This is a genomic window from Stappia sp., from assembly GCF_048268045.1.
Lineage (GTDB): Bacteria > Pseudomonadota > Alphaproteobacteria > Rhizobiales > Stappiaceae > Stappia.
In genome coordinates, this window is record NZ_JBLWWG010000005.1 from 1 (window position 1) to 57,671 (window position 57,671).

The 57,671-nt window shown below is 65.2% G+C and carries 42 protein-coding genes (1 of these 42 running past the window's edge); 27 read left to right on the forward strand and 15 right to left on the reverse strand.

Features of this window, described 5'->3' with window-relative positions; translation table 11 throughout:
• Positions 1-1,241 (forward strand): autotransporter outer membrane beta-barrel domain-containing protein (locus ACN0WF_RS09430; RefSeq protein ID WP_417772568.1); only part of this gene is annotated, 1,241 nt, incomplete at its 5' end.
• A 100-nt stretch (positions 1,242-1,341) separates the two neighbouring features.
• Here ACN0WF_RS09430 and ACN0WF_RS09435 read toward each other — a convergent pair.
• Positions 1,342-1,572: a hypothetical protein gene (locus ACN0WF_RS09435; protein ID WP_417772569.1), complete on the reverse strand. Its 231-nt coding sequence runs from the start codon at positions 1,570-1,572 to the stop codon at positions 1,342-1,344.
• A 105-nt stretch (positions 1,573-1,677) separates the two neighbouring features.
• A complete protein-coding gene (locus ACN0WF_RS09440) occupies positions 1,678-2,379 on the reverse strand; it encodes a DAPG hydrolase family protein (RefSeq protein WP_417772570.1) in 702 nt (233 codons plus the stop codon).
• Positions 2,380-2,537: 158 nt separating this feature from the next.
• On the opposite strand from ACN0WF_RS09440, the gene ACN0WF_RS09445 reads away from it, so the two are divergent.
• Complete coding sequence (locus ACN0WF_RS09445; protein WP_417772571.1) at positions 2,538-3,140, forward strand: TetR/AcrR family transcriptional regulator; 603 nt, start codon at positions 2,538-2,540, stop codon at positions 3,138-3,140.
• 197 nt (positions 3,141-3,337) lie between these two features.
• Positions 3,338-4,357, forward strand: coding sequence for an Ldh family oxidoreductase (locus ACN0WF_RS09450; RefSeq protein ID WP_417772572.1), 1,020 nt, complete (start codon positions 3,338-3,340; stop codon positions 4,355-4,357).
• A 12-nt stretch (positions 4,358-4,369) separates the two neighbouring features.
• Here the strand turns inward: ACN0WF_RS09450 and ACN0WF_RS09455 are convergent, their stop codons facing one another.
• Complete coding sequence (locus tag ACN0WF_RS09455) at positions 4,370-8,440, reverse strand: translocation/assembly module TamB domain-containing protein (protein WP_417772573.1); 4,071 nt, start codon at positions 8,438-8,440, stop codon at positions 4,370-4,372.
• Positions 8,441-8,800: 360 nt separating this feature from the next.
• A complete protein-coding gene (locus tag ACN0WF_RS09460; RefSeq protein WP_417772574.1) occupies positions 8,801-10,726 on the reverse strand; it encodes an autotransporter assembly complex protein TamA in 1,926 nt (641 codons plus the stop codon).
• Between the two features lie 523 nt (positions 10,727-11,249).
• Here ACN0WF_RS09460 and ACN0WF_RS09465 point away from each other — a divergent pair.
• Genes ACN0WF_RS09465 through ACN0WF_RS09480 form a run of 4 tightly spaced genes read left to right on the forward strand, consistent with a single transcriptional unit; the run spans position 11,250 to position 16,790 of the window.
• A complete protein-coding gene (locus ACN0WF_RS09465; RefSeq protein WP_417772575.1) occupies positions 11,250-12,383 on the forward strand; it encodes a polysaccharide biosynthesis/export family protein in 1,134 nt (377 codons plus the stop codon).
• 59 nt (positions 12,384-12,442) lie between these two features.
• The gene (locus ACN0WF_RS09470; RefSeq protein ID WP_417772576.1) at positions 12,443-13,795 is read left to right on the forward strand and encodes a capsule biosynthesis protein; all 1,353 of its coding nucleotides are present in this window, start codon (positions 12,443-12,445) and stop codon (positions 13,793-13,795) included.
• A 41-nt stretch (positions 13,796-13,836) separates the two neighbouring features.
• On the forward strand, positions 13,837-15,144 hold the full coding sequence (locus ACN0WF_RS09475; protein WP_417772577.1) for a capsule biosynthesis protein: 1,308 nt from the start codon (positions 13,837-13,839) through the stop codon (positions 15,142-15,144).
• The gene (locus ACN0WF_RS09480; protein WP_417772578.1) at positions 15,141-16,790 is read left to right on the forward strand and encodes a beta-3-deoxy-D-manno-oct-2-ulosonic acid transferase; all 1,650 of its coding nucleotides are present in this window, start codon (positions 15,141-15,143) and stop codon (positions 16,788-16,790) included. Before ACN0WF_RS09475 ends, ACN0WF_RS09480 begins: the two co-directional genes overlap by 4 nt.
• A 25-nt stretch (positions 16,791-16,815) precedes the next feature.
• On the opposite strand, the gene ACN0WF_RS09485 is transcribed toward ACN0WF_RS09480, so the two are convergent.
• The 3 genes from ACN0WF_RS09485 to galE all read right to left on the reverse strand — a co-directional run bounded on the left by ACN0WF_RS09485 (position 16,816) and on the right by galE (position 27,167).
• Positions 16,816-18,222 carry an aminotransferase class I/II-fold pyridoxal phosphate-dependent enzyme gene (locus tag ACN0WF_RS09485; protein ID WP_417772579.1) on the reverse strand — a complete coding sequence of 469 codons (1,407 nt, stop codon included), beginning with the start codon at positions 18,220-18,222 and terminating at the stop codon, positions 16,816-16,818.
• 55 nt (positions 18,223-18,277) lie between these two features.
• Positions 18,278-25,909, reverse strand: coding sequence for an SDR family NAD(P)-dependent oxidoreductase (locus ACN0WF_RS09490; protein WP_417772580.1), 7,632 nt, complete (start codon positions 25,907-25,909; stop codon positions 18,278-18,280).
• Positions 25,910-26,159: 250 nt separating this feature from the next.
• Positions 26,160-27,167 (reverse strand): UDP-glucose 4-epimerase GalE, encoded by a 1,008-nt coding sequence (gene galE / locus ACN0WF_RS09495; RefSeq protein ID WP_417772581.1) that lies wholly within the window; start codon positions 27,165-27,167, stop codon positions 26,160-26,162.
• Positions 27,168-27,472: 305 nt separating this feature from the next.
• Between galE and ACN0WF_RS09500 the strand changes: the two genes are divergently transcribed.
• The 8 genes from ACN0WF_RS09500 to ACN0WF_RS09535 all read left to right on the forward strand — a co-directional run bounded on the left by ACN0WF_RS09500 (position 27,473) and on the right by ACN0WF_RS09535 (position 36,813).
• Positions 27,473-28,786 (forward strand): UDP-glucose dehydrogenase family protein, encoded by a 1,314-nt coding sequence (locus ACN0WF_RS09500; RefSeq protein WP_417772582.1) that lies wholly within the window; start codon positions 27,473-27,475, stop codon positions 28,784-28,786.
• Positions 28,787-28,818: 32 nt separating this feature from the next.
• On the forward strand, positions 28,819-29,643 hold the full coding sequence (gene cysQ / locus ACN0WF_RS09505) for a 3'(2'),5'-bisphosphate nucleotidase CysQ (protein ID WP_417772583.1): 825 nt from the start codon (positions 28,819-28,821) through the stop codon (positions 29,641-29,643).
• A gap of 92 nt (positions 29,644-29,735) precedes the next feature.
• Positions 29,736-30,704 carry a sulfate adenylyltransferase subunit CysD gene (cysD, locus tag ACN0WF_RS09510; RefSeq protein WP_417772835.1) on the forward strand — a complete coding sequence of 323 codons (969 nt, stop codon included), beginning with the start codon at positions 29,736-29,738 and terminating at the stop codon, positions 30,702-30,704.
• An 11-nt stretch (positions 30,705-30,715) separates the two neighbouring features.
• Entirely contained in the window at positions 30,716-32,638 is a 1,923-nt protein-coding gene (gene cysN, locus ACN0WF_RS09515) for a sulfate adenylyltransferase subunit CysN (protein ID WP_417772584.1), read from the forward strand.
• A gap of 173 nt (positions 32,639-32,811) precedes the next feature.
• Positions 32,812-33,822, forward strand: a complete 1,011-nt coding sequence (locus ACN0WF_RS09520; protein WP_417772585.1) for an ABC transporter substrate-binding protein — start codon at positions 32,812-32,814, stop codon at positions 33,820-33,822.
• Positions 33,823-33,905: 83 nt separating this feature from the next.
• On the forward strand, positions 33,906-34,697 hold the full coding sequence (locus ACN0WF_RS09525; RefSeq protein ID WP_417772586.1) for an ABC transporter ATP-binding protein: 792 nt from the start codon (positions 33,906-33,908) through the stop codon (positions 34,695-34,697).
• A complete protein-coding gene (locus ACN0WF_RS09530; RefSeq protein WP_417772587.1) occupies positions 34,694-35,461 on the forward strand; it encodes an ABC transporter permease in 768 nt (255 codons plus the stop codon). Before ACN0WF_RS09525 ends, ACN0WF_RS09530 begins: the two co-directional genes overlap by 4 nt.
• 161 nt (positions 35,462-35,622) lie before the next feature.
• Positions 35,623-36,813, forward strand: a complete 1,191-nt coding sequence (locus ACN0WF_RS09535; protein ID WP_417772588.1) for an AGE family epimerase/isomerase — start codon at positions 35,623-35,625, stop codon at positions 36,811-36,813.
• A 20-nt stretch (positions 36,814-36,833) separates the two neighbouring features.
• Here ACN0WF_RS09535 and bioB read toward each other — a convergent pair whose 3' ends face one another.
• The 3 genes from bioB to ACN0WF_RS09550 all read right to left on the reverse strand — a co-directional run bounded on the left by bioB (position 36,834) and on the right by ACN0WF_RS09550 (position 39,131).
• On the reverse strand, positions 36,834-37,823 hold the full coding sequence (gene bioB, locus ACN0WF_RS09540; protein WP_417772589.1) for a biotin synthase BioB: 990 nt from the start codon (positions 37,821-37,823) through the stop codon (positions 36,834-36,836).
• The gene (locus ACN0WF_RS09545; protein WP_417772590.1) at positions 37,820-38,380 is read right to left on the reverse strand and encodes a biotin transporter BioY; all 561 of its coding nucleotides are present in this window, start codon (positions 38,378-38,380) and stop codon (positions 37,820-37,822) included. Before ACN0WF_RS09545 ends, bioB begins: the two co-directional genes overlap by 4 nt.
• A gap of 82 nt (positions 38,381-38,462) precedes the next feature.
• A complete protein-coding gene (locus ACN0WF_RS09550; protein ID WP_417772591.1) occupies positions 38,463-39,131 on the reverse strand; it encodes a GntR family transcriptional regulator in 669 nt (222 codons plus the stop codon).
• A 404-nt stretch (positions 39,132-39,535) separates the two neighbouring features.
• Here ACN0WF_RS09550 and dctP point away from each other — a divergent pair, with 404 nt between their 5' ends.
• From dctP to ACN0WF_RS09595, 9 genes are all read left to right on the forward strand, one after another.
• Positions 39,536-40,540 (forward strand): TRAP transporter substrate-binding protein DctP, encoded by a 1,005-nt coding sequence (dctP, locus tag ACN0WF_RS09555; protein ID WP_417772592.1) that lies wholly within the window; start codon positions 39,536-39,538, stop codon positions 40,538-40,540.
• Positions 40,541-40,632: 92 nt separating this feature from the next.
• Entirely contained in the window at positions 40,633-41,376 is a 744-nt protein-coding gene (locus tag ACN0WF_RS09560) for an SDR family NAD(P)-dependent oxidoreductase (protein ID WP_417772593.1), read from the forward strand.
• Between the two features lie 58 nt (positions 41,377-41,434).
• Positions 41,435-41,863, forward strand: coding sequence for a cupin domain-containing protein (locus tag ACN0WF_RS09565; RefSeq protein ID WP_417772594.1), 429 nt, complete (start codon positions 41,435-41,437; stop codon positions 41,861-41,863).
• Positions 41,864-41,930: 67 nt separating this feature from the next.
• Positions 41,931-42,455 carry a TRAP transporter small permease gene (locus tag ACN0WF_RS09570; protein WP_417772595.1) on the forward strand — a complete coding sequence of 175 codons (525 nt, stop codon included), beginning with the start codon at positions 41,931-41,933 and terminating at the stop codon, positions 42,453-42,455.
• A gap of 1 nt (position 42,456) precedes the next feature.
• Positions 42,457-43,740, forward strand: coding sequence for a TRAP transporter large permease (locus ACN0WF_RS09575; protein WP_417772596.1), 1,284 nt, complete (start codon positions 42,457-42,459; stop codon positions 43,738-43,740).
• Between the two features lie 12 nt (positions 43,741-43,752).
• On the forward strand, positions 43,753-44,595 hold the full coding sequence (locus ACN0WF_RS09580) for an IclR family transcriptional regulator (RefSeq protein WP_417772597.1): 843 nt from the start codon (positions 43,753-43,755) through the stop codon (positions 44,593-44,595).
• Between the two features lie 37 nt (positions 44,596-44,632).
• On the forward strand, positions 44,633-45,418 hold the full coding sequence (gene attM, locus ACN0WF_RS09585) for an AttM family quorum-quenching N-acyl homoserine lactonase (RefSeq protein WP_417772598.1): 786 nt from the start codon (positions 44,633-44,635) through the stop codon (positions 45,416-45,418).
• Between the two features lie 12 nt (positions 45,419-45,430).
• Entirely contained in the window at positions 45,431-46,273 is an 843-nt protein-coding gene (locus ACN0WF_RS09590) for a fumarylacetoacetate hydrolase family protein (RefSeq protein WP_417772599.1), read from the forward strand.
• A complete protein-coding gene (locus ACN0WF_RS09595; protein WP_417772600.1) occupies positions 46,270-47,067 on the forward strand; it encodes an SDR family NAD(P)-dependent oxidoreductase in 798 nt (265 codons plus the stop codon). Before ACN0WF_RS09590 ends, ACN0WF_RS09595 begins: the two co-directional genes overlap by 4 nt.
• Before the next feature lie 87 nt (positions 47,068-47,154).
• Here the strand turns inward: ACN0WF_RS09595 and ACN0WF_RS09600 are convergent, their stop codons facing one another.
• Genes ACN0WF_RS09600 through ACN0WF_RS09615 form a run of 4 tightly spaced genes read right to left on the reverse strand, consistent with a single transcriptional unit; the run spans position 47,155 to position 51,398 of the window.
• Entirely contained in the window at positions 47,155-48,429 is a 1,275-nt protein-coding gene (locus ACN0WF_RS09600; RefSeq protein ID WP_417772601.1) for a TRAP transporter large permease, read from the reverse strand.
• Positions 48,430-48,443: 14 nt separating this feature from the next.
• Positions 48,444-48,953: a TRAP transporter small permease gene (locus ACN0WF_RS09605; protein ID WP_417772602.1), complete on the reverse strand. Its 510-nt coding sequence runs from the start codon at positions 48,951-48,953 to the stop codon at positions 48,444-48,446.
• A 22-nt stretch (positions 48,954-48,975) separates the two neighbouring features.
• The gene (locus ACN0WF_RS09610; RefSeq protein WP_417772603.1) at positions 48,976-49,965 is read right to left on the reverse strand and encodes a TRAP transporter substrate-binding protein; all 990 of its coding nucleotides are present in this window, start codon (positions 49,963-49,965) and stop codon (positions 48,976-48,978) included.
• Between the two features lie 35 nt (positions 49,966-50,000).
• Entirely contained in the window at positions 50,001-51,398 is a 1,398-nt protein-coding gene (locus ACN0WF_RS09615) for an amidase (RefSeq protein WP_417772604.1), read from the reverse strand.
• Positions 51,399-51,753: 355 nt separating this feature from the next.
• On the opposite strand from ACN0WF_RS09615, the gene ACN0WF_RS09620 reads away from it, so the two are divergent.
• On the forward strand, positions 51,754-52,242 hold the full coding sequence (locus ACN0WF_RS09620) for a RidA family protein (RefSeq protein ID WP_417772605.1): 489 nt from the start codon (positions 51,754-51,756) through the stop codon (positions 52,240-52,242).
• On the opposite strand, the gene ACN0WF_RS09625 is transcribed toward ACN0WF_RS09620, so the two are convergent.
• On the reverse strand, positions 52,233-53,189 hold the full coding sequence (locus ACN0WF_RS09625) for a LysR family transcriptional regulator (protein ID WP_417772606.1): 957 nt from the start codon (positions 53,187-53,189) through the stop codon (positions 52,233-52,235). The genes ACN0WF_RS09620 and ACN0WF_RS09625 overlap by 10 nt on opposite strands.
• A 91-nt stretch (positions 53,190-53,280) precedes the next feature.
• Between ACN0WF_RS09625 and ACN0WF_RS09630 the strand changes: the two genes are divergently transcribed.
• Both ACN0WF_RS09630 and ACN0WF_RS09635 read left to right on the forward strand, forming a co-directional pair.
• Complete coding sequence (locus tag ACN0WF_RS09630; protein WP_417772607.1) at positions 53,281-54,408, forward strand: helix-turn-helix domain-containing protein; 1,128 nt, start codon at positions 53,281-53,283, stop codon at positions 54,406-54,408.
• A gap of 273 nt (positions 54,409-54,681) precedes the next feature.
• Positions 54,682-57,671 carry the 5' portion of an autotransporter domain-containing protein gene (locus ACN0WF_RS09635; RefSeq protein WP_417772608.1) on the forward strand. Its footprint extends 604 nt past the window's final position, so the window shows 2,990 of its 3,594 coding nt (coding positions 1-2,990); the start codon lies at positions 54,682-54,684; its stop codon lies off the right edge, out of view.

Here is a 57,671-nt window from a genome sequence, read left to right on the forward strand (position 1 = left end):
GCGAGTTCGACAGCGTCACCGACAATTACGCCTTCCTCGATGCCGCGCTGAGCTACACGGCGACCACGGTCGACCTGACGCTGACGCGCAACGACGTCATCATGTCCGACGTTGCAAGGACCCCGAACCAGATGGCGGTGGCCAAGTCGCTCGAAGGCACGCCCAACACCAATCCGCTGGTCCAGCAGATCATGGGCCTGTCGGACGACGGCGCCCGTGATGCCTTTGGCGGGCTTTCGGGCGAGGGGATCGCCACCATGCAGGGCGGCATGACACAGGACGCCAACCTGGTCGGCATGACGATTGCCACCCGCATCAGCCAGGCCTTAGACGAAGGCAGCTCGGCGCCCCCTCCCGGGGTCCAGATCGCCACCCATGGCGCACCCGACGGGCTCGGCGGCGACGCCTACACGCTGTGGATGCGCGCCTACGGCCTGCTCGGGTCGACGGATGCCACGGCGGCAACCGCAAGCGTCGACCGTTCGGCCGCTGGCGCCATGTTCGGCGCCGACACACAGCTGGGCATGGCCCGCGTCGGCGCCTTCATCGGCTACCAGTCGTCGGAATACGAGGTTGACGCGCTGAGGTCCTCCAGCCAGGCCAACAGCTACCAGATCGGCGCCTATGCGGGCACGCAGCTTGGAGCGGTTCGCCTGTCGGGCGGCGCCGGCTATACCTGGCACGACATCGACACGACCCGCAACGTGACGATCGGCGCGCTGAGCGAGCGGCTCACGGGCAAGACAAACGCTGGAACGGCCCAGGTCTTCGGCGAGATCGGCTATGTCTTCCGTCTCGAGGGGCAGGCCAACTGGCTGCAGCTCGAGCCCTTCGCCGGGCTGAACTACGTCTCCACGACCCTTGACGGCTACGGCGAAAGCGGCGGCGCCTCGGCGCTGACGGTCAGCAGCTCGACCAATGACGTGACCTTCACCACGCTGGGTGTCAGGACCTCGTCGGAGTTCGCCCTGCCCGGCGAGGGCCGCATGGCCCGGGTCTCGGCCATGGCCGGCTGGCGGCACGGCTTTGGCGACCTGACGCCGACCACCACCAACCGGATCGCTGGCGGCGCGGCCTTCACCGCTGAGGGCGCGCCGATCGCTGAGGATGTCGCCGTGCTCGGCGCCGGCCTGTCGCTCGACATCACCGACAACGCCAGGCTCGGCATCGACTATTCCGGACAGTTCGGGGACAGGGCTGCCGAGCACACCGGATCCGCGCGCTTCAGCCTCCGGTTCTGAGGACACGGAAAGTCCTGCAAGCCTCCGCGCCGTCCCGGCCAGCCGGCAGGCGGCGCTCCGAAAACGAAGCCTCTGGCGCCACGGCGCCGGGGGCTTTTTGTCAGATGGCCATGGAGCGGATCAGCGGCCCTTGAGAGAGAGCAAGACGGCTTCGCCGGGCCGGACGACCAGAGCGGTTCGGCCCGAGCGGCATGGCGCCTGTCCGGTTGCGGTTCAGAAATCTCACTTCGCGGGTTTCGGCGAACGCCTGCGTGGCCAGAAGGACGAGAAGCAGTGCCAGGCGCGTCAGCATGGCCCGCGCCGTCAGGTCATGCCCGTTCAGGCCGCTCACTCAGTCGGCCGACCTGAACGGGTATTGGCGACCTGCGGTTTGTGCGAACCCGACTTCGCCGGCCCAATCACGCGTCAGGTCGCCGACGCCGATTTCGCGCGCAGGTTACCAATAGCGGGGAACATCGTCTCGGTTCGCAGCGTCTCCCCAGTAGAGCGAGGGAAGCACCTTGGAGAGATAGGTGAACTCCGTGTAGCAGTGTTCAAGCAGGCCGAGACCGATCGCGTCGGGCACTTCGTGCCCGGTATCGGCTGCATCCTGGCCGAGGATGAAGCGGCTCCGGAGCACCGCTCCGTAGCTGGTGTCGCGCACGACATGCACCATCTGACCGTCTTTCGGGTCACCATTTCCATCTAGGGCCACATCGTCGCCAAAGCCGATGCGACCGTAGACCGCTGCCGAAACATGGCCGGCCTCGAGTGCCTTTCGGTAGGCCGATGGAGAGAAAACCTCGTCGGGCTTGTGAAACTTGATGACGGCGGCGACGGGCGGAATGTCACCCAGCGATTCAACCGCGCGGATCGTCGCGCCGACATAGCTCTTGCCCTTCTGCCAGTGCCGATCCCAACCGCGATGCTCTACGTGGTCAAGAGGATGCCACCAGTTCAGATGCCTGGTGGTATCGAATTCGGAAAACCACCAGTCAAGCATGCGTCCCTTGCAGCCATGCAGGTCCGTGCGAACAGCAACGGCCAGCGCGCCGCTTTCGAGCCGGCTGATGCCCGTCTCGAGACGCATGGGTGCGGGGTCCAAAAGCTCATCGATATAGGCGATGCCCGCCCGGGAGAAATCTGTAGCGACAGTCATGTCCATTCCTTTGTCATGGCCCTAATAAGGAAACGTTGAACGTTTCCTTATTAGGGCTTATGCCCGGCATCAGGGTTTGTCAAACGGAGCTTTCCTTGCCGACGTCCGCATCCAAGCAGCCAAGAGCACGGGGTCGCCCCCGGGTGCCGGAAGAGGTCTTGCGCGAGAAGGTTCTCGAAGCGGCCTCGCAGCTGGCGCTGGCCAACGGCTATTCGTCGATGACGATGGAGGCGGTGGCTCAGCACGCTGGCGTCGCCAAGAAGACGGTCTATCGCGTTGCCGCTAACCGACAGCAGTTGATGGGCCTTATTGTCTCCAACTGGACTGACACCGTCGTTCCGGCATTTCGTGTCGATGCCTCCGATCTCGAAGGTGCAAGGCTTATTCTCGAAGACATCCTCGTGACCATCGGCGAACGCGTGCTGACAGCGGAAGCCGTTGGCCTGTTCCGCCTTCTTGTCGAGGATGTGCCGGCGCGTGAGGAATTTCTCGCGATTTATGATCGCAACGGCATAGAGCGATCTCGCAACCTGTTGGCCGACTGGCTGTCGCGCCAGAGGACGGGCGGCGTCATCGACCTGGTCGACCCGGCAATGGCCGCGGACCTCATCCTCTCGATGGTCGTTGCCGAGCCTCTGCGTCGTATCGCCATCGGCATCGCTCCGCCTCAGCCGAACTGGGACATCCGTCCGCGCATCCGCGCAGCCCTTGACCTTCTGCGGTTGGAGGAGGCAGAGCAGTCGCGTGCCCCCGGACAATAGTCTGCTTCAGGCGCGCGGCCTGATCGATGCGACAGCAATGGCGACCTGGGGGCAAAAGGCCAGCCGCTGTCCGGCCGCGCCTTACTATGAGGCGTGTTGCCTCGCAATTGGGCTTGATCCGACCCGGCGGCGCGGATATCGCGGCAAGACGGCTTTCTTGCCGCGATGCCCTCCCGCCATCTTGAATGGATCTTCTCATGTCGCAATCCGTTTCGCTGTCTCTCGACGAAGCCCATACGCTTGCCGTCGAGGCGCTTGTGGCGAGCAGGACCTCACCGGAGGTCGCGGCATGCGTCGCGCGCGCGCTCGTTGCCTCGGAGGCCGATGGCCAGACCGGTCATGGCCTGTCGCGCATTCCCTCTTATGCGGTGCAGTCGCGTTCGGGGAAGGTCGACGGCTTTGCCCTGCCGGTCGCCGAGCGGGTGGCGCCGGGTGTCCTGCGTGTCGATGCCGGTTTCGGCTTTGCCTACCCCTCGTTCGAGCTCGTCTGCAACCGGCTGCCGGAGATTGTCGCGCAGACCGGGCTTGGCATTGCCGCCATCGCCCGTTCGCATCATTTCGGCCAGGCGGGGGCCCATTGCGAGCGGCTGGCTGAAAAAGGGCTGGTCGCCTTCGTCTTCGGCAACGCCCCCAAGGCCATCGCCCCCTGGGGTGGCAAGCGGCCGCTGTTTGGTACCAATCCGATTGCCTTTGCCGCTCCGGGCGGGCACGGCCGACCGGCTCTCGTCATCGATCTTGCCGTGTCGCGGGTGTCGCGCGGCAAGATCATGACCGCGCAGAAGCGGGGGCAGCCGATCCCTGAAGGCTGGGTGCTCGACCGCAACGGCCAGCCGACGACCGACGCCAACGAGGGAATGGTCGGAACGATGATTCCCATCGGTGAGGCGAAGGGAGCGGCGCTGGCGATGATGGTTGAGGTCATGTCGGCGGCACTCGTCGGCGCAAGTCTCGCCTTTGAGGCGTCGAGCCTGTTTTCGGGCGAGGGGCCCGCGCCCGACCTGGGGCAGACGGTGCTGGCCATCGATCCGGATCCCGTCTCGAGCGGCGCGTTCGCCGAGCGTATGACGACGCTTCTGGACGCTGTCGAGGCGGAGGAGGGGGCTCGTATCCCCGGTGCGCGTCGCCTTGCCGCCCGCGAGCAGGCAAAGAGGGTGGGGCTCTCCATCCCTGTCTCGGTTCATGCCGAAATCATGGACATCGTAGCCGGGCGCGTCTGAGGCGCCCCTCGCCTACTTGCCGAATTCACGCTCGAAGAAGATGCCGGCCTTCGATTCCCCATCGGCACCGACCTCTCCGCGCAGCTTGAGCGACTTGGTCACGTCGATGTCGACGGTGACCCGGCTCGATTCACCGGATGTGCCCTGCTTTACGCCAAGGTAGATGTTGTCGCTGAGGTATTTGCCGACCGCGAGCGAGGGCGAGCCGTCGCCGCTGGTGTCGATGTCGATCATGTCGACGCCGAGGGACTTGCGCAGCGAGCCGAGAGGCCCGTCAGAGCTTCCGCCGGTCAGCGCCAGAACCGACGCGCCGAGCTGGGCGATCTGTACCGGCGAGAGCTGGCTCATGGAGCGGCCGAAAAGGAACTGGGCAAGCACTTCGTCCTGCGGCAGTTGCGGTGACGAGGTGAAGGCGACATTCGGCCTCTGCGCGGGACCACTGACGGTGATCGTCACGGTTCCGGCTGAAGTCTGCGAGGTGGCGAGGAAATCGAGCCGCGGATCCAGCGAGCCCGAGAAGGTCACGATGCCGCGGTCGAATACCACCCGGCGCGTCAGGACGTTGAGGATACCACGCCGCATGTCGAAGGAGCCGACCGCCTGGGGGTTCGCGGTGGTGCCGACGATGCGCAGGGTTCCACCCATTTCCGCATCGAGGCCGCGTCCGCGCACGAAGATCCGGCCTGGGGCCGTGACGGTGACGTCGAGTGAGATCGGCTTGCCGCCTCCGCCGGAATCGCCCCCGCCTTCTCCCTGAAGGGCGAGGTCCTGAGCGCGCACCGATGCCGGTGCGTTGATGTGCGTCACGGTGAGCGGGTCGATGGCGCCCGGTAGGCTGCTGGGGATCGAGATATCCGCTCGCGCCAGTTTGACGGTTCCCGAAAGCAGCGCAGAGCGTCCGGCATCAGCCAGCGGGCCGGAGAGTTTCAGATCCGCGTCGACCGTGGCCTGTACGATCCGTCCGTCGGTGTAGGAGGCGCTGGCGAGCGTCACCGACAGGTCTGCCGGCATGGCACCATCCAGCCCGATCCGGCCGTTGACCGAAAGGGACCCTCCGGCCGCAACCCCGGCCTTCAGGGCGTTGATCGCCACGCCTGCATTGTCGATGGCCACGTTGCCGGAGAAGTTCTGCAGCGTCAGCCCGGACGAAAGCTGGGTCAGCCGCGCGTCGCGTGGTGTCAGCGATATGGCGTAGCGCGGTGCGGTCAGTGCGCCTGAAACCGTGCCGGACAAGGCGAGCGCGCCTTCTCCGGAAAAGCCGGAAAGGATGAGTTTCTGGCGTGCGGTCGCAAGCGGGACTGTTCCCGATAGGTTGATCGACAGGCTGCCGGGCGTTCCAAGTGTGACGGGGCCGGTGGCGACGAGGCTGAGCCCTTCCGAGCCTGAAACCTGTGTTGTCTGGGTGATGCGGTTGCCGCGCATCTGGCCGGTCGAGGAAACGGCGAGCGGATCAATGCCGTTGGCGCGAAGCTGTGCGGCCGAAAGCCCGGAAAGGGCAATCCGCCAGTCAACGGCCGGGTCCGAGGTGGCCCCGCCGACGGTGACGACGCCGGAGGCCGTGCCCGCGATGCCGAAGCCGGGGGCGAAGGCATTGGCCAGGGCGAGCGGCACCGAGGCGATATCAGCCTTGATGTCCAGTCGGTCGGCGGCGGTGCCGGAAATCGTCAGCCGGCCATCGCCAAGGCGCAGGCCAAGTGTTTCGATGCGGGTTTCCTTACCCGCCGACACGATGCGGGCAGGCTCAGCAAGGCGGGTCGCCAGGCCGAGGTAACGTCCGTCGAGGCTGTCGAGCGCGACGGTGAAACCATCGTCGGTGGGAGTGATGCGGGCAGCCAGGGCGACGCCGTCGGCCCTCTCGCCGCTGGCGAGGCGCGCGTCCAGCGTAACGTCGGTCGTTGCGCCTTGCGTGCTCGCAGTCAGGTCAAGTGTTGCGATGTCCTGCCCGCCGGCCGTTATCTTTCCGGCGCGGGCCTTGCCGCGCAGGGTGGGCGTGGTGAAGGGGGTTGTGGCGGTGGCCTCGGCCGAGAGCGTTCCGATCGTCGCGCCGGCCGCTGCGATGTCGTGTCCCGACAGGGTCAGCCGCGCAACGGGGGAGCCATCGTCCAGCGAGAGGGTGGCCTTGCCTTCGAGCGCGCCGGCGAGTTCCGTCAGAGCCAGGGCGGAAAAGGCTGAAAGGTCCGGGGCGTCGATGTCGATCTCGCCGGACAGGGTGCCGGTCGGATCGGAAAGGTCGGCAAGCTTGAAGTTGCCCGTGACGTTACTGTCGCCCGACGCGAGCCGGAGAGTGCGGGCAGCGATGCCGTCGCCATCTGGAACGATGGAGACCGTGCCCTCGACCGGGTAGCCGTCGACGGTCGCCGACAGGTCGAGGTCGGCGGACAGGGCGCCGGGGCTGGTCGAGACGTCCGCGGCGAGCGTGAGGTTCTGCACCGGCTTGCCGCTCAGGGTCAGCGCGTCGGCCTTCGCGGTGGCGGAAACGTCGGGTCCGGCGGTCGCGCCCTTTGCGGTTCCGGAGATGACGAGACCTCCGCCGACACGCGGATCAAGCATGGCGAGGTCGCTGGCGGACAGGGTGAAGGACGTGTCGAGATCGTCCGGCGACACGGTGCCCCTGGCCTCGACGGTGACCGGGCGTGTCGTCACCTTGAAGTTCTCGATGTCGGCGCTGCTTGCGGCAAGATCCACAGACGCCCGGGCTGAGACCGTCACGGGGCCGGCGAAGGGATCCGCGCCCTCCATACGGGGATCCAATCGGCCGATCCGGGCTTCGAGAGCCAGTGGTAGCGGCTCGGCAAGGTCGGTTGTGTCGAGTGCCTGGCCCGAAACGGTGGCCGTGAGATCCGAGATGCGCGCCTCGGTGGTTTCGAGAGAGATGGCATCAAGTTTCACGGACCAGTCGAGCGCTGTGAGCCGTCCCTTCGCGGCGAGGTCCAAGCGGGTCTTGCCGAGCGTGACGCGCCGGTCCGGCAGTTCCAGCGCAATCATCGCGCCCTCGCCGGCGGAGACGGTGGCGTCGGCGGTCAGGTCGGCGACGGTGTCCTCGCCACTGCCGGTGAGCGTGCCTCCAAAGTGGGCGGAGAGCGTGTCGGTCGTGATCTCTCCGTTCACCGAGCGCGGGGTGAAGTCGTCCGCGATCTCCGCGGTAACGTCGAGCTGCGTCCTGCCCATCAGCAACGCTTCGGCGATGGGCGGAGCGAGCGGTGCCACCTCACCGGAAAGCTGCGCGACGAGCCGGCGCCCTGTCGACGTCGCCGCCATCGCGGCGGTGCCGGCGATCTCCGTCTTGCCATCCAGGGCCAGGGCAAGCTCTGACTTCCAGTCGTCGAGCGGTCCGTCGCCCTTGAGGGTGAAGTCGACCGCCGGCAGGCCTTCGATGTCGAGCAGCCTTGCAGTCAGTCCACCGCGCGGCTCCCTGGCGGTGATCTCGAAGGTGAGCGTGTCGGCCTGCGGAGCGAAGCGCAGCCGCGCGTTGATCTCGCCTTCGGTGCCATCGCGGCGGGCGATCATCGCGTTGAGTTCAGCAGACTGCGGATCGGCGGTGATGCGTGCGTTTGCCTGGGCGGCGAGCTTGACGGCCAGTCCGGCGACGGCCTCGCCGAGGATGATCTCCGGGATCTCGGCCTGGGCGAGCCTCATCGCTGGCAAGCCGGGCAATCCGCCTCCGCCACTTTTGGCCGAGGCGTCGGCGGGCTCTGTCGATGCTTCCGGCAGTCGGGCGAGATAGAGCCTCTCGATGCGGGCACGGTCGACGACGATCCGTCGGCTGAGCAGTGCCGAGGGTTGCCAGTCGAGCGCGAGGCCGTCGAGCGTCAGATAGACGCCGGCTGCATCGCCGACCTCCACATGCGCGATGCGCGTATCAAGGCCCCAGCTGACGGCCAGGCCGGAGACCTTCAACTGCAGGTCCGGGCCGGAAGCGAAATAGGTGATGAGGCGCTCGGCTCCAACCCGACCCACCGATGTCTGGAGAGCGGCGAGCGCTCCGAGCGCCACCAGCGCAACGACGAGTATGACGCCGACGGCGACACGCAGCAGCACGCCCGTCGTGGCTAGCAGGAGGCGGAAGGGGCGGTTCACCGTCACGGTCGTCCTCTGGTCGCTGCCCGATGCAGCGAATTGAATCCTGTTTCAGTCACTTGTCGGCGATCGTTGAAGCCAAATCATGGCATGCGCAGCCGCCGGACTGAATCGATGTGTGAAGTTCTTGATTCTGAATCGGAATTTCAAGAACTCCAGTGAAACCCCTGGCCGGACTCGAACTTTCGCTGTCGCCGACCAGGGCGCATGCAGTGGTCGAGGGTCTGGGAGGGCATGTTGTCGCCTGCGTTCCACCTTTGCCCCAGGTTGGCGGAAAAAGCGTTTTGCATCAGGTGTTTGAGAAAAGGTTCGGAATCGGATCCTTGCCTGCTGCTCGACGGAGGGAAATGGCCGGGTTGCCGGCCCTCAGAAAGCCTGGCTCAGGCCGACGTAGATCGCGAACTTCGGGTCGTCCTTTTCCGGCTGGAGCGGCACGGCAACATCGAAGCGGAGCGGACCGACGGGTGTGAAGTAGCGGATGCCCGCGCCGACGCCGACCTTCAGGCCGTCGGTGAAATCGGGGTACATGGCGTCGTAGCTGTTGCCCGCGTCCACGAAGCCGACGAGGCCGATGGTTTCGGTGATCTTGGTGCGCAGTTCCGCCGAGGCCTCGACGAAGCTGCGTCCGCCCGTGACCTCGCCGTTGAGGCGCGGGCCGACGTTCCGGTAGGCGTAGCCTCGGATCGAGCCGCCGCCACCGGAGAAGTAGCGTCTTGCCGCCGGCACGTCCCGGACCGAGGGGGCGATGATGCTGCCCACGCCAAGCCGCCCGGCGAGCACGAACCGACCGGCGTCGTCGATGGCCTGATAGGTCGAGACCTGTGCCTTGGTGAACAGCATGAAGTGCTTGTTCAGCGCATCATAGGCAGGCTCGGCGAAGATCAGGGCGTTGATGCCCTTCGTCGGATTGAGCAGGTCGTCGCGGGTGTCATAGGTGATCTGCCCGATAACGCCGCCCAGCAGATATTCGTTGTCGCCGAAGACGTCCTGCTCGTTGGCATACTGGATCTCTCCGCCGATGCGCACCGAAAGGGCATCGCTGAGTTCGCGCGTCACGAAGGCATCCGCGGTGATGTTGCGGCTGCGATAGGCGTCGGGAATTTCCTGGCGCGCGCCGAGGCTTGTCGTGAAGGTCGTCAACGGGCCGAAGGCCCCTGGCTTCTCGAAGGCGATGCGCGCTGAATACTCGAGATCGTCGAGGGCGTTGTCGCCAAGCCGCCCGACCGCCCCCTCGATCGAAAGCAGCTCTCCGCGGCCAAAGAGGTTCCGTCGGCGCCAGTAGGATTCGACACCGAAGCCCTCAGAACTCGACCAGTTGGCACCGGCGCCGATGACGTTGCGCTTGCGCTCTGAGACCTCGATGGTCATCGGCAGCGATCCATCGGGGCCGACTTCGTCGCCGGCGACGATAAGCACCGACGAGAAGATGCCGAGTTCGGTGAGCCGCTTGCGCGCGCGCTCTATCTCGGCCGGATCGTATTGCGCGCCCTCAGGCAGCATCGCCTGGGAGATGATGAAGTCCGGATCCGTAACCTGCGCACCGGTGACCGTGACCGTGCCGAATCGCGCCTTCGGTCCGGTGCTTGCGGTCAGCTCCACGTCGAGACGACTGGTCTTGTGATCGGCGACGATCTTGCGGCGCTCGATGCGGGCAAAGGCATAGCCCGAATTCTGGAGGTCGCGCAGGATCCGCGCTTCGGCGCGCAACACCCGCTCGGATCTCGCCGTCTCTCCCTGGACGAGATCGTAAGAGGACGGGGCGTCGAGAGCCGGGGCCTGGTTGCCGAGCGCGTCCACCGAAACGTCGCCGAACGTGAAGAGCGGTCCCGGATCGACGGTGATGTGCACCGGCACCGGCCGGGGGCCGGGCAGGGAGGGCATTCTAAGGGCCGCCTCGAGCGTCAGTCCGGCAAGTCTGATGTCGACGGTTCCGCCGTAGTAGCCGGCCATGTAGAGCCGGCCGACCAGGCGCTCCAGATCCGAGTTCGCGCGTGCGATCAGCCCTGCCTCGCCCGAGGGCGGTTCCTCGGCCTTGGAGACCAGCTCGGATGCTTCGGCCAGCGCGGTGTTGAGATCGTCGTCGCCCTTGACGTCGAGGGTGACCGTATAAGGAAAGGGATCGGAGACCGCGAGGCCCTGCTGCTCGTCGGACTTGCCGAAAGGAAGCCAGCCGAACAGGTCGAGCGCATTTGCCGGAAGCGGCGCAAGGCACAGCATCACCGCCGCCGCACCCGCCAGCACGAGACGCGTGTCGCCCCTGCTGCCGGCGGTCCTGCCTGCACGACCGTTCAAGCCGGTCGGCCCGATGTCCTCGCAAATACGCACGAGATCTGCCGAATGTCCTCTACGCGGGCCTCTCAGAAAAAAGGAGGCCCCGTCATCATGTTAGCCGCGATTGGTTGACCGGTTGTGAACCTGCACGCAATCACCTGAAGCGGTATGCCACGAAACGCGGAGAATGACGAATCCCGGTGTCCTCGCCGCAGTTGCCCGGCGAAGATATCCGGTTGAGATTGCGCATTCTGGCTGGGTGCAATCGATGGATATCCAGTTTCTCTGTGCATTTGCGTGACGCCTGCGCCACAGCATCGGCGTAATCGGGAGATGCCGGGGAAGCCTGACCGATTTTTCTCAAAACCTTTCTATTTGATTTACCCTTCTGTCCAAGGATGTTGCCGAAAGACAACATGCGTTTGAGTCGCTCTCGCCGTGTCGCTTCGTGCTTGGACAGGCCATTCTGCAAGTGCTAACAGGACATGGCGGTTTGGGTGGATGGCATGGGGTCGGCACGCTGATCTGCTTGGTAGGAACTTGAATGCGCTTTTTGATTCCAGTTCTCCTGTCCTCAGTTCTTGCTGCCTGCGGCGGTCTTCCGGGTCAGGGGCCTTCGGCGATCACCATTTCGTCGGAAGACATCGAGGGCGACGCGGTCCGTTCGGATTACGTCCTGCTGTCTCTTGATCGTCAGGCCGTCGAAACCGTTTCGAACCACCGTCCGGCTCTTTTCTCCAAGCAGTTCTCCAAGGTTCCGGGCCGTGGGCATTCGACCCGCATCGGCATCGGCGACCGATTGGTCGTCTCCATCTGGGAAGCAGCCGCGGACGGACTGTTCTCGACGTCCGAGGGCAAGCAGGTTTCCGTGCCCGCCGTCGTCGACGAGAGCGGCTATATCTTCATGCCCTACGCTGGGCGCATTCATGCCGCCGACCAAAGCGTCGAGGGTTTGCGTGTTGCCATCCAGGAGCGTCTCAAGGGCAAGGCGATCGAGCCGCAGGTTCTTGTCTCCGTCGAAGGCAATGAGAGCAGTGGCGTGGTCGTGGTCGGCGACGTCATGAAGCCGGGTCAGTACACCATGTCGGTGCGTGGCATGCGCCTGCTTGAGGCGGTCGCCAAGGCAGGCGGTTCACGCGAGGCGACTTATGAGACGGTGGTAACCGTCAAGCGCGGCCGTGCCTCGGGCGAGGCGCGGATGGTCGACCTTATCGAATATCCGGAAAACAACATCTGGCTGTCGCCCGGCGACAACATCCTGGTCACCCACAAGCCGCGTACATTCTCCGCCTTCGGTGCGGTGCAGACGACGCAGCTGGTTCCGTTCAAGACGGAGTCGGTGACCCTGGCCGAAGGGCTTGCCCAGGTCGGTGGCCTCAAGGACTTCTTCGCCGACGCGAGTGGTATTTTCCTGTTCCGCTTCGAGGATCGTAACCTCGTTCGCAAGCTCAGGGGCGATGTCGTCAACAAGTTGCCGCAGGCGCGCATCCCGGTTGTCTACAAGTTGAACTTGCGTGAGGCGGGCGCGTTCTTCCTTGCCCGCTCGTTCGAGATGCGCGACAAGGATATCATCTACGTTGCGAACCATCCGACGGCAGAGTTCGGCAAGTTCCTGCAGATCATCGGGCCGCTCCTGTCGAATGTGTCCACCGTGAATGCCCTGACCACCGCCGACTGACCGTCCGGGCCGGCCTCGGCCCGGATTCAAGGGCGAGCGGGAAGGGATCCTGACGACACATGCAACCCCAGATCGAAGTTCGCACTGTCCTGTTTCTGCAAGGGCCTCCGTCGGACTTTCCGCGCGTTGTCGCCGACGCGCTCGCCGCGCGCGGTCACCGGACGCTGCGGATCAACTTCAGCCTCTCCGACTGGGTTCTCTGGCACGACACGCGCTGCAGTAGCTTTCGCGGGCGTCTGGCCGATTGGCCGGAGTTCCTGGAGACGTTCCTGAGGGAGCACGGCGTCACCCACATCGTCTGCTATCAGGACAGGTTCCCCTATCATTCGGCAGCGCTGGAGGTGGCGCGCCGGCTGGGGGTGGCGGTGATAGCCTATGAGAATGGCTATCTGCGCCCGGACTGGATCACCGCCGAGCTCGACGGCATGTCGGTGCGTTCGCGCTTTCCGTCCGATCCCGCCCAGATACACGCGGCGGCGGCCTCGCTGGCTCCGGTCGACATAAAGCTGCGCTATCCGCATCCGTTCTGGCTGGAAGCTGTCCACGAAGTGGTGTTTCACGTCGTCAACGCCTTGGATTTCCTTGTCTTCCGGAACTTCGATCAGGACAAGTTCTATCACCCGATCTTCGAGTACCTCTCGATGATCCCCCGTCTGGTGCTGGGCAAGAGGCGCGACCGGCTCGCCAACGTCCTGATCGAGGACCTGATCGAATCGGGTGCTCCTTATTTCGTCTTTCCGTTGCAGCTCCAGAGCGACTACCAGTTGCGCTACAATGCGCCGTTCGGGCATCTCTCTGAAGCGCTGGACAAGGTGATTGCCTCCTTTGCCGCGCATGCGCATGAGGCCGCGCGGCTTGTCGTCAAGATCCATCCGATGGATCAGGGCATCGAGCCATGGCGTCGGATCGTGCGCAATCTCGCCCGCCGGCACGGGGTGAAGCGACGGGTGCATGTGGTCGACGGCGGCCACCTTGTAACGCTGCTCCAGCACACCGCCGGCGCGCTGATGGTCAACAGCACCACCGGTCTGCACGCAGTCCGCCTGAGATGCCCGGTCAAGGTGCTCGGCATTGCCGTCTACGATATGCCCGGGCTGACCTGCCAACTGTCGCTGGACCGGTTCTGGCGAACCCCTCAGGTCCCTGAGGTCGAGACCTGTGACGCGGTTCAGCGGCTGATGGCGCATTCCATCCAGGTGCAGGGCAACTTTTATACGCGCGAGGGCAAGACCGCCGCCGCTGTGGAACTTGCACGCCGGATCGAGGAAGGGACCATCAATCTTCCCGGCGCCAACGAAGTGCCCGCACCCCGTATTGAGCGGGCGCGAAGCCTGGGCATTCCCGTCGATTTCGAGGGCGAGATGGCGGCGCGTGGTCGCACCGGCCTGTGGCGCCGGGCGTGGCGCGGATGAGCAGGGCGCCCGAACCCGCCGGCCTAGTCGACGGCAGCGATATGCGAAGCAGCGCCTTGCGCAGCGGCGACCGGCAAAGGCACTACCTCTTCCTTCAGGGGCCTTTGTCCGCGCTTTACCGGCGAATCGGCGCCGAGCTTGCCCGAGCCGGACACCGCGTCTCGCGGATCAACTTCTGCGCGGGTGACTGGCTCGACTGGCCCGGCGCCACGGCGCGCTCCTATCGCGGCCCCTATTCCGCCTGGCCGGATCACATCGCCGATTTTCTTGACCGCGAGGTGGTGACCGATCTCGTGCTGCACGGCGATACGCGCCCCTACCATCGCGAGGCGGCGCTGGCGGCACAGGCGCGTGGCCTTGCCGTGCATGTCAGCGAACTTGGCCTGTTGCGCCCGGGCTTCATGACGCTGGAGCGCGGCGGGCTTGTGACGCTGAGCCGCTTTCCCGCCAATCCGCAGAGCGTGCGGGCCATTGCGAACCAGGCTGAACCGGTTGATCTGTCGCCACGCTTTCCCGGGTCCTTCACTCTGGAAGCCTGGCAGGACGTCACCTACCACCTCGCCAATGTCCTGCTGTCCTTTCGCTATCCCCACCACCGCCGCCACACGCCGCAGGCCCCGCTTGCCGACTACGCCTGCTGGGCTCGACGGTTGCTAGGGTCTTCCGCGCGCAAGGCGGCAGCCGAAAGGGCGGAGCGGGCGCATCTCCGCAGGGCGCGGCCGTTTTTCCTGTTGCCGCTTCAGGTCGAGGGCGACTATCAGGTCCGCGTCCATTCGCCATTCGGGACCATGCGGCAGGCGCTGGAGCACATCCTCGCATCCTTCGCCACGCATGCGCCTGCTCATGTCGACCTTCTCGTGAAGACACACCCGCTCGACAATGGTGCAAGCGACTGGCGAGCCGTGATCGCCAGTTCCAGTGCGGGGCGCGCGCTCGGCGAACGGGTCGTCCTGTTGGATGGCGGAAGGCTCGATACGCTGCTTGCAAGGGCACAGGGCGTTGTAACCGTCAATTCGACGGCGGGCCTCGAGGCGCTGCGCGCCGGTGTGCCGGTCAAGGCATTGGCACCGGCGCTCTACGACATGCCCGGCCTGACCCATCAGGGTGGGCTCGACGGCTTCTGGCAGGCACCGAAGCCGGCGGAGCCGGAACTGGTCGTCGACTTCGTGACAGCCCTTGCAGCAACCACGCAGGTGCGCGGGTCCATTCACAACCGGGAGGGCCTTGGCGTCGCGGTTCGCGAAATCACGTCACGGCTTCTCGAGCCTGCGTTTCCAGAGCCTGCCTGGATGAGCGAGGCGCCGCCGCCACGGCTTGCCGCCGCGCGCATACTCGGTGTGCGGCTGTGAGCCGGGTCGCCTTCTTCCAAAAGAGCGGGACGAGGATCCTCGAGCCGAAGCTTCACCCCCATCGCCGGCTGATCGCGGCCGCCTTTTCGGGCCTCGAGAAAAACACCGCTGCGTCGGTTGTCGTGGGGATCGACAGCGCGACACATGCCCGGGCCGTCGGGGTCGCGCGTGCGACCGGCTACGGTTTGTTTCTCGCCGATGTGGTGCCGGTTCCAGCCCTTCCCGCGCCGTTCGACCCGCAAACGGTCCTGTTGCTTCTGCAGCCCGTCTTGCCGGACGTTCTGGAACAGACGCCATCCGGCGATGTCGCCAGCCTGTTTGCTGCTGGCGATCGTGGCGATGACCGGCAGGAGCGCGAGGCCTGCGCGGTTCCGCCCGAGTGCCCGCTTGGGCAAGCGGTGGCGGAACGGCTCTCCGCGCTTGGCGTTCCTGCCGGCGAACTGGATGTGGCCGCGGCCGTTGCCGGGGCGGTTCTCTGGCCGTGCCCCTATGGCCGGGGCGAGGGGCTTGCCGGAGCGATGGCGACCGGCCTTCTCGATACGCTTGCAAGGCGCGATGCGGCGCTGGACGGCGGCCCCTTCTTTGCCTTCGGCGTGCGCCGTTGGAACAGGGAGGCGGTTGCGGCCGCCTTCCGCCGGTCCGGTGGGGCGGTCACGTTCTGTCAGGACGCGCGCAGCGCCATCGGACAGGCGCGGGCCGTGAACGGCCGCGTGCTTGGCTGGGCCGGGCGGGTTGCGCTGCAAGATGAGGCCCTCGCGGATGCCGCCGGCGTTTCGCTTTGGCGGATAGAGGACGGTTTCCTGCGGTCGGTCGGTCTCGGGGCGGGGCTTGCGCGCGGCGCGTCCTACGCGTTCGACCCGGAGGGGATCTACTTCGATGCCACGCGCGAAAGCCGGCTGGAACGCCTGATCGCGGGAACGCGGCTGACGGAGGCGGAGAGATGCCGCGCCCGCCGGCTGCGCGAAATGCTCTGCCTCTCCGGCCTGACCAAATACAACACCGCCGCGGATCGTACCCACACACCGGCCCGTCCGGTGGACCGGCCGGTCCTCCTGGTGCCCGGTCAGGTGGCGGATGATGCCGGCGTGCGCCTGTCGCGCTCCGATGTCATCGATTGCGCAAACTGCGCCAACATCAATCTGGAACTCTTGCGCCAGGTCCGGGCACGCAATCCGCGCGCGCATATCCTCTACAAGCCGCATCCGGACGTGGAGGCGGGATTGAGGGCCGGGCGGATCGCGCCGGAGGCTCTGGCCGGACTGGCGGATGCTGTGGTGACGGGCGTTTCCCTGCCATCCCTTCTGCCCGCCGTCGACCGGGTGGAAACATTCTCGTCGCTTGCGGGGTTCGAGGCGTTGCTGCGTGGCGTGCCGGTGAGCGTTTACGGGATGCCCTTCTATGCCGGCTGGGGGTTGACGCAGGATCTTACAGAAGCCCCCAGGCGGAGAAAGGGCATAGAGCTCGAGGCGCTCGTTCACGCCGCCTATGTCGCCTATCCGTTCTGCGTCGACCCACTGACCCTGCTGCCTTGTCCGCCCGAGTTTCTGGCCGAACGGCTGGTGCATCTTCGGGCAAGCCGGAGGCACAGGCTCGTTCAGGAGCTGAGGCAGAAGATCTCCTGGCTTGGGCGCAGGCTCGGGCTTTGATCCGCCGACCGATCCGGGGTACGCGTCAATCCTTGCGCCGGGCGCTCTCCACGAGGGAGCCGAAGCCGACGTTGTCGGCTCGGATCGCGGCGAGCTCTTCGGCCGTGACGGCAACCGCGCGCTCAATCTGCTCAGGCGTGTGTTCACTGGTGATGAAGAAGCGGATTCGCGCCGATTTCTCCGCAACGGCGGGGAAGATGATCGGCAGCGCGTTTACCCCCCGCTTGAGAAGGCGGTTCGAGAGCGAGGCGGCGCCGATGGAATCTCCGACGATGACCGGCACGACGCTGAGCCCGGCGCTGGGGCCGGTATCGAGCCCGGCGGCACGCGCCTTTTCCAGGAAGAGCCGGCCATTGTCCGCAAGCCGCGCCACGCGCTCCGGCTCGCGGATCATGATGCGGCAACAAGCGGTGGCCGCCGCCGCCAGCACCGGCGACAGGCCGACGGAAAACACGAACCCGGGCGCGCTCGCCCGCAGGTAGTCGCAAAGCGCCTTGGAGCCTGCGATATAGCCGCCGCAGGAGGCAAGCGTCTTCGACAGCGTGCCCATCCACATCTCGACGGAATTCGGATCAACGCCGAAATGCTCTGCCAGTCCGCGCCCGGACTTGCCGAGAACCCCAAGTGCATGGGCTTCGTCGACCATCAGCCAGCAGTCGAAATTGCTCTTGAGAGAGAGCAGGCGCGGCAGGTCCGGGAAATCTCCGTCCATGCTGTAGATGCCCTCGACCACGATCAGGACATGCTCGTAATTGTGTCTGTGACGCACGAGCATGGCTTCCAGGGCATCGAGGTCGCCATGGGGGAACGTCAGGCGCGTGGCATGGGACAGGCGCGCGCCCTCGCTGACCGAATTGTGGATCAGCGCGTCGACAATGATCAGGTCGTTGCTGCCCATCAGATGGCCGATGGTGGTCACGTTCGTGGCGTGCCCGCTCACCATGACGACCGCATCCTCGGTGCCATAAAGCTCGGCGAGCGCGTCCTCGAGTTCGCGGTGTACCGGACGTTCGCCCGCGACGACACGGCTCGCGGAGGCGCTGGTGCCATAGTCGGTGAGCGCTTTTTCGGCGGCCGCGCGCACTTCCGGGTGCCCGTTGAGCCCAAGATAGTTGTAGGAGGAGAAATTGTCGTGCACCGCGCCGTCGATCATCGTCGTTGGCCCGGCGATGCCGTCGTGAGAGCGGAAGAACGGGTTCTCCAGGCCGATCATGTCGGCCGCCGCCCGGTGCATGCGCAATTGGCGCAGCTGCGGCAACTGGGAAAAGTCGAAGGCGCGTACGGGCGCGGAGGCAAACGACGGGGCGTCGGCGGGTGCGCCGGCTTCGGGGCGACGCTCGCGTGCCGCCTTGTGCCCGGCGCGAAGCGATTTTACGAGCGCCTTGCGGTTGCTCTGGTCCGGCTTCGCGCCGGCTGGAAGGTCATCGCTCACGGTGTCTCCTTGGGCCGGACTGCGGGCCGCGTTGTCGCCAGCTCGCCGGAGCGGATCATAGCAGCGACTTGACGCCGCTGCTGCGTTCCTCGACGCGGGCCGCGACGTCCTCGAACGCCGCGCGGTCGGTCAACGAGGCCTCGTCCAGGTGCTGGCTCGCAGAGGCCCGCACCTCTGCCGATAGCGCCGGACTGGTCTCGCCCGATATAGCCTGATCGGCGATGCGGCCGGCCATGTCGGCAAGGGTGGCGCCATTGGCAAGCGACATCAGCGGAATGTCGATGCCGAACTGGCGCTCCGCCGCCATGCGCAGCTCGAGCGCCATCAGCGAATCCATGCCGATGTCGGCAAGCGGGCGCGCCGCATCGATCTCGTTTTCCGCGATCCTGAGAATGCGGCCGATCTCGACGGCAAGAAGCGCTGCGATCTTTTCCACCGCACCGGCCCGGTCGAGCCCGGAAACGAGGGCTGCGAGATCGACCGCGCCGCCACCGCCCGGACCGTCTTCATCACCCGCTCCGATGCCGAGGCGTTCCGCGTAGGGCATCGAAAGAAGCGCGAGATCGCGACGCGCGCCCTTCCAGTCAATACGCGCATAGGCGGTGACAGGATCGCCCATCTCCGCCTCGCAAAGCGCCATCAGCCGCGCCAGTCCGTCGAGGGCCTCATCGGCTGAAAGTGCGTGACGGCCGAGCTTGCGGGCCAGGAGGTCGCCGACGTCGGTGTTGCGCGTGAGATAACCGGCATCCGAGATCGCGCCCCAGGCAACCGCCAGCCCTGGCAGGCCTTCCGCCCGGCGACACGCCGCCAGTCCCTCGAGATAGCCGTTGGCGGCGACGTAGTTCGCCTGGCCCGGATTTCCGATGAAGGTCGTAGCGGACGAATAGAGCACGAAATGACGCAAGGGATCGCCTCGCGTCAGCTTGTCGAGCAGCTGCGCGCCGCGAATCTTCGGGGCCAGCGTTGCCTCGAGTTCGTGGCGCTGCATGTTGGCGATCAGAGCGTCATTGATCACCATCGCCGTATGAAAAACGCCGTTGACCGGGCCTTCCTCGGCACGCAGGGTCTCAAGCGTCGCGGCAAGGGCGGTCTCGTCGGTGATGTCGCAGGCGCACGCTATGACGCGCACGCCCCGCTCTTCCAGCTCGGCGAACAGTCCGGCCGTCTCCGCGTCCGGCTTGCCGCGCCGCGACAGCACGGCGATCCGCTGCGCGCCCATGTCCGCGAGCCGGCGCACCAGCGCCGCGCCGAAGCCACCGAAGCCGCCGGCAACCACCTGAAGGCCTGAAAGCCGGGTCGGAGCGATATGTTCCTGCGCGCGCGCACCGGCCTTTGCTATCCGGGGAGGGCGGATGACGATCTTGCCGATGTGGCCTGCCTGCTGCATCAGCCGGAAGGCGTCGACGGCTGCATCCGCCTCGAACACACGGTAGGGAAGGGGCGTCAGCGTGCCGTTGGCGAAGAGCTGCATGAGTGTATCGAGCAAGCGTCCTGCAAGCTCTGGCTGATGGATCAGCAACTGGTCGGCATCGATGCCGAAGTAGCTGAGGTTGCGCCGGAACGGTCGCAGACCCAGCCGGCTGTTCTCGTAGTAGTCACGCTTGCCGAGTTCGAGGAACCGGCCGAAGGGCTTCAGTACCTCGAGGCTGCGTTCCATCGCCTCGCCCGAAAGCGAGTTCAGCACGACCTCGATGCCCTCGCCACCTGTCAGACGCAGGACCTCGTCGGAGAACGCGAGCGAGCGGCTGTCGAGAACGTGATCCGCGCCGAGCATCTCGAGAAGCGCCCGCTTTTCCGCAGACCCGGCAGTGGCGATCACCGTCGCGCCGAGGTGGCGGGCGATCTGGATAGCCGCGAGGCCGACGCCGCCTGCACCGCCGTGGATGAGCACGCGTTCGCCGGCGCGCAGGCGCGCCAACTCTACCAGTGCGTACCAGCTTGTCAGGAAGGTCACCGGGATGGTCGCGGCCGCATCCGCCGGCGTGCCCTCTGGAGCCGGCGCACAGCCGCGCTCGGAGACTGTGACATGGCTCGAGAAGCAGGCCGGGGCGAAGGCGATGACCCGCTCTCCGGGCTTGAAACGCGTGGCCTTGGGTCCTGTCGCGATGATCCGTCCGCAGCATTCCATTCCCAGCGTCGGACCGGCGAAGCCATCTTCCAGCGCTTCCTCGGGAAGCAGGCCGAGCGCCCACATCACGTCACGGAAATTGAGGCCGCTTGCCTCCACCTCGATCTCGACCTCGTCGCCGGCAAGCGGCGGCAGGTCGACAGTCTGCCATGCAAGTCGATCAAGCGCGCCCTGGCGGGTGATGTCGAGGCGGCGAGCCTTGCGCGGCCGGGAGCGGGTTTCGTCCTCGATGTCAGGAAGAGCAGGCGCGCGCTGCGCGCGCAGGCCGAACCTTTGCCCCATCCGCAGCACGATCTCGCGCTCTCCGCCGGGATGCTCGAGCGCTTCGGCGATCTCGTCTGCAAGGCGCGCGGCGCCGACGGCGGTGGCATCATCCGGCTGCGGATCGACAAGGCGCGTGTTCGTCTCCGGGTACTCGTTCATGACCACCCGGCCGAACGCCCACATGCCGGCGGCGACAGGGTCCGTGCCACCGGTCGAGCGCTCCGCCGCGGCTCCGCCCGGCGCGACGATCATATGCAGGCCGGCATTGCCGCCACGGCCTTTCAATATCTGCATGATCGACCAGAGCTGATGCGATACCTGCAGCGACGCGTCGTCAAACGCCCGCGTATCCGGCAGATGCACGACGCCGTCGGCCGAAGCCGAGGCAAGCCCGGCATTCTGCGACCAGGCGGAGGCGTCGTCGCCGTCGATGTGCCAGACGCCGGCAACGAGCCGGGTCGAGGTGCCTGGAATGGCGATGTGGCCGGCGATGCCGCGTGCGGCCAGCGCCAGACGCAGCGGTTCCGCCTGCGAAGGATCACCTTGGGAGCAAAAAAGGACGAGATGGCGGGACAGCTCCGCGTCCGGTTCCAGCGCGCCCGTCGTGCTGCTGGCGCCGCCGTTTGCCGTCTGGCCTGCATTTGAGTGCGGCGGTGCTTTCGCGGTCACGAAGACCGCGCTTTCCTCGGTACCGGACAGGATGGTTTCGCTGACCTCGCGCAGTCCCGCGGAGGCGAGCAGGGATGCAAGGGACCTTGCACGGCGTCCCGTGGGACCTTGCCACCAGTCGCAGCCTATGCCTGCCAGGAGCGTTTCGCGCAGGCTTTCGACCGGCTCGAAAGCCGCGACAAGGCCGTCATGGGTCAGCAAGTGGCCTAGGCCTGCCAGGGTCTCCCGCGTCAGCGCGGACAGCGCATCGAGCACGATTGCAACATCGAAGGGGCCGGCGCGCTCGAGGCGGGCGTCGCCAAACTCGGCAAATTCCGTATCGGGCCGGCCGCGCCAATTGCGCTTGAGGCGCGCAAGTGCAGCCTCGCTTGCATCCGCCACCACAAGCCGGCTCCGGCCAGGATCAAGGGCGAGGCTCAACGCCTCCGCCTCATGCGGATGATGCCCCCCGGCAAGGAGTATCCGCAACGGACGATCTTTCGGCCAGGCTTCGACCAGTTCGAGCATCAGGCGACGAGCGGCACGGGCAAGCGCGCGCGCCCGCAATCCGTCGCGGCGCACGGCCTCGAGCAGGGCGGGCGAGAGCGCTGCATCCGCGCTTTCCGGCAACCCTTCCCGCAGCAGGCGCGGCAGAAGCGTGAGGAGGCGGGCAAGGAGCGTCGTCTCGGCCACCTGGCGGCCCGCTTCGGCAACGAGCGTCTCGACGAGCGCCATGGGGGCAAGGCCGTCGGCCGGATCGCTCAGCCGCCAGTCGGTGCTGTCGCCTTCTCCGGCTCGGGCAAGGTCGTGCTGTGCAAGCTCCTGAAGCAGGCGCTCCGCGAGCGGACGGGCGCTCGCCGCGAGCGTTCCCTCGGCTACGGCTTGCTCCGTCGACACCGGTCCGGCCCCGAGGACCGTGAAAAGCGCATGGTGCGCGACGGCGCGGGCGAGGGCGTCGAGAAGGAGCGCCTCGTCGGAAGGCTCTTCTGCCGCGTCATCGGTGGCAAGGAGATCGAGAGATGCGGCCAGCGCGGCAATATCGGGCATTGGCGACGGCGCGTCGGGCGACAGGCGCAAGCCCGACAACGGCGCGAGAAGCTTTGCTTCCAGCCGATAGACGAGGGCATCCGTTTCCTCGTCCGAGAGATGAAACCGCACGGCCTTGAAGCGCGCCGAGCGGATCCTTGCAACCCGTCGGTCGTCGGCATCGAAATAATCGAAACTGGCAAGGATCGAGCGCGCGCTTGCCCGTTCTATGGCGATCTCCGCCCGCACGGGCGCCGCGTCGGTGCGCATCAGCTCCAGGCGTCCGATGCGGACGGGCAGAAAACCCTGTTCGGGGGCGGCTCCGGACTCGGCCGCGAGCAGCGCGAAGAGCCCGTGGAAGCCGGCATCCGCAAGCATGGGGTCGAGCGAGAAGGGCGGCTCGCCTTCCGGCCGGTCCAGCAGCGGCTCGAGGTCGATGCGCGCCCTGCCGGGCCCGAGCAACCGCACGCCCGTTGCACGGCGAAACGCCGGGCCATAGCCGAGGCCATGGGCTTGCGTCAGCTCGTAGAGGCGGGCGTGGTCGATGGTGTCGTCTTCGGTTATCTCCTGCGGCGGCACGGGGGCGTTGCCCTCATCAGCAAGCGTGCGGTAGTCGCATTTCACGAAGAGCGACCAATCACCGCCCGACAAACGCGGGCGCGCCAGGATCTCGATCACCCGGTCATCGGGCGAAAGCCGCACCAGCGTTTCCTGGCTCTTGCCTGCATCGAGCACCAGCGGGCGCAGGATCTCGACATTGCACAGCTCGACGCGCGTGCTGTTGCTCCAGTCGAGCGCGGCAGAGAGTGCCATCTCCAGATAGCCCGCCGCCGGGAACACCACCGTATCCTCGACCTTGTGATCGGCCAGGAAAGGAAACAGCTCCGCATCGATGACGTTGAACCATTCGGCGCTCTCTGGACGCAGGCGCTTTCCAAGAAGCGGCGAGACGCGAGGGCGCCCGGCGATGCGCTCGTCTGTCGGTTCGACCCGGCATGTCACCGGTTGCCAGGGATAGGAGGGCAGGTCCGGCAGATGGGACCCGGTCGGGCCGACGAAGCGGTCGAGGTCGGCCGGTGCGCCATGGGCGACAATGCGGGCGGCTATGGCGTCGATCGTCTCGCAAGGGCCTTCGGCCGTGCGCGGCTGGTCGAGTGTTCCGACCACGATGGCGGAATGCCCCTCGGTGCGCAGCGTGTCGCGAAGATAGGTAGAGAGGATCGGCTTCGGGCCGATTTCGACAACCAGGTCGATTCCTGCCTCGCCAAGCCGGCGCGTTGCATCGGCGAAGCGGACGGGCTGGCGCACGTTCCTCCACCAATAGACCGCGTCAGGCGCGACGGTCCCGCTGTCAGCGTCGACCGAGGAGAAGAAGGGGATGCGCGCGTCGTGCAACTGCACCTGTGCGAGGGCGGCGCGCAGGGGTGCCTCGATGGGGTCGACCAGCGCGCTGTGGAACGGATAGGCGATGTTGAGCTTGCGCACCGCCCATCGGTTCTTGCGGGCGATGCGGGCGAAGGCATCGATGCTGTCCGTTGGACCCGAGATCGTGACGCTGCGAGGCGAATTGATCGCGGAGATCTCCAGCCCCGGCAGCGACGACCCGGCAAGTGCCGCGCGCGCCTCGTCTTCCGCCAACAGCAATGCCGCCATGCCGCCGAGGTCGCGCACCATTTCCTGCTGCGTCGAACGGGCGTGGATGACGCGCGTCGCCGTTTCCAGGTCGAGCATACCCGAACACCAGGCGGCCGCCACCTCGCCGACACTGTGGCCGAGCACCGCGTCTGGCTCTATGCCGCGATGCGACAGGGCGGCGACGAGAGCGACCTGGATGGCGAAGAGAAGCGGCTGCGCCACTTCCGTGCGCTCGATTTCCGTGTCGAGCGTGGGAGAGAACAGCATGGTTGCGAGCGACCAGCCCGAAAGGGGCGTGAAGTGGCCGTCGACTTCCTTCAAGGCGGTGGCGAACGGCGCATCGTCGTTGAAGGCGCTCCGGCCCATTCCGACCCACTGCGCGCCATTGCCGGAAAACGCGAAGGCGACGCCATGCATCCGCGTGCCGGCGCGTCCGGACACGGCCAGCGCATGGCTCTCGTCGCGCGCGAAGGCCTGTAGCGCGTCGATCTTTTCAGCGCTCGCACCAAGAACAACCAGCCGGTGCTCATGGATGTCACGCAGCCGCGCGGAGGCGTCGATGAGTGTTCCGCTTGCCGAAAGATCCTGCTCCAGACGCTCGGCGAAACGACCGGCAAGCGCCTTCAGGGCGGCCTCAGAGCGTGCCGAAATGACGAGAGGAGCGTTGTCGCGAACACCCGAGGCCGGCGCTTCCGGCGCACCATCCATATCCGCGATCACCGCATGGGCGTTCGTGCCGCCGAAGCCGAAGGAGTTGATGCCCGCAAGCCTTGGCCGCTCGCCCCGGGGAGGGAGTGCAAGTGCATTGGCGGCGACCTGCAGGTTGAGCCCGTCGAAATCGATGTGCGGATTGGGCGTGTCGAAATGCAGCGAGCGCGGCAGCCGGTCGTGCTTCAGCGCCAGGATCGACTTCAGCACGCCGACGAGCCCGGACACCGGCTCAAGGTGGCCGACGTTCGTCTTCACCGAGCCGATGGGAAGGGCCGTGCGGCGGCGCTGGCCGATTACGGAGCCAAGGGCATTCGCCTCGGCGGGGTCGCCGACCTGCGTGCCCGTGCCATGCGCCTCGATGAAGGCCAGGTCGTCGGGCGAAAGATCCAGGTCATGGTAGATCGAGGACAGAAGATCTGCCTGGGCCTGCGAAGAAGGAAGCGACAGGCCGGTCGTGCGCCCGTCCGAATTCGTGCCGGTGGCGACGATGCGCGCCCGCGCCCGGTCCGGCGACAGGGTTCCCTCGCGCTGGAGAACCAGCGCGACAGCACCTTCCGAGCGGACATATCCGTCTCCGGAGGCGTCGAACGCGCGGCACAGGCCCTGCGGAGACAGCATGGAGGCGCGCGCAAAGCCAATGAATGAGAAGGGGCTCAGCAGCAGGTTGACGCCGGCGACGATGGCGGTATCGATCTGCCCTGTTTCGATGGCGCTGACGGCCTGATGCAGCGCCACCATCGAGGACGAGCAGGCGGTGTCGACGGTAAAGCTCGGTCCGCTCAGGTCGAAGAAATAGGAAATGCGATTCGAGACGATGGAGAGGGTGTTGCCCGTCATCGTCTGCATGTCGATGGCCGGCAGGTCGAACAGCAGCCGCTGGTGATAGTCGAGCGCGGACGCGCCCACATAGACGCCGGTCTTTGTGCCGGCGAGGTCGGAAGCGCGCAGGCCCGAGGTCTCGATTGCTTCCCAAACCACCTGAAGGAGGAGCCGCTGCTGCGGATCGATCTGAGCCGCTTCGCGTGGCGAGATCCCGAAGAACGCGGCATCGAATCCGTAGACGTCCTCCACCTGTCCGGCAGCGAACGTGAAGCTGCGGCCGGGCGTGCCCGGACGAGGGTGGTGGAAGGCTGCCGTATCGAACCTGTCGGCACCGACCCGGGTGACGCTGCACCGGCCTTCGTCGAGCAGAGACCAGAAGGCATCTGCCGTGCTGGCGCCAGGCAGGCGGGCGGCGTATCCGGAAATGATGGTGCTATGCGCGCGTAGTGGCATTCAGTCGATCTTCTTTTGCGCCGCCCGGTAGGACGCGGCTTTTTCAGATGTTGGTTCCGGGCATGGGAGGATACGGCTTCACAGAGAGGCCCCGCCCATAATGCAACTCGTTGCGTGACCTGCGCCACATCGCCGTCGCGGAAGATTCGAGCGTTTCCACAGACCTTCTATCCTAGACCCCGCCACTATAACAGAGATGGTCCGTCTCAAAACGTCGAGAATGTGACCTTGCGTTAAATACGGAGGCCTATCACTCACCCGAGTGACTTTCCGTCGCATTCCTGCTCATCAGGTGACGCTCCCAGGCGAGGGCATGTCTCGCGATTCCGGTAAGGTCATCATACGCGGGACGCCATGCGAGAGCGGTGCGAATTGCCGTGCTGTCCGCCACGACGCGGGCGAGATCGCCCTCCCTGCGGCCTTCGAGGGCGACCGGGAAGTCAGTGCCCGATTCGGCTTTCACGGCGGCGATCATTTCCAGCACCGAATAGCCTCGGCCATAGCCGCAATTCAGTGTGAAATTCTCCCGTGCGGCGCGCAGCTTTTGCAAAGCCAGATAGTGGGCCTCGACAAGGTCGCTCACATGGATGAAATCGCGTTCGGCCGTGCCGTCCCGCGTGGGATAGTCGGTGCCGAAGACGGCCATGCCGTTCCGTTTCCCGAGGGCCGCCTCGCAGGCAACCTTCAGAAGATGCGTCGCGCCGCGTGTGGAGTGGCCGGTGCGCCCGGCCGGATCGGCTCCCGCGACGTTGAAGTAGCGCAGGATCGCGTGGTGCAGCCCGCTCGCGGCGGAAACGTCGGCCAGGATCTCTTCGATCATCAGCTTCGAGCGCCCATAGGGCGTTGCCGGCAGCAGGGCTGCGTCCTCTCCAACGAGTTCATCGCCTGGATCCGCATAGACGGCGGCCGTTGACGAAAAGATGAAGGTCTCGACGCCGGCGGCGAGGCAGTTTTCGAGAAGTCCGAGCGTGGTGCAGGTGTTGTTGCGGTAGTACTTCAGCGGCTCGGCGATGGATTCCGGCACCACGACCGACCCGGCGAAGTGAATCACGGCATCGATCGGAGCAGACGCCCGGGCCTCGGCGAAGGCCTCCGTCGAGCCTGCGTCGCCTTTCACGAAGACGGCCCGGCCCGGGATCGACCAGGCATGTCCCGTGCTCAGATTGTCGAGGATGATCACCTCCTCGCCGGCGTCCAGCAACCGCCACGCCATGTGGCTGCCGATGTAACCGGCGCCGCCAGTGATCAGAACGGCCAAGCCCTTCTCCCCTCGTGTCTTCCGACCCCCGCAGGAGACGCGCGCTGGCGATGCTTTCGCCCTCCCGGCTCGTATTAGCGGGTTGACAAACGGGTGGCAAGCGAACAGGAACGCAGGCGTCGGGCCTCGCTGGCGCGCAGCCTGCGCCGTGTGACGGACCCGTGACAATCTGGCGGTTTTCCGGGCGCTCCGAAGGTCTTGAGCGATCTTCCGAAGCCGGTGGCGCGGGCTCCTGCTGGAGGGAGGGCTCGGGACCGGATGCAAGGGCATCCGCTCAGGTTTCCTGACAGGACACAGGAGCTCGCATGCGTATCGCGATGATTGGCACCGGCTATGTCGGACTGGTGTCGGGCGTCTGCTTCTCGGAATTCGGCTTCGACGTGACCTGTGTCGACATCGACGCGGGCAAGATCGAGCGGCTGAATGGCGGTGAGGTGCCGATCTATGAGCCCGGCCTCGATGCGATGATCGAGCGGAACCTCTCGGCCGGTCGTCTTGCCTTCACCACAGATTTCGATGCGGCCGTCAAGGCGGCGGACGTCGTGTTCGTCGCCGTCGGAACACCCTCGCGTCGCGGAGACGGCGAGGCGGATCTCACCTATGTTTTCGCAGCTGCCCGCCAGATCGCTGCCGCGATGAACCCCGGCACGGTGGTGGTCATCAAGTCGACCGTTGTCGTCGGCACCTGCCGAAAGGTGGCCGAGATCATCCGCGAGGAGCGCCCGGGCGTCGATTTTTCCATCGCCTCCAACCCGGAGTTCCTGCGCGAGGGATCGGCAATCGAGGACTTCATGCGCCCGGACCGGGTCGTCGTCGGAGCCGAGGACGAGCATGCCGAGACGGCGATGCGGCGTCTCTATCGTCCGCTCTACCTGCGCGAGACGCCGGTTCTGGTGTCGACGCTGGAGAATGCGGAACTGACGAAATACGCCGCAAATGCCTTCCTGGCGCTCAAGATCACATTCATCAACGAGATTGCCAATCTGTGCGAGCAGGTCGGCGCGGATGTGCAGAAGGTGGCAAGCGGCATCGGTCTCGACAAGCGCATCGGCGGCAAGTTCCTGCATGCCGGGCCGGGCTTCGGCGGATCGTGCTTCCCCAAGGATACCACCGCGCTCGCCGCCACCGGACAGCGGCACGGCACGCCGCTGCGCCTCGTCGAGACGACTATTTCCGTCAACGAGAGCCGCAAGCACGAGATGGCGCAGCGCGTTCTTGCCGCCCTGGGACCCGAGCCGAAAGGCAAGCGGGTCGGCATTCTCGGCATCGCCTTCAAGCCCAACACGGACGACGTTCGCGACGCACCGTCGCTGGTCATCGTGCCCGAGCTCCAGGCTGCGGGCGTCGAGGTCGTCGCCCACGATCCGGAGGCCCGTGTTCAGGCGGAGCCGTTGTTGCCGGGTCTCGAATGGCGCGACAATCCGTATGACGTCGCCGATGGCGTCGACGTGCTTGCGGTCGTGACCGAGTGGAACGTCTATCGGGGCCTGTCGCTGAAGGATCTTGCCAGGCGCATGCGCGGGCGCGAGATCATCGACATGCGCAACATCTGGCAGGCTGGCGACGTCATCGACGCGGGTCTCGACTATCAGGGGATCGGCAAGCCAGCGGGTCGCTGAGACAGCGGGCGCGGAACGCGAGGGGGAGCGGCATGGCCGTCACGCAGGACATGAAACGCCTCGCCGATCTGTGCGTGGCAGCCGGCGAGGTGATCCTCCCGCTGTTCAGAAATGGTGTCGAGGTCGAACGCAAGGCAGACGAAAGCCCTGTGACGGAGGCCGACCGACGCGCGGAAGCGGTCATTCTCGACGGCTTGTCCCGTGATTTTCCAGATATCTGCGTCGTGGCGGAAGAGGCGATGGCCGCGGGCGACGACCCTGTCGTCGCGCGCCGCTTCTTCCTGGTCGATCCGCTCGATGGAACCCGGGAGTTTGTCTCCGGGCGCGGTGAGTTCACCGTCAATATCGCCCTGATCGAAGATGGTGTCCCTATTCTAGGCGCGGTCTTCGCCCCTGTCACCGGCGCGCTTTTCGTCGGCGCGCGCGGGGAGGGCTCCTTTGAGGTTGTCGCCGGCGACTGGCGTGCGATCCATGCCCGCATCGCTGCTCCGCAGGCGCCGGTCGCCCTGGCCAGCCGTTCTCATTCCGACCCCGAGACGGACAGCCTGCTCGAGGCGCTGCCCATTGGCGGCTGCATCAGCATCGGGTCCTCGTTGAAGTTCTGCCTCGTCGCACGCGGTGAGGCGGACTTCTATCCCCGCTTCGGGCGGACGATGGAGTGGGATACGGCCGCGGGCCATGCGGTGCTTGCCGCCGCCGGCGGCCAGGTCGTCGGCCTGGACGGCGGCGCCTTCCTCTATGGCAAGCGCGGGCGGGAAGGCCTCGCCGATTTTGCCAACCCGGGGTTCCTGGCCGGTGGCGATCCGGCGCTTCTCGCGCGCGCCGCCGACCTTTGCCGGTCCTCCACGCCATCGTGAGGTCGCCTTCGACCGAGATTTTTTAACGTCTGCCCTTTGTCGGCAATCCTGTTTCTCGTGCTTCCCCCTGGCGACGCTTATCTCGTGAAGACATTGATTGCCGGACCTCTCGCGCGCCATCGCGCCGGCCGGCCTCAAGTCGCGAGGAGCGTGCCGTGTCCAACAGAAAGAGCCAGCTGCATCGTCTCGAGGCGGAGTCGATCGAGATCATCCGTGAAGTCGTGGCCGAGATGTCCCACCCGGTGATGCTCTACTCGATCGGCAAGGACTCGAGCGTCATGCTCCACCTTGCGCGCAAGGCGTTCTACCCGGCGCCACCGCCCTTTCCGCTGCTGCACGTCGACACGACCTGGAAGTTCCGAGAAATGATCACGTTCCGCGACCGCATGGCGGCGGAGGCCGGGATGGAGCTTATCACCCACACCAACTTGCAGGGGAAGCAGGAGGGGGTGAACCCCTTTGACCACGGCTCCTCCTACTACACCCAGGTGATGAAGACCGAGGCGCTGAAGCAGGCGCTCGACGCCCACGGCTTCGATGCGGCCTTCGGCGGCGCGCGCCGGGACGAGGAGAAGTCACGCTCGAAGGAGCGTGTGTTCTCGTTCCGCAACGCCGCGCACGGCTGGGACCCGAAGAACCAGCGCCCCGAGCTGTGGTCGATCTTCAACACGAGGGTCAAGGCGGGCGAAAGCCTGCGGGTCTTCCCGCTCTCCAACTGGACCGAGCTCGACATCTGGCAGTACATCCGCGCCGAGAGCATTCCCATCGTTCCCCTGTATTTCGCCGCGGAGCGGCCGGTCGTGCACCGTGATGGCCAGCTCATCATGGTCGATGACGACCGCTTGCCGCTGCGCCCGGATGAGACTCCGGAGATGCGGCGCGTGCGGTTTCGTACGCTCGGTTGCTATCCGCTGACCTCGGCCATCGAATCCAATGCCGACACGCTCGACGACATTGTCACCGAGATGCTGATTGCCCGCACCTCCGAGCGCTCGGGCCGGTTGATCGACCATGACGACGCCGCGTCGATGGAAAAGAAGAAGCGCGAAGGCTATTTCTGAGGATGACAGTCATGACCCAGGCCGTGCCCGCCACGTCTTCGTCGGCGGATGCTCCGCTCGTTCCGCCGCAGGCGCGGACAGGCGTCGATCTTCTCGCCGATCACGATCAGAAAGGGCTCTTGCGCTTTCTGACATGCGGCAGTGTCGATGACGGGAAGTCGACTTTGATCGGGCGCTTGCTGCACGACACCAAGCGCGTCTTCGAGGACCAGGTCGCGGCCCTGTCGCGCGATTCCCGCAAGTTCGGGACCCAGGGCGACGCGCTCGATCTCGCCCTTCTCGTCGACGGGCTGGAAGCGGAGCGCGAGCAGGGCATCACCATCGATGTCGCCTACCGGTTCTTCGCCACCGAGGCGCGCAAGTTCATCGTCGCCGACACGCCCGGGCACGAACAGTACACGCGCAACATGGCGACCGGTGCATCGACCTCGGATCTGGCGATCATCCTGATCGATGCGCGCAAGGGCGTCCTGCAGCAGACCCGGCGCCATTCCTTCATCGTGTCCCTGCTTGGCATTCGCCATGTCGTGGTGGCGGTAAACAAGATGGATCTCGTCGGCAATTCTGCCGAAGTCTTCGATGCGATCGCGACCGAATACCGGGCCTTTGCCGGTGGCTTTGGCTTCGAGAGCCTGCAGGTGATCCCCATGTCCGCCCTGACAGGTGACAACGTCTCCGCGCCGAGCGTGGCCATGCCGTGGTACGAGGGCCCTTCGCTGCTGGGGCATCTGGAGAATGTCGAAGTCAACGCCGATGCAGCCTCGGGCCCGTTCCGGATGCCGGTTCAGTGGGTGAACCGGCCCAATCTGGATTTTCGCGGTTATGCCGGCACCATTGTCAGCGGCTCTGTCCGTCCTGGTGACAGCGTTGCCGTGGCCGGCTCCGGGCGCATGGCCACCGTCTCGCGCATCGCCGCCATGGGTGGCGACCTGGAGGAAGCAGTCGCGGGCGATGCGGTGACGCTCACCTTCGCCGAGGAGATCGACGTTTCGCGCGGCGATGTGCTGTGCCCGCCGGACTTGCGGCCGGAGGTGGCGGATCGGCTTGGCGCGCATGTCATCTGGATGGGCGACGAGCCGCTGATGCCCGGCCGCCGTTATGTCCTCAAGGCGGGCAGGCGGGCGACCTCGGCGCGGGTGACCCGCATCGTCCACGGGATCGATGTCAACACGCTGAAGGAGGATCCGGCCGATAGCCTGTCGCTCAACGAGATCGGCTTTTGCGAGCTGTCACTTGCCGCACCGGTTGCCTTCGACCCTTATGAGGTTAGCCGCGACATGGGTGCCTTTGTCCTCATCGATCCGCTCTCCAACCAGACGGTCGGAGCGGGGATGATCTGGCGCAGCCTGCGCAAGGCGGACAACATCCACCGTCAGGCCTTCGATGTGGACCGGGCGGCGCGCGCCGAACTTGCCGGCCAGACGCCGCGGGTGCTCTGGTTCACGGGATTGTCGGGCGCGGGCAAGTCGACGGTTGCCAATCTGGTCGAGCAGAAGCTCCACGAGCGCGGCCGTCTGACCTTCCTGCTCGATGGCGACAATGTCCGGCATGGCCTCAATCGGGATCTCGGCTTCTCCGAGGAGGATCGGGTCGAAAATATCCGGCGGGTCGGCGAGGTCGCGAAGCTCTTCACCGAGGCTGGTCTGATTGTGCTGGTGTCCTTCATCTCGCCGTTCCGCTCGGACCGGAAGATGGCCCGCGATCTGTTCAGTGATGGCGAGTTCGTCGAGATCCACGTCGACACGCCGCTTGCGGTTGCCGAAACGCGCGATCCAAAGGGGCTCTATCGCAAGGCGCGTGCGGGTGAGATCCGGGATTTCACCGGCATCGACAGTCCCTACGAGGCGCCCGAGGAGGCCGAACTCGTGCTCGATACGGTTTCCCGCTCTGCCGAGCAACTCGCGGCCGATGTCATCAGGTATCTGGGATTGTAAGGTTTTTCGCTGCAATCCTGTTTCTTCGTGACCGTTTTGCACGCAAAACAGCCGTTTGCTGCGTCTCGAGTCGTCTCTTGCCCAAGTAATGAGCGCGGATTGAAAGTGCTTGATCCTTGGGCATGTGCAAGGCAGTCTCACTGGCGAAAGACAAGAAGCCAGTGGGGAAAATCATGCGTCGACTGCTTTCATTTGCGCTCGCGTTCAGCCTTGCGGCTCCGGCGGCGATGGCCGAGACGGACGTAAAGTTCACACTTGACTGGAAGTTCGAGGGGCCGGCCGCGCCCTTTTTCATCGCGCTGGACAAGGGCTATTTCGCCCAGGAAGGCGTCAACGTCACCATCGACACCGGAGCGGGCTCGCGCGAGTCGATCCCGCGCGTTGCGACCGGCGCCTACCAGATGGGCTTCGGCGACATCAACGCCTTGATCAAGCTCATCGACGAGCAGCCGGACCTCAAGGTCAAGGCCGTGATGATGGCCTACGAGCGCCCGCCGATCGCCATCATCGGCCGTGTCAGCCAGGGCGTGACGGGAGACCCGAAGTCGCTTGAAGGCAAGACGCTCGGCGCTCCGCCGCCGGACGCCGCCTTCGGCCAGTGGCCGGCCTTCGCCGAGGTCGCCGGTCTCGACACCTCGACGATCACCATCGAGAACGTCGGCTTTCCTGTTCGTGAGCCCATGCTCGCGCAGGGGCAGGTCGATGCGATCTTCGGTTACTCCTTTTCATCCGTCCTGAACCTCAAGGCCCAGGGCATTCCGGCGGACGACATCTCCACGATCCTGATGCCCGAGCACGGGCTCGACATCTACGGCAACGTCGTGATGGTCAACACCGACTTCGCCAAGGAACACCCGGACGCGGTCAAGGGCGTGGTCCGCGCGCTGGTGCGCGGCTATCTCGACGCCATCGCCGATCCCGCCGCCGCCATCCCGCATGTGCTTGAGCGCAACGGCGTGCTCGACGAGGCGACCGAGGTCGAGCGGCTGCAGATGGCCGTGGACGGCTCCATCGCGACGCCCGCGGTCAAGGCCAACGGCTTTGGCGGTGTCGACATGGACAAGCTCGCCAAGTCGATGGAATTCCTGAAGATCTCCATGGGTGTGAGCGACACGCCGCCGGCCCCCGAGCGTGTCTTCGATGCGTCCTTCCTGCCGCCGGTCGAGGAGCGGATGGTCAAGTAAGCCCCTCTAGAGAAGCCCCTTGTTGGCCCACGGGGCCGGCAAGGGGTCGTGTCATCCTTTCCTCAACGCTTCGGGGGCGCGCCTTGACCGGTTTCGTTGATCTTCGCGACATCCGCCTTGCCTATGGGCCGGGTGGAGATGGAACACTTGCCCTCGACGGCCTGACAATGGCCGTGCAGAAGGGCGAATTCGCCGCCGTCGTCGGCCCTTCCGGCTGCGGCAAGTCCACCTTGATGAAACTGGCGACCGGCCTGATCCGTCCCCAGGCCGGCACGGTGGAGGTTGCAGGTCGTGAGGTGAACGGCCCGGTCTCCGTTGCCGGCATGGCCTTCCAGAATCCCTCGATGCTGCCCTGGCGGACAACCTTGCAGAACGTCATGCTGCCGCTTGAGATCGTCGAGCCGCACCGCCGGCGGCTCTCCGCCGAACGTGCCGCCTATGTCGAGAGGGCGGAGGGACTGCTGGAGATGGTCGGGCTCAAGGGCTTCGGGGAGAAATATCCCTGGCAGCTCTCCGGCGGTATGCAGCAGCGGGCCAATCTCTGCCGGGCGCTCGTTCATGAACCGCAGTTGCTGATGCTCGATGAGCCCTTCGGAGCGCTGGATGCCTTCACCCGCGAGGAACTGTGGCAGGTGATCCGCGACCTGCATGCGGAGAAAGGCTTCACGGTGATTCTTGTCACCCATGATTTGCGCGAGGCGGTGTTCCTCGCCAACCGCGTCTTCGTCATGAGCGCGCGTCCGGGCAAGCTGATCGTCGAGCAGCAGGTCGACTTTCCCAGGCCCCGGCCCATCGACCTGACCTATGAGGCGGATTTCAACGACATCGTGCACGAGTTGCGCGGTCATATCGCGCAGGCGAGGGCAGCCGCATGATCAGCGAAAACACCTGGCTGAGAGCCGCTCCCTGGCTTTGGACCATTGGCCTCTTCCTGCTATGGGAGTTTGCGGTGCGCCTGTTCGGCATCGCCATCTTCATCCTGCCTGCGCCGAGTGATATCTGGGTGGCCACCGTCAGGTACTGGCCGGTGATCTGGAAGGATTCGCTGCAGACGCTCTTCACCACCACCCTCGGCTTTCTGCTTGCTGTCGTTGGCGGTCTGGCGCTCGGGCTCGCCATCGGCTGGAGCCGGGCGATCTATGCCGGCCTCTATCCGCTGATGATCGGGTTCAACTCGGTGCCGAAGGTCGCGGTTGTGCCGATCCTTGTGATCTGGTTCGGCATCGGCACGGTGCCGGCGGTGCTCACCGCCTTCCTGATCGCCTTCTTCCCCATCGTGGTGAATGTCGCAACGGGTCTGGCCACCATCGAGCCGGAGATGGAGGACGTCCTGCGTGCGCTCGGCGCCAAGAAGATGGACATCATGCTCAAGGTCGGTATCCCGCGCTCGATGCCCTACTTCTTCGGCTCCCTCAAGGTGGCGATCACGCTCGCCTTCGTCGGGTCGGTCATCTCGGAGACGGTCGCCGCCAACGCCGGCCTCGGCCACATGATGCTGGCGGCTCAGTCTCAGTTCAACGTGCCGCTGGTCTGGGCCGGTCTGATGGCACTCGCCGTGCTCGGCATCGCCATGTACGCGATCATGGCATGGCTCGAGATGCGCATGACCGGATGGGCGCATCGCTCCGGCCAGCAGTAAGGCTTCCGGCGCGGGTGAGTTCCCGCGCCGGACACTTCATCCTTGCACTGCGCGCGAGGATGGGGAACAACCCTTTGGTGCCCGGCTCGGAGCGTCCGGCCCTGGACGGTCGCTCGCCATTTGGCGCCGGCGGAAAGCGATACCGAGCCCGGAGGGTACCGATGCGCAGCGAGACCATGCTTCTTGCCGACCTCGAGACGGCGGCCGAGCGCTGGCGCGACTGGCTTTTCACCAAAGCACTGCCGCTGTGGACGCAGGCAGGACGCGATCCGGCGTCGGGAGCGTTCATCGAGGCCATTTCTCTCGACGGAGCCGGTCTTGTCGACAAGCCGCGTCGCGGCCGCGTGCAGCCTCGACAGATCTATTCTGTTCTCGAGGGAGGGCGGCTCGGCTGGGACGGTCCATGGCGGGCCGCCGCCTTGCAGGCGCTTGACTGGTATCTGGCGTCTTTCGTGTTGCCGGACGGCAGCTTCGCGGATCTGGTCGCGCCGGACGGGAAGGTCCTCGACCCCGCGTTCGATCTCTACAATCAGGCCTTCGGACTGTTCAGCCTGGCCAACGCCGCGCGCGCCTTTCCCGAGCAGCGGGCGCGGTTCGAGACTGTCGCCCGTACCTGCCTTGCGCGCCTGGAAGAAACCTATCGTCATCCGCAGGCAGGTTTCGAGGAGGCGGTTCCGCCCGTCGAGCCACTGCGTGCGAACCCGCACATGCATCTGCTGGAGGCCGCTCTTGCCTGGGAGGAAGTTGGCGGCGGCGAGGTGTGGAGCAGGCTGTCGGACGAAATCATGGAACTCGCCCTGTCGCGCCTGATCGATGGGTCGACCGGTATGCTGCACGAGTTCTTCGATCACGACTGGCAAGTCATGCCCGACGATAGCGGTCGTCAGATCGAGCCGGGTCACCAGTTCGAGTGGGCCTGGCTGGCGCTCCGCTGGGCGCGGTTGCGCGGGCGCGCCGATGCGGCAATAGCCGCGCGCCGCCTCTTTGCCCTTGGTCTCTATCGGGGCATCTGCCCGACGCGCAAGGTCGCGGTTCTGGAGATAAACGCCGATTTCTCGCCGCGCCAGCCGGTGGCGCGTCTTTGGGCGCAGACGGAGTGGATCAAGGCGGCAATTGAGCTGGCCGACTGGTCGAGCGGTGTTGAGCGGGCCTATTATCTGTCGAGCGCGCTCGATGGCGCTGCCGCGCTCGAGCGTTTCGTCGAGGGGGTGAGCGACGGTCTCTGGCTCGACAAATACGAGGCGGATGGCACGTTCGTGGCCGAGCCAGCTCCAGCAAGCTCCTTCTACCACATCGTTTGCGGGATCTCGGTGTTGATGCAGGGCATTGCGTCGCGCGACCGCGCGGCCTGAAACAAGCCGCGCCACCGCAGCTATTCCGCAGCCTGTGCCACGCAGCGTGGCGCCGCCGGTGCGATATGCATGCCGAGGCGTTGCAGCAGATCGGCGTCCTTCCAGGCGGCCGGGTTCTCCGTGGTCAACAACACGTCGCCAACGAAAATCGAATTCGCTCCGGCAAGGAAGCAGAGCGCCTGAAGCTCGTCGCTCATGCGGCTGCGTCCGGCCGAGAGGCGGACGACGCTTTGCGGCATGAGAATGCGCGCAAGCGCCACCGTGCGCACCAGCGCGAACGGGTCGACAGGCTGGGCGCGGGCGGCGACCGGCGTGTTGTCGATCTCGTTCCACAGGTTGATGGGCACGCTCTGCGGGTGAGCGGGCAGTGTCGCAAGGGTGACCAGCATGGAGATGCGGTCGTCTTCGTCCTCGCCCATGCCGAGAATGCCGCCGCAACAGACCTTCAGGCCGCCCTCGCGCACATGCGCCAGCGTTTCCAGCCGGTCGCCCATGCTCCGGGTGGTGGCGATTTCCGGGTAATACTCGGGAGAGGTATCGATGTTGTGGTTGTAGAAATCCAGCCTCGACGTCTTCAGGCGCGCCACCTGAGCGGGCGAAAGCATGCCGAGCGTCATGCAGGTTTCGAGCCCGAGTTCGCGAACGCCGGAGACCATGTCGCACAGCGCATCCATGTCGCGGTCTTTCGGGCTGCGCCAGGCAGCTCCCATGCAGAAGCGCTGCGCTCCCGCTGCCTTCGCCCGCCGAGCTGCGGCGAGAACATCCTCGGTGTCCATGAGCTTTGTCGCCTTGACGCCGGTGTCGTGATGAGCGCTTTGCGAGCAATAGCCGCAATCCTCCGGACACCCTCCGGTCTTGATGCTGAGAAGGCTTGCCGTTTCGATTGCCAGCGGGTCGAAATGGCTGCGGTGAACGCTCTGAGCCGCGTATAGCAGGTCGGGCAGGGGGCGGGCGTGGATCGCCCGCGCCTCGTCCATCGTCCAGTCGGTGCGGAGCCTGGTGCCGCTCATCGTGCCCGGCTCCGGTGAAGCCGGTCACGTCCTGAAAGAAGCGCTGCGGCCAGCGCGATCTTCATCAGGTCGCCGAGAACGAATGGGGTAAAGCCCGCCGCCAGCAACCCGCCTGCCGGAACATAAAGCCTGAGCCAGGCGAGGCCGAGCGCGTAGATGACGGCAAGGCCGGTGAGCATCGCCGCGATGCGCCCTGCGGTCCCGCATCCGCGGGCGAGCCAGCCGGTGAGGCCGGCGGCCGCGAGATACCCGGCGAGATAGCCGCCCGTCGGGCCCGCCATATAGGCGAGGCCGATGCCGCGTTCCGGCGACCCGGAAAAGACCGGCAACCCCATCGCCCCCGCGCCGAGATGGACCATCATCGCCGCCAGTCCGACGCGGGGGCCGAGCGCGGTCGCGACAAGCAGGACCGCCAGTGTGTGCAGGGTCATCGGCACGGGCCAGAACGGGATCTGAATCTTCGCGCTGAGGGTGATAAGTGCCGCTGCCGCAAGGACGACGGTAACGCTGCGCCAGAGCTCGGTGGTGGCGGGGGCCGTGCGGATGTGTGACGACATGCCTGCTCCTTCATAGATAGAATGCGAATCTATCTATAATTAAGGATCTGGAGGTGTCGTCCTGCAATGATATTATAGATAATTATCCGGAAATCGCGTAAGCTTCTCTGATGTCTCCATTTTTTGTGCGTACAGGCCGGCGTCCGATCCAGCTTACGTGGCGTGCCAGCGTTGTGCAGGCGGTGTCGATCTGCCCCTTTTTCAAGGCGTTCAGGATCGAGCGGTGTTCGTGGTCGGTGCGTGTTTCCCAGTCCGAGCGCCATGCGGCAAAGAGGAAGCGTGCGCTTGCCGCGTGCAGGTCGTCGATGGTCTTCATCAGGCGGGGCATGTCGCAGGGGGCGAGAATGGTTCGATGGAATCGCCGGTTCGCCGCTTCCCAATCGCGCACGTTGGTTGCCTGGTCGGCGGCGCGCGTCGCTTCCTCCGCTTGCTCGAAGATGGCCTTCGTCAGGTGCGGAGCAGCATGCCGGAGGGCGAGGGCTTCGAGTGCTGCCCGCATTTCGGCGACTTCGCGCAGTTCGGCCATGTCGAATGTGGTCACGCGCACGCCGCGTCGGGGGAGGCTCTCGGCCAGCCCTTGCGATTCGAGGTGGCGGAACGCCTCTCTCACGGGGACGTGGCTGGCGCCGAACTCCTCGGCGATGTGGTCCTGCCTCAGTCGCGCGCCGGGCTCTATGAGGCCTGAGATGATGCGGTCTGCCAGGATCCTCGCGATCCGCGCTGCCTGGGTTTCTTCGGTTTGGCTGGTCATGAAATTATAGATAATTTCCCCAGGGGCTGTTGTCGAACGGAATTCCACTCGGCTCTGGTTGGCTGTGGCGCGTGCTCTTGCGGGATGCGGTGAGGTGCCTATCTCTTGTTTTGCAGTGCGATATTTTAAGTCTCATAATTTGATAATTGTGAAAAACGAAAATGAAAAAAATACCACCCCGACACGTCCTCTGAGATGTGGGTTCGAATGGATACAATTGATTTAATCGTCTGATATTTATGTTTAAAATGAAATATCATTGCGATTTAGGCATAGGTCAGGCCAGCTTTCTGGCGATCTCGGGATACGGTATTTTGCGCATCCTGTTTGTTGACAAATAGCGCAATATGAGATTTTTGATTTTTGCGGCACCGACGTGCCGTCCATGTCTTGGGGAGGAAATCATGAATAAGACGTACCGCGCCGCGCTTGCGGCTTCTCTGGTCGTGCTCGCTGCCGCCGGCACGCCGGCCTCCGCGGCCACCATCAAGTTCAGCTATCCTGTCGCGCAGGACAGCACGATGGGGCAGACGGTCAGCAAGTTCGCCGAACTGGTCGAGCAGAAGACGGGCGGGGCCGTGACGGTTCGCCAGTTCCCGCAGGCCCAGATCGGCAATGAGATCCAGTCGATCTCCTCCGCCCAGGGGGGCATCGTCGAGATGGCTGTCACCACGACGGCGGGCCTCGCCGCGATGGTCCCGGAGTTCAATGTTTTCAATCTGCCGTTCATGTTCGACAGCTACGCGCAGCTCGACAAGGTGTCGCGCAGCCCGGTGGCGGAGAAGATCCTGGCGAAGATGGAGCCGAACAATCTCGTCGGCCTGTGCTTCTGGGACTACGGCTTCCGCAACATCACCAACAACAAGCACCCGGTGAAGACGCTTGCCGACGTCAAGGGTCTGCGCATCCGCACGATCCAGAACAGCGTCTACATCGACTCGCTCTCGGCTTTGGGCATCAATCCGACGCCGCTTCCCTTCCCGGAGACCTTCACGGCGCTGGAGACCGGCGCAATCGACGGCAACGAGATCGCCAACGATGTGACCCGGTCCACCTCCTTCTACGAGGTTCAGGACTACCTGACCGAGACGAAGCACTTCACCACCATCTCCGTGGTCTATGCGAGCAAGGGGTTCTGGGACGGGCTCAAGCCTGAGGAGCAGGACGCGGTTCGCGCCGCCTGCGCCGAAAGCTCGGTCTTCAATCGCGACATCATCAACGCGACCAGCGGCGAGACGCTGGCGTTCCTGAAGGAAAAGGGCATGGAGATCGACGAGATCACCCCCGAGCACCTGCAGGAATTCCGCGATGCGGTCCGTCCGGTCGTGGAGAAGGTGTCCTCCGGCCTCGACCAGGAGGTCGTCAAGGAGTTCCAGGCCGAGATCGAGGCCTCCAAGGGCTCCAACTGATCCTCATCAAGTGATCGTCTCCTTCGCCCCGCCGGCTCGATTGTGTCCGGCGGGGCGTTGCGGGACTTGCAAGACAAGGGCGGGAGAAGACTTTGCTGCTTGAAGACAAGATCGCGATCGTCACCGGTGGAGGCAATGTCGAGGGTATCGGCTTTGCCGCGGCGCGTGCCTTCGTCGCCCAGGGCGCGAAGGTGGTCGTCGTCGATCATGACGCGGCGGGCGTGCGCGCCGCCGAGGAACGCCTCGGTGCGAACGCCCTGGGCATCGCTGCCGACCTCACCGACGAGACCGCCTGCCGGAATGTGTTCGATACCGTTCGCGACGGGTTCGGCCGGCTCGACATCCTGCTGAACAACGCCGGCATCACCCAACCGCGAAAGGTCGCGGAAATCACGCGCGCGGACTATGACGCGGTGATGGACATTAACTTGCGCGGCACGCTGACGATGACGCAGGGCGCGCTGACGATGATGGAGGCGGGCGCCTCGATCATCTGCATCGCCTCCATCGCCGCGCAGCGCGGCGGCGGGCTGATGGGCGGGCCGCACTACGCGGCCTCCAAGGGCGCGATACTCGCCCTGGTGAAATCCGTCGCACGCGAGATCTCCCCCAAGGGGATCCGGATCAACGCCGTCAATCCCGGTGTAATCATGTCCAGCATGACGCGCGGCTTCTATGACGACGACCTGACCGCCAAAGTCATGCCCACCATTCCTCTCGGCCGCTTCGGCGTGCCGGACGATGTGGCCAACACCTGTGTGTTCCTGGCTTCCGGCATGTCGTCCTACATCACCGGCTCCGCCATCGACGTGAACGGCGGCATGCACATGAACTGACGGCGACGCCGGCAGGTGCCGCCGCCCGCTTTTTCACACACAACATCAGGAGAATTCGATGAGCGAACCCGTCGTTCCGGTCGTGACCCGCGCCAATGCGCTTGATGGCAACACCGGACAGTCCGGCGATTGCGTGCGCCGCTCGGGCGTCAGCCCGCAGCATACGCCCGCGACCAAGATCTGGTTCGGCCAGGTATCCAACGAGCCCGGCTTTCGCTCCCCGCCGCATCACCATGGCGAGGCGGAAACCGGCGGATATGTGCTCGCAGGGCATGGCCGCATCTACTTCGGTGAAGGCTATCGGGAGTTCGTTGACATGATGCCGGGCGACTTCGTTTTCGTGCCGCCGCACATGCCGCATGTGGAAGTCAACATGAGCATCACCGAGCCCCTGGTCTGGCTGACCTGCAGGACCCCGGACAACATCGTGGTCAACCTGCCCGATGTCGATGACAGCGAGCTTGAGGGATACCGCCGTCCGGCGTGATCCGAACGTCATGGCGCGTCGCGGACGGGGCGGCGCGCGCATGCCGGCAAACTCCGGAGGGGGGAAGATGTCCAAGGCGATCGAATTCTATTTCCGACTGCTCAAGTGGTTCATGGTGCTGTGTCTGGCCGGCATGGTCGTGCTGGTCTTCGGCAATGTGGTGCTGCGATACGTGTTCAACTCGGGCATCACGGAGTCCGAGGAGTTCTCGCGCTGGCTCTTCGTGTGGATGGTGTTTGTCGGCTCCATCGTGGTGCTGCGTGAAAACGGGCATCTCGGCCTCGACTTCATCGTCAACAGCCTTCCAAGGACGTTGCGGCGTCTTTGCCTCGGGCTCGCCCACGTCCTGATGATCTACGCGACCTGGCTGATTGTCGCCGGCACCTACACGCAGGTTCTGCTCAACCGGCACACCTACGCGCCCGCGACAGGGCTTTCCATGTCGCTGCTCTTCGGCATCGGCATCGTCTTTGGCGTCTCCGCCGGATTCATCCTGCTCTGGCGGCTCTATCTCATCGTTATCGGCCGGCTCGACCGGGTCGAGAGTGTGGATGAGGAACTGCAGGCGCTTCGCGAAAGCGGGGTGAAGTGAGATGACCATCGCCATTTTTCTCGCCAGCCTTCTCGGCAGCATGGCCATCGGCATGCCGATCGGCTACGCGCTGATCATGACCGGCATCGCGCTGATGTGGCAGCAGGGGTTCTTCGATCCCCAGATCATCGCGCAGAACATGCTCAACGGCGCCGACAGCTTTCCGCTGATGGCGGTTCCCTTCTTCATGCTTGCCGGCGAAGTGATGAACGCCGGCGGCCTGTCCCGGCGCATCGTCAATCTCTCGGTTGCCGCCGTGGGGCATGTGCGCGGCGGGCTCGGCTATGTCGCGATTCTGGCCGCGCTCGTATTGGCCAGCCTTTCAGGGTCCGCCGCCGCCGATGCCGCCGCCCTGTCCGCGATCCTCGTGCCGATGATGATCAAGGCCGGCCACGATTCCGGTCGCTCCGCCGGGCTTATTGCCTCGGCCGGCATTTCCGCGCTGGTGATCCCGCCGTCGATCGGCTTCATCCTGCTCGGTGTCGTCGGCAATATCTCCATCACCCGCATCTTCATCGCCGGCATCGTGCCGGGGCTGATCATGGCGCTGGCGCTCACGCTGACCTGGTTTCTTGTTTCGAAGCGCGAGGAGACGGTGACGATGGAGAAGGTTCCCTTCTCCAAGGTTCTGCGCGAGGCCTGGGCCGGCATCTGGGCGCTGATGCTTCCCGTCATTATTCTCGTCGGCCTGCGGTTCGGCGTCTTCACGCCGACGGAGGCTGGTGTGATCGCCGCCGTCTACGCGCTTTTCGTCTCCATGGTGATCTACCGCGAACTCAAGATCTCGCAGCTCTACGACGTGCTGCTGGGCGCGGCCAAGACGACCTCCATGGTGATGTTTCTCGTCGCCGCCGCGCTGGTCTCGAGCTGGATGATCACCATCGCCGGTCTGACTGCGCAGATTTCTGCTCTTGTCGCGCCCTTTGCCGACAATCCGCTGCTGCTGATGTCGGTCATCGTGCTGCTGGTTCTGGTCGTCGGTTGCGCCATGGACATGGTGCCGATCATCCTGATCCTGGTTCCGGTGCTGATGCCGGCGGTGAAGACAGCGGGCATCGACCCGGTCTATTTCGCGGTTGTCTTCATGATCGCGACGGCCATCGGCCTGCTCACGCCTCCGATCGGCAGCGTGCTCAATGTGGTGGCCGGCGTCTCGCGGGTGCCGCTCGGGCGCGTCATCAAGGGGGTTGGTCCGTTCATCCTCGCCCAGATCGCCGTTCTTGTCCTGCTGCTGCTGTTCCCGGATATCGTTATCGTTCCTGCGGAACTGATCTCGGGAAAGTAGAGGGAGAGGCCGATGTCGAAAGCGGATGATGGCGGTGAGGGCAAGATGACCAGCCTCGACAAGATGCTGGCCGTCCTCAACGGGTTCGACGAGGACAACCTGATGATCGACGTCGCCCGCGCCGCCGAACTTTCCGGTTCGTCGCGCGCGAGCGCCTATCGCTACCTGCAATCGCTGACGCGCTCGGGACTTCTGACGCCGGCCAGTGGCGGCTCCTACGTCATCGGCTCGCGGGTGATAGAGCTGGAGATGCTCAAGCGGGAGAACGACCCGCTGCTGCGTTCGGCCCATCACCTGATCCGCTACTACGCGGACTGCATCGGCATCAACATCATGCTTTGCAGCTACTACGGCGACAAGGTTCTCTGCGCCGACTACGCCTGGACCGATCACAGCATTCCCGAGATCTACAAGCCCGGTCGCTCCATGCCGATCTTCAAGGGCGCGATGGCGAAGGTCATCCTCGCCAACCTGTCGCCCTCGCAGCTCAGGAGCATCCACTCGTGGAATGCGGAGAAGATCCGCGACAGCGGGTTGGGGGACACGATCGAGGCGTTCCTGGCGCGCATGGCCGAAATCCGCAACGCCGGCGTGACCATGTCGCAGTCGGAGGTGTTCGAGGGGTTGGTGGGCATTGCCGCCCCTGTCCGCGACAGCGAGGAGCGGGTCCTTGGGAGCGTGGTCTTCGTCCTCTCCGTCGAGAGGCTGGCTGCGGCGAACACCGGAGAGCTGTCGCAGGAGATCCGCAACATCGCGGCGGAAATCGAACACGGCATGGCGCGGACGAACCGCTTTGCCGCAACGACGCCGGTCGCGGCCGCACGGCCACGGCGGGTGCCGGTCTATCGCGGATAGGCCGCAAATCCATCGAGTTCAAAGGGAGGATGAAGGCATGGGCGAGGTTCGCCTCTACATGTTTCAGACGGGTACGCTCAAGTGCAAGTACCACGATATCTATCTGAACCAGGGCGAAGGACGCGACTGGGAGATCCCGGTTCCCTTCTATGTGGTCGATCATCCGCGCGGCCTGATCGTCATCGACGGCGGCACACCGGTTGAATGCGCCACCGACCCGCATGGCCACTGGGGCGCGACAGCCGACTTCTTTGTTCCCGTTCTCGACGAGAAGGACGGTTGCGTCGCGCAGATGCAGGCCGCCGGCCTCGACACCTCGCGTGTCACGCATGTGGTGCTGTCCCATCTGCATCTCGATCACGTCGGAGCCGTCGGCCGGTTTCCCGGTGCGCGGCACGTCGTGCAGCGCACGGAGATGGACTACGCCCGCAGCCCCGACTGGTTCCAGGTTGGGGCCTACATCCAGAGCGACATCAACCGCGCTGGCGTCGACTGGTTCTTCCTCGAGGACAGCTGGGGAGACTTCTACGACCTGCTCGGCGACGGCACGATCACGCTGATCCGTTCGCCCGGCCACACGGTCGGCCACCAGTCCATTCTTGTGAAGACCGCGCACCAGAACGTGCTTCTGGCGGTGGATGCCGCCGATACGCTCGATCACTGGGAGGAGAAGGCGCTTCCCGGCGCGCTCCATTCCGCCGTCGATGCGGTGCGTTCGGTGCGCAAGCTGCGCGCGGTTCAGGAAAACACCGGAGCCCTCGTGGTGGCCGGCCACGATCCCGAACAATGGGCGGCGATGAAGCGCGCGCCCGCGTATTATTGAGGAGATCCCGTCATGAAACTCTTGCGCTATGGCCCGTTGGGGCAGGAACGTCCCGGTCTCGTTGACGACAAGGGACGGTTGCGCGATCTGTCCGCGCATGTTCCCGACATCGGCGGGGCGGTGCTCTCGCCCGAGGGGCTGAAGGCACTCGCGGCGATCGACCCCGCGACACTGCCGCTCGTCGAGGGCAATCCGCGCCTCGGTGCCTGCGTCTCGGGCGTCGGCAAGTTCCTGTGCATCGGTCTCAACTATGCCGATCATGCAAAGGAAACGGGAAAGGAGCCGCCGGAGGAGCCGGTGCTCTTCGCCAAGGCCGTTTCGGCGATCTGCGGCCCCAATGACGATATCGAGATCCCGCGCGGCTCCGACCGGACCGACTGGGAGGTCGAGCTTGGTGTCGTGATCGGCTCACGGGCAAAGTATGTGTCCGAGGCCGATGCGCTCGAGCATGTCGCGGGCTATTGCGTCATCAACGACCTTTCCGAGCGGCGGTTCCAGTCGGAGCGCGGAGGCCAGTGGACCAAGGGCAAGGGGCACGACACCTTCGGCCCGATCGGGCCCTGGCTGGTCACCCGCGACGAGATCGCCGATGTCCAGAACCTCGACCTTTGGCTCGATGTCGACGGTGAGCGCCGCCAGACCGGCAATACCCGAACCATGATCTTCGGCGTGGCGCACATCGTCAGCTATCTGTCGCAGTTCATGACGTTGCTGCCCGGCGATGTGATTTCCTCTGGCACACCTCCCGGCGTCGGCCTTGGGATGAAGCCGCCCACCTTCCTCCGGGAGGGGCAGAAAGTGAGCCTGGGCATTTCCGGACTTGGCGAACAGCATCAGACGATGGTGCAGGCATGAGCACGGCGGCCGAGTGGCGCGCGCGGCTGACCGACCTGTCGGGAAAGACGGCCATCGTCACCGGCGGCGCACGCGGGCAGGGCGAGGCGGAGGTCCGCCTGCTGGCCGAATGCGGCGCACAGGTTCTCGTGTGCGATGTTCTCGAGGAGGAGGGGCAGGCGCTTGCGGCTGAACTCGGCGAGGCCGTGCGCTTTCGCCTGCTCGACGTGACCGACGCCTCCGCCTGGGAAGATGCTGTCGATGCGGCAGGCGACTGGACGGGGCGTCTCGATATCCTCGTCAACAACGCAGGCATCATCAACCGCACGCTGATCTCGGCAACCGAGCCGGCGGCCTGGCGGCGGCTGATCGATGTCAACCTGACAGGCGCTTTTCTCGGCATCCGCGCCTGCGCCCCGCTGATGGCGGAAACCGGCGGCAGCATCGTCAATATCTCGTCGAACTCGGCCTTCTCGGGACATTCCGACCCGGCCTATACGGCGAGCAAATGGGGCTTGCGGGGCTTGACGCGGTCGGCGGCGATGGAATTCGCCGACAAGGGCATCCGCGTCAATGCGGTGTGCCCGGGTCTAATCGTCACCGGGCTCAACCGGAACTCGCCGCACCTCAAGCCGATGATCGACCTGACGCCGGCCGGGCGCTCCGGGGAGGCGGAGGAGGTGGCGCAGCTGGTGCTCTATCTTGCCAGCGATGCCTCGCGGTTCGTGACGGGCGAGGATTTCGTCATCGATGGCGGGTTCACCGCAGGAGCCGCCTACCGGCGGGTCGCCGTGGAGACCGGCATTCTGGGTTGAAATTCCAGGCATGCCTCCGGCGCCCATGACGACAAAAAAGCCCCCGGCGGTTCGCACCGTCGGGGGCTTTTGCGTATCTCGTGGCCGTCAGTACAGCAGGCTCGGAATGAACATGCTGATCGCTGGAATGTAGGTCAGCAGGATCAGCGCCACGACCATGAGCAGGATCGTCGGCAGGGCCGCCCTGAACACTTGCGACAGGGTCATGTCGGCAATTCCCATGGCGACGAACAGGTTTAGTCCGACCGGCGGCGTCAGCATGCCGACCGACAGGTTGACCAGCATGATCACGCCGAAATGCACCGGATCGACGCCAAGCTGGGCGGCGATCGGCTGCATCAGCGGTCCAAGGATGATGATCGCCGAGGCGCTGTCGAGGAAACATCCCGCGACCAGCAGGATCAGGTTGAGCAGAAGCAGGATCACAAAGGCTGAATCCGTGCTCGCAAGCACCTGCTGCGCGAGCTGGCCGGGCGTGCCGGAAATCGCGAGCAGCCATGAGAAGGCCGCAGCGCCGGCAGTGATCAGCAGAAGCGGACCCGACAGAAGGCCGGTGTTGCGCAGGATCTCCAGCGTGTCCTTGAGGCTGATCGAGCGATAGATGACGGCACCGATGAACCAGCCGTAGAGGCAGGCGGTGGCGGCAGATTCGGTCGGAGTGAAGACGCCCGTGTAGATGCCGCCGAGCAGGATCACCGGAAGGCCGAGGCCCCAGGCCGAGCGCTTGAACGCCGTCCAGACCGTCTGGAATGTCGGAAAGGCGTCGCGCGGATAGCCCTTGTAGTAGGCGTAGATGCTGCTGTAGGCGATGAGCAGTCCGCCGATCAGAACGGCGGGCAGCAGCCCTGCGGCGAAGAGCTTGCCGACCGAAGTGCTGGTGACCGAACCATAGATGATGAGCGCGATCGACGGCGGAACGATGGGTCCGAGCGTGCCGGCAGTGGTGATCAGGCCGATCGCGAAAAAGCGGTCATAGCCGGCCGCGACCATTGCTGGAAACATGATCGTGCCAATGGCGATCACGGTCGCGGGGCTCGATCCCGAGATCGAGCCGAACAGCAGGCAGGCGACCACGGTTGCCGCGGCAAGTCCGCCCGGCAACCAGCCGATCACCGCGCGGGCGAGATCGATCAGCCGCCCGGACAGGCCGCCGATGCGCATGAGCTCGGCAGCCAGGATGAAGAACGGGATCGACATCAGGGAGAAGTTGTTCATCCCCGAGAACATGCGCATGGGGACGACGACGGGATCGATTCCGCCGAAGAAGTAGAGCGCTGCCGTAACCGCCAGCGCCAGCGATGCGAAGATCGGCAGCCCGAACAGGAGCAGGCCGAAGAATACCGGGACGAGTGCCGCGACCATGTGTTCTCAATCCCTCAGGCGTTCTTGATGTTTGTTTCAGGCGGCTTGTATTCGCCGTTTCTCACAAGGCTTTGCAGGATCAGCAGATACCGCATGAGCATCATCGCCCCGGAAACGGGGATCACGAGATAGACGAGCCCGACAGGGATGCGCATGGCGGGCGAGAGCTGCCCCATGTTCATCGTGTTCAGGTACAGGCGCGCGCCGTAGTAGATCAGCACGCCCGAAAAGATCATGCCCAGAAGGGCTGCAACATAGTGCAGCCCCCTGGCCATGCGTGGGCCGACGAAAGCATAGAGTGCGACGACGCTGATGTGCGCCGCATATCGCACGCCCATGCTGGCGGTGAGGAAGCTCATCGTGATGAGTGAGTAGAGGATGAGCTCCTCGGACCAGTACAGCGAGTTGTTGAAGATGTAGCGGGCCACGACCTGGGCGATCGCGACGACTGTCGCGGTCAGCATCAGGAGCGTCACCAGCCCGCCCTCAACGCGGTCAATGATCCTGTTGAGTGTCTCGAGCATGTTCGCCGACCCTGTTCTCGGATCAGCCCTTGGCCGCGGCCAGGGCCTTGTCCATGATCTCCGGCGTCACCTTGGAGCGGAACTCCTCGTAGATCGGCTTGGAGGCCTCGATGAAGGCGGCGCGGCCTTCCGGGGTCAGCTCGATGATCTCGATCTGGCCCTTGATCTCCTCGAGGATCTTGGCCTCGTCCTCGGCGGTCAGCTCGCGGGAATAGTCGCGGGCAACGACGAAGGCGTCTTCCATGACCTTCTTCAGGTCATCCGGCATGCCGTCCCAGGTGGCCTTGTTCACCACGGCCGCATAGGTGTGGTAGGCGTGGTTGGTCATGGTCATGTACTTCAGCACTTCGTAGAAGCGCATGGAGTAGATGTTGGCGAGCGGGTTTTCCTGCCCCTCGACCACGCCCTGCTGCAGACCGTTGTAAACCTCGGTGTAGGCCATCGCGGTCGGGTTCGCACCATAGGCGCGGTAGGTCGCCAGGATCGTCGGTGCCTGCAGCGTACGCATCTTGATGCCCTGCAGGTCCTCCGGCTTGGTGATCGGGCGAACGTTGTTGGTCATGTGGCGGAAGCCGGCGCCCCAAAGGTTGACACCGTGCAGGTTGTTCGCCTCGAGCGTGTCGAGGAGCGAGCGACCGACCTCGCCGTCGAGGACGCGCTTCATCGCGGCGTCATCGGCCATCAGGAAGGGCAGGTCGAAGAGATACATCTTCTCCTGGAAATTGGCGAGATTGCCCGTCGGCGGGATGGCGATATGGGCAACGCCCATCTGCACCTGCTCGATGATCTCGACGTCGCCGCCGAGCTGAGCGGCCGGCCGGACGTTGATCTCGATGCGGCCGCCCGAGTTCTTCTCGACTTCTTCCTTGAACTTCACCGCGGCGCGGGCGTTCGGGGTGCTCTCGGTCAGGACGTGCGCGAAGGTCAGCGTGTAGTCGGCGGCAAAGGCCGATCCCGAGACGAGCATGGCGGCCGCGGCCACCAGCGAAACCTTGAGTTTGCGGAAAGACATGTCAGTTCCTCTCTGTTTTTATATGTAACGGATCGTCAGCTCCGAAGAGGCGGTTTGCCCAGGCGCTGGGATCCGGTTCCGATCGCGGCCTCGATGGCCCGGGCCACTGCGATCAGGCGCTCCTCCTGCATTGGCGGAGCGATCAGTTGCAGGCCCACCGGCATGCCGTTGGCATCGAGCCCGGCCGGCAGTGTGAGCGCGCACCATCCGAAGAGATTGACGATGGCCGTGTTGCGCAGGGCCATCATGTTGGCGTGGCGGTAGACGTCCATGTCAGCGAGGTCGTCGAGCCGGGGCGGACTGATCGCCACGGTCGCGGTGACCAGAACGTCGACCTCGTCGAAGACCGAGAGCGCCTGGCGGCCGCAGGCGGCAAGCACCGCGCGCCGACGCAGATACTCAGTCGCCGGCATGCTGTCGGCGCCTTCGATCCGCAGCCGCACGACCGGATCGAGCGTCGCGATCCGCTCGGGGAAACGTGCGTCGAGAAGGGTTCGAAGCTCCGGCGCGGCGAGGCCGCCCCTGGCGAAGATGTCGAGAACCTCGGCGACGCCGGGCAGTTCGACGGCGACCGCCGAACGGCACTTCGGGGAAAATTCCGCCAGTGTCCTGGAGAAGACCGAGGACACCGAAGGATCAATGTCTTCGTTGAAGGGCCTGTCCGGAAGGCCGATGCGCAGCGTGGCGAGATCGGCCGGCGCGATGTCCTCGCGGTTGCGTTCCATGAAGGAGGGGTCAAGGGCGGCGAAGGCGAAGGCCAGATCCGCGACCGAGCGGCAGAGCAGGCCCGGCGTATCGAGAGAGGGCGACAGCGGGAAGATGCCGTCGAGCGACCAGCGCCCATGTGTCGTTTTGAGACCGACCTGTCCGGTTACCGAGGCGGGGATGCGGACAGAGCCGGCGGTATCGGTGCCGAAGGCGACAAGGGCCGATCCTTGCGCGAGCGAGACGCCGGCGCCCGAGCTTGAGCCGCCGGGTGCGCGGGGGGCATCGACCGACCAGGGATTGACCGGTGCGCCCCAATGGGCGTTGGTGCCGAGGCCGCCGAAGGCGCATTCGACCGTATGTGTCTTGCCGGTGACCACGCCGAGCTGGGAGCGCATCCGCGAGACAAGCGGTCCGGGGCGCTGCCATTCGGCGGGAAGCGCCTGTGCCATGCCGGCGAAGACCGGGTAGCCGGGGACGCCGAACAGGTCCTTGACTGAAACCGGGATGCCCTGCAGCGGGCCAAGGTCCATTCCTGAGGCGAAGGCCGCGTCGGCGACGCCGGCCTGCCGGGCGGCGAGGCCATCATCGATGGTCTTGTAGGCGTTCAGCCGCGCCTCGGTTGCCTCGCGGGCCGAAACGGCCGCTGTATGCAGGGCGGCGGCGGTGATGCCGCCTTCTCTCAGGTCTCCGGCAATCTGGCGCAGAGACCGCTCCTCACTCGACATTGGACCTCCTCTCGTCCGCACGGCGGAATTGGCGGACCACGATTGGAGGACGTTATCAGCAGCCGACCGAATTTCCAGACGGCGTTCGCAAAAACCGCACGCCGCCACGATTTGGCCGAATACGTCCCTGAGGATGTCGAGCCTTGGTAAAACGGCGTATCCTCTTCAATCATATTATTGAATAAAAAAGAGAAAAACCTGCTTTTGAGATGGTGCAAACGCGCCCTTACGCATGGTTCACGTTGCGTCTGATTGTGATTGCGTTGCCAAAAATGCAAAGCCGTGATCTCAGAAGCGCACCACAACGGCTTTCAAAAAACGGAATAATCTTCCTGTTGCAAACACGGAGAACTGCATGACTGGCAAGCTTGAAAGCCGGCTCAAGGAGATGGGAATCGTCCTGCCGCGTCCGCCGAAGCCGATCGCCAACTACATTCCGGGCGTCGTTGTGGGGAACATTCTCTATCTGTCCGGGACGCTCGGCACCCAGCCGGATGAAAACGACAATGACATCATGCCGATCAGCGGCAAGCTCGGGTCCGACCTCACCGTCGAGGAGGGGTATCGCTCCGCCCGCCTGATGGCGATCAACCATCTTGCCCTGATGAAGGCGGCGCTCGGCGGCGACCTCGACCGCGTCAAGCGGATCGTGAAGATGGTCGGCTATGTGAATTCCGCGCCGGGCTTCACCGAGGCCCATCTGGTGCTGAACGGTGCTTCCGATCTCTACGTCGAACTTCTGGGTGAGGAGAACGGCAAGCACGCGCGCGCCGCGCTCTTCCAGCATGAGCTGGGCCTCGACGCGCCCGTCGAGGCGGAACTGACGGTCGAGATCTACGCCTGATCGACCCAGTGGCGAAGGCGCGCGCGGGTCAGTATGTCCTCGTCGCGCGCCTGCCAGGCGGGGAAGCCGGCAACGGCGCCGTGAAGAAACGTCTCGGCCGACTGCGGCAGCTGCCGGTCGCGCCGGATTGCTGCTGATATGTGGCGGTGCTGGAAGTCCGGGCAATCGAGGTTCACCGGCACCAGCGTGCCGGCCTCGAGTTCCGCCTGCACGGCCTGCGCCGGCACGAACAGGATGGCCGAGGCCTGCATTGCATAGGCGATGAGAAACTGGAGCTGGTTCGAGACGATCACCGGCTTGACCATCTGCCCGAGTTTTTTCCAGGTCCGCACGAGAAGCTGATGAATGCCGAAGCTCTCGTCGGGCAGCACATAGCTGTAGCTGGCCACCTCCTGGAGGCTGACCGGCGCGCCCTGCGCGAGCGGGTGGCCTGGTGGCACGAAGGCCATGAGCGGTTGCCGCCACTGGCCGAGCGGCTCGATCACCGGATGGGTGAAGTGATCGTAGACGAAGCCGATATGGCAATCGTACTGCTCCAGCGCCTCGAACACCCGGTCGCGGCTTCGGATGAGAACCCGGAAGCGGACGCCGGGGTTTTCGGCGGTGAAGGCTGTGATGCAATGGGCCAGGAAGGCGCGTGTGACGCCCTCGACCGTTGCGATGGTCACCCGGCCGGTGCGCATGCCCTGCAGGTCCGTCAGGTCGCTTTCCAGATAGTCGAGCCTTGCGAAGATTTCCGTCAGCCTGTCGCGCAGCAGCAGGCCGGCCTCGGTCAACTGGACGCCGTTCGAGCGCCGCTCGAGCAGCTCGGCGCCGAGTTCCCGCTCCAAGTTGGCGATCTGGCGGCTAAGAGCCGAGGGCGCCAGATGGAGGCGGTCGGCCGCCTGCCGGATCGAATGGCAGCGCGTGATCTCCAGAAAATAGCGACCCGCCTTGAGATTGATCACGCGCCCTTGCCCCTTGCCGCCTGTGTGAGAGCCCTGTTCTAGGACGCGGGCTCACCTTGCCGCAATGCACTTGCCACTGCCCGTCGCGCGATTGACCGGCTCCGGCTTTGCTGCGATCTTTCGAGTCATATGCAATCGCCCGGATGGGGTCTTGAAAAGGAACGATTCCCGGGTGCGACAGGACGATCAGGGACAGACGGCCTCGGCTGGCGCAGTCGTTTCACAGCTCACAGGCGATATGCCAGGCATCGATGATCCGGCACGCGCGCGCGTCGGCTTGTGCTCCGTGTCGCTCGACAGCGCGGGCACACAGGCCGCGATGCAGCCCTGGATCGGGATGGAATGCTACCAGCTCGGCTCCGGCCGGCGGCTCGGGCAGATGGACATTGTCGACGTCGGCGGTCGGCAGGTCGTGCGCGAGCGCCAGGACGTCGCGGTGCAGAAGGTGGGCGTGACGCCGCGCGATCTGTGCACCATCTCCTGCTGCACCCATCATCCTTCCTTCCGCTTCTCCGATCACTGCGCCGGCAACGCCGACACCGTCTTCTTCATGCCGGAGAACACCGAGTTCGACCTCTATGTTCCGGACGGAACCCAGACGGCCTATGTCAGTCTCAGCCAGGAGGCATTCCTGGCCGCCGCGCGGGTTCTCGATCCCGCCGGATGGGAGCGGCCGGAAGGCGGTGTGATGCAGCTGCGAAGCGCGGGCATATCCCGGTTCAGCGACACGGTGGCGCTTTGGTTTGATGCGGTGAGCGCCGCACAGGAGCGCAAGGAAACCGTGGACCCGCGCATCATGCACGATCTTCTGCTTCAGATGGTCCTGCAGGCGGTGAGCGCGCCGGCGTCGGGCGAGGGATGGCGGCCGAGCGCGGGGACCCGGGCCAGGGCGCTGCGTGTCGGCCGAATGGCGCGCGAGTACGTCGAAGACCGCCTCGATGCAGATGTTCTACCCACCGTCGTCGACATCTGCCGGTCCATCGGCGTATCCGAGCGCGCGCTGCAATACGCATTCCGCGAGTACGTCGGCATGGCGCCTGTCGCCTATCTACGCAACTGCCGGATCAATCGTGTCCGCGAGACGTTGCGCGTCGCCGACCGGCGAAACACGACGGTTACAGAGGTGGCGATGCGCTTCGGCTTTCTGCACCTGGGGCGGTTTTCCAGCGACTACAAGCGCTTGTTTGGCGAGACGCCATCAGCGACGCTCGCCACCTGATTTCAATCTCCGCAAGGACCACAATAGGCGAGGCATGCCTGATTTTGCGGGTATCGGATAGTCGCCTCGTTTTCTCGTTTCTAGGGTTGCCGCCACGATTGGCGAACCGGCCAGAGGGACCTCCGCTCGGCACGCGCGTCGCCATCCCGGCAAATAGTGAGCCCAGAAGCGAGAAGCATGAAGTCTTTGCGAGATACGTCCCCTGTCGTGTGCGATCCGGCAAGGTCCGGTCGCAGCCTGGTAGCGTCGTGCTGGCGGAGCGCATCGGCGGCGATGCTGGCGACCACGGCGCTTGCCGGGGGCTGGCTCATTGCCCCGGGTGGCGCGCGCGCGGCCGACGTTTCGATCAATTCCAACGAGACCGTCAATGGGCTCACGGGCGGCACGTTGGGCGATCCCTTGGTGGCGGACGTCCTCCTGGTCGGCGAGAGCGCGGTTGGCACGCTTTTGATCGAGCAGGGAGGCACGGTCGAAAGCAGCTCGGCTGGCATCGGCCAGTTGCCTGCGGGCAACGGGGCGGTGACGATCACCGGCGACGGCTCCACCTTTTCCAGCACGGGCGACCTGAGCATCGGCAAATCGGGAGCGGGCAGCCTTACCATCTCCGACAGCGGTGTGGTGACGGCTGGTGGCGCAACGGTCATCGCCAGGGATGCCGGCTCGAGCGGCACGCTCAACATTGGCGCGGCCGAGGGTGACACGGCTGTCGCGGCCGGCACGCTGAACGTGGACACGGTGACCTTCGGAGCTGGTGTCGGCACAATCGTCTTCAACCACACGGATACGGATCGTGTGTTTGCCGCCGATATGGTCGCCGGCGCCGGCAGCAGCCGTATCCTGCATCTGTCGGGCACGACAACCTTGACTGGCACGAGCGGGGTCAGCGGCGCCGTCACGGTGACGGGAGGTACGCTGGCGATTGCAGGCAGCGGCACGCTCACGAGCGGGAGCGGAAACATCGATGGGCCAACCGGGGCGGAGGCGACGCTGAAGCTGTCGGGCACAAACGCCGGCTGGACCATCAGCGGTGCCCTCAATGTCGGCCTTGCGGCCAGCGGCACGCTGCTGGTCGAGACCGGAGCGAAAGTCGAGAACGCCAGCGGAACGCTCGGCCTCATGTCCGGCTCGCATGGAACGGCCACCGTCACCGGGCCGGGGGCGCACTGGAAGAATAACGGCGATCTCAGCGTCGGATATTCCGGTACCGGCACCATGACCGTGTCCGACGGTGGTCTGGTGGAGAACAAGACCGGCGTCATAGGCACGTTCGCAACCGACGTCAGCACGGTCACCGTCACCGGCGCATCGTCGCTGTGGAGCAATGACGGCGATCTCTTCGTGGGGCAGGGCGGCAGCGGCGCGCTGTCCGTGGAAGAAGGCGGCAAGGTCGCCAACACAGAGGGCTTCCTCGGCTATGCCGTCGGATCGAGCGGCACGGCAACCGTTTCGGGCAACGGGTCGACGTGGTCCAACACCGGTGGCCTTATCGTCGGAAACCGGGGGCGCGGCGATCTGAAGGTGCAGGCTGGCGGCAAGGTCGAAAGCGGCTACGGAACCATCGGGTTTGAGAAGGATTCCATTGGCGAGGTTACGGTCTCCGGCGCCGGCTCGCTCTGGAAAAACAACAGCATCTTGTGGGTTGGCCGGTCGGGAAACGGCACGCTTACCGTGGCCGAAGGCGGCACGGTGGAGTTGAGCTATGGCTACATCGGCGAGGGCACGGGGGCCGTCGGCGTGGCCACGATCACCGGTCCCGGCTCCACGCTGCGCAACACCGGTGCATTGCGGGTAGGGTCGTTGGGCAAGGGCACGCTGATCGTCGCGAACGGCGGTGCCGTCGAGAACACCAACGGCACAATCGGCTACAGCGCGGGCGCGGAGGGCTCGGTGACAGTCACAGGCGTCGGCTCCAGCTGGACAAACGCCATCAACCTGAAGATCGGCAATGGCGGCAAGGGTGAACTGACGGTCGCGAACGGCGGTGTGGTCAATGTCACGGGAGCGGTCACGATCGCCCAGCAGGCTGGGTCGGCGGGTGTTCTCAACATCGGCTCCGCCTCCGGCGCGACGGCGACGGCGGCTGGAGTGCTGAACGTCGACAGCATCGCCTTCGGCGACGGTGCGGGACAGATCGTCTTCAATCACACGGGCACGGCCTTCGGGTTTTCCTCAAACGTCACCGGCACCGGTGTCATCCTTCAGGAAGCGGGCGTCACCCGGCTCACCGGCGACTATTCGGGCTTCCTCGGCACGGTCGCGGTGTCTGGCGGTACACTGGCTGTCGACAGCGTGTTCGATGCGGCCATCTCCGTCCTGTCCGGAGGCACGCTGGCCGGCAACGGCACGCTGAGCAACGTGACGCTCGCATCCGGCGCGAGGGTCTCCCCGGGCAATTCCATCGGCACACTGAACATTGCCGGCGATCTCGGCTTTGTCGCGGGCACGAGCTACGCGGTCGAGGTGACGGGAGGAGGCGCCGTCGCCGGCGTCAACAACGACATTGTCCGCGCCACCGGTAATGTCATGATCGATGTCGGGGCCAGCGTCACGGTCGGCCCGGAAAACGGCACGGACACCGGTGTGACCTATTCGCCCGCCACCCGATACACGATCCTCACTGCCGATACCGGGCGCGTCGGCATGTTCGGCGGCGTCTCCGACAGTTTCGCCTTCCTGGACGCGGAACTCTCCTATGACGCCAACAACGTCTACATGACGCTGTCGCGCAACGACATCGACATCGCCGATGTCGGCCAGACCCGGAACCAGATTGCCACCGGCACGGCGATCCAGAGTACCGGCATCGGCAGCCCGGTCTACGACACCATCCTGGGATTGAGCCTGGAACAGGTCCGCTCGGCCTTCGACCAGATGTCGGGAGAGGTTCACGCTTCCGTACAGACCACACTGGCGCGCGACAGCGTTTTCGTGCGCGGGGCGGTGAATGCGCGTATTCGCGCCGCCTTCGACGGCGTGGCGACCTCAGGGCAGCCGCAGATCGCGACCCATGGAGGGATGGACGGGATCGTTGGAGAGCATGGAGGCGCGCGCGTCTGGGGCGAGGCTTTCGGTGCGTGGGGGCGCAACGATGGCGACGGCAATGCGGCCACGCTCGAGCGCACGACAGGCGGTTTTTTTGTCGGCGCCGACATGCAGACGGCTTTCGGGTGGCAGGCCGGCATTGTCGCTGGCTACGGGCATACGGCTTCGTCCGTCGATGGGCGCGCCTCTTCAGCCGATGTCGACAGCTATTCGGCCGGTGT

What these genes read in the sequence shown, in the direction of transcription:
- ACN0WF_RS09440 (WP_417772570.1), bottom strand. Translation starts at nt 2,379, where the DNA reads ATGACTGTCGCTACAGATTTCTCCCGGGCGGGCATCGCCTATATCGAT.
- ACN0WF_RS09450 (WP_417772572.1), top strand. Translation starts at nt 3,338, where the DNA reads ATGTCGCAATCCGTTTCGCTGTCTCTCGACGAAGCCCATACGCTTGCC.
- ACN0WF_RS09465 (WP_417772575.1), top strand. Translation starts at nt 11,250, where the DNA reads ATGCGCTTTTTGATTCCAGTTCTCCTGTCCTCAGTTCTTGCTGCCTGC.
- ACN0WF_RS09470 (WP_417772576.1), top strand. Translation starts at nt 12,443, where the DNA reads ATGCAACCCCAGATCGAAGTTCGCACTGTCCTGTTTCTGCAAGGGCCT.
- ACN0WF_RS09475 (WP_417772577.1), top strand. Translation starts at nt 13,837, where the DNA reads ATGCGAAGCAGCGCCTTGCGCAGCGGCGACCGGCAAAGGCACTACCTC.
- ACN0WF_RS09490 (WP_417772580.1), bottom strand. Translation starts at nt 25,909, where the DNA reads ATGCCACTACGCGCGCATAGCACCATCATTTCCGGATACGCCGCCCGC.
- ACN0WF_RS09500 (WP_417772582.1), top strand. Translation starts at nt 27,473, where the DNA reads ATGCGTATCGCGATGATTGGCACCGGCTATGTCGGACTGGTGTCGGGC.
- cysQ (WP_417772583.1), top strand. Translation starts at nt 28,819, where the DNA reads ATGGCCGTCACGCAGGACATGAAACGCCTCGCCGATCTGTGCGTGGCA.
- cysN (WP_417772584.1), top strand. Translation starts at nt 30,716, where the DNA reads ATGACCCAGGCCGTGCCCGCCACGTCTTCGTCGGCGGATGCTCCGCTC.
- ACN0WF_RS09520 (WP_417772585.1), top strand. Translation starts at nt 32,812, where the DNA reads ATGCGTCGACTGCTTTCATTTGCGCTCGCGTTCAGCCTTGCGGCTCCG.
- ACN0WF_RS09530 (WP_417772587.1), top strand. Translation starts at nt 34,694, where the DNA reads ATGATCAGCGAAAACACCTGGCTGAGAGCCGCTCCCTGGCTTTGGACC.
- ACN0WF_RS09535 (WP_417772588.1), top strand. Translation starts at nt 35,623, where the DNA reads ATGCGCAGCGAGACCATGCTTCTTGCCGACCTCGAGACGGCGGCCGAG.
- bioB (WP_417772589.1), bottom strand. Translation starts at nt 37,823, where the DNA reads ATGAGCGGCACCAGGCTCCGCACCGACTGGACGATGGACGAGGCGCGG.
- ACN0WF_RS09545 (WP_417772590.1), bottom strand. Translation starts at nt 38,380, where the DNA reads ATGTCGTCACACATCCGCACGGCCCCCGCCACCACCGAGCTCTGGCGC.
- ACN0WF_RS09550 (WP_417772591.1), bottom strand. Translation starts at nt 39,131, where the DNA reads ATGACCAGCCAAACCGAAGAAACCCAGGCAGCGCGGATCGCGAGGATC.
- dctP (WP_417772592.1), top strand. Translation starts at nt 39,536, where the DNA reads ATGAATAAGACGTACCGCGCCGCGCTTGCGGCTTCTCTGGTCGTGCTC.
- ACN0WF_RS09565 (WP_417772594.1), top strand. Translation starts at nt 41,435, where the DNA reads ATGAGCGAACCCGTCGTTCCGGTCGTGACCCGCGCCAATGCGCTTGAT.
- ACN0WF_RS09570 (WP_417772595.1), top strand. Translation starts at nt 41,931, where the DNA reads ATGTCCAAGGCGATCGAATTCTATTTCCGACTGCTCAAGTGGTTCATG.
- ACN0WF_RS09575 (WP_417772596.1), top strand. Translation starts at nt 42,457, where the DNA reads ATGACCATCGCCATTTTTCTCGCCAGCCTTCTCGGCAGCATGGCCATC.
- ACN0WF_RS09580 (WP_417772597.1), top strand. Translation starts at nt 43,753, where the DNA reads ATGTCGAAAGCGGATGATGGCGGTGAGGGCAAGATGACCAGCCTCGAC.
- attM (WP_417772598.1), top strand. Translation starts at nt 44,633, where the DNA reads ATGGGCGAGGTTCGCCTCTACATGTTTCAGACGGGTACGCTCAAGTGC.
- ACN0WF_RS09590 (WP_417772599.1), top strand. Translation starts at nt 45,431, where the DNA reads ATGAAACTCTTGCGCTATGGCCCGTTGGGGCAGGAACGTCCCGGTCTC.
- ACN0WF_RS09595 (WP_417772600.1), top strand. Translation starts at nt 46,270, where the DNA reads ATGAGCACGGCGGCCGAGTGGCGCGCGCGGCTGACCGACCTGTCGGGA.
- ACN0WF_RS09600 (WP_417772601.1), bottom strand. Translation starts at nt 48,429, where the DNA reads ATGGTCGCGGCACTCGTCCCGGTATTCTTCGGCCTGCTCCTGTTCGGG.
- ACN0WF_RS09605 (WP_417772602.1), bottom strand. Translation starts at nt 48,953, where the DNA reads ATGCTCGAGACACTCAACAGGATCATTGACCGCGTTGAGGGCGGGCTG.
- ACN0WF_RS09610 (WP_417772603.1), bottom strand. Translation starts at nt 49,965, where the DNA reads ATGTCTTTCCGCAAACTCAAGGTTTCGCTGGTGGCCGCGGCCGCCATG.
- ACN0WF_RS09615 (WP_417772604.1), bottom strand. Translation starts at nt 51,398, where the DNA reads ATGTCGAGTGAGGAGCGGTCTCTGCGCCAGATTGCCGGAGACCTGAGA.
- ACN0WF_RS09620 (WP_417772605.1), top strand. Translation starts at nt 51,754, where the DNA reads ATGACTGGCAAGCTTGAAAGCCGGCTCAAGGAGATGGGAATCGTCCTG.